The sequence below is a fragment of the Streptomyces sp. NBC_00075 genome, from assembly GCF_045041225.1.
In the GTDB taxonomy this organism is placed as follows: domain Bacteria; phylum Actinomycetota; class Actinomycetes; order Streptomycetales; family Streptomycetaceae; genus Streptomyces; species Streptomyces adonidis.
Window position 1 is genome coordinate 10276354 of the sequence record NZ_CP108243.1, and the last position, 57671, is coordinate 10334024.

General features: G+C 70.8%; 52 protein-coding genes (2 of these 52 only partly in view). 24 read left to right on the forward strand and 28 right to left on the reverse strand.

The window, feature by feature from the left end; all coding sequences use genetic code 11:
- Positions 1-317 carry the 5' end (the start) of a methyltransferase gene (locus OG787_RS44965; RefSeq protein WP_405539224.1) on the reverse strand. Its footprint begins 832 nt before the window's first position, so the window shows 317 of its 1149 coding nt (coding positions 1-317); its start codon is at positions 315-317; its stop codon lies beyond the left edge, outside the window.
- 55 nt (positions 318-372) lie between these two features.
- Here OG787_RS44965 and OG787_RS44970 point away from each other — a divergent pair, with 55 nt between their 5' ends.
- Positions 373-1014 carry an alpha-ketoglutarate-dependent dioxygenase AlkB family protein gene (locus tag OG787_RS44970; protein ID WP_405539225.1) on the forward strand — a complete coding sequence of 214 codons (642 nt, stop codon included), beginning with the start codon at positions 373-375 and terminating at the stop codon, positions 1012-1014.
- A 192-nt stretch (positions 1015-1206) separates the two neighbouring features.
- Positions 1207-2427: an ROK family protein gene (locus tag OG787_RS44975; RefSeq protein WP_369031911.1), complete on the forward strand. Its 1221-nt coding sequence runs from the start codon at positions 1207-1209 to the stop codon at positions 2425-2427.
- A 115-nt stretch (positions 2428-2542) separates the two neighbouring features.
- On the opposite strand, the gene ilvY is transcribed toward OG787_RS44975, so the two are convergent.
- A complete protein-coding gene (gene ilvY, locus OG787_RS44980; RefSeq protein ID WP_405539227.1) occupies positions 2543-3397 on the reverse strand; it encodes an HTH-type transcriptional activator IlvY in 855 nt (284 codons plus the stop codon).
- An 88-nt stretch (positions 3398-3485) separates the two neighbouring features.
- On the opposite strand from ilvY, the gene OG787_RS44985 reads away from it, so the two are divergent.
- From OG787_RS44985 to OG787_RS45000, 4 genes are all read left to right on the forward strand, one after another.
- The gene (locus tag OG787_RS44985) at positions 3486-4967 is read left to right on the forward strand and encodes a ketol-acid reductoisomerase (RefSeq protein ID WP_405539228.1); all 1482 of its coding nucleotides are present in this window, start codon (positions 3486-3488) and stop codon (positions 4965-4967) included.
- Between the two features lie 153 nt (positions 4968-5120).
- Positions 5121-5441 (forward strand): SHOCT domain-containing protein, encoded by a 321-nt coding sequence (locus OG787_RS44990; RefSeq protein ID WP_405539229.1) that lies wholly within the window; start codon positions 5121-5123, stop codon positions 5439-5441.
- Entirely contained in the window at positions 5438-6190 is a 753-nt protein-coding gene (locus OG787_RS44995) for an ABC transporter ATP-binding protein (RefSeq protein WP_405539230.1), read from the forward strand. Before OG787_RS44990 ends, OG787_RS44995 begins: the two co-directional genes overlap by 4 nt.
- On the forward strand, positions 6187-8769 hold the full coding sequence (locus OG787_RS45000) for an ABC transporter permease (RefSeq protein WP_405539231.1): 2583 nt from the start codon (positions 6187-6189) through the stop codon (positions 8767-8769). The genes OG787_RS44995 and OG787_RS45000 overlap by 4 nt, the downstream gene beginning before the upstream one ends.
- Before the next feature lie 40 nt (positions 8770-8809).
- Here the strand turns inward: OG787_RS45000 and OG787_RS45005 are convergent, their stop codons facing one another.
- Together OG787_RS45005 and OG787_RS45010 are read right to left on the reverse strand one after the other, a co-directional pair.
- Positions 8810-9358 (reverse strand): ATP-binding protein, encoded by a 549-nt coding sequence (locus OG787_RS45005; RefSeq protein ID WP_369031905.1) that lies wholly within the window; start codon positions 9356-9358, stop codon positions 8810-8812.
- A 239-nt stretch (positions 9359-9597) separates the two neighbouring features.
- On the reverse strand, positions 9598-9921 hold the full coding sequence (locus tag OG787_RS45010) for a hypothetical protein (RefSeq protein ID WP_405539233.1): 324 nt from the start codon (positions 9919-9921) through the stop codon (positions 9598-9600).
- 336 nt (positions 9922-10257) lie between these two features.
- On the opposite strand from OG787_RS45010, the gene OG787_RS45015 reads away from it, so the two are divergent.
- Positions 10258-11376, forward strand: coding sequence for a PLP-dependent cysteine synthase family protein (locus OG787_RS45015; protein ID WP_405539234.1), 1119 nt, complete (start codon positions 10258-10260; stop codon positions 11374-11376).
- Positions 11377-11455: 79 nt separating this feature from the next.
- Here OG787_RS45015 and OG787_RS45020 read toward each other — a convergent pair whose 3' ends face one another.
- On the reverse strand, positions 11456-12271 hold the full coding sequence (locus OG787_RS45020) for a DeoR/GlpR family DNA-binding transcription regulator (RefSeq protein ID WP_369031903.1): 816 nt from the start codon (positions 12269-12271) through the stop codon (positions 11456-11458).
- A 380-nt stretch (positions 12272-12651) separates the two neighbouring features.
- On the opposite strand from OG787_RS45020, the gene OG787_RS45025 reads away from it, so the two are divergent.
- Positions 12652-15018: a hypothetical protein gene (locus tag OG787_RS45025; protein WP_369031902.1), complete on the forward strand. Its 2367-nt coding sequence runs from the start codon at positions 12652-12654 to the stop codon at positions 15016-15018.
- Here the strand turns inward: OG787_RS45025 and OG787_RS45030 are convergent.
- From OG787_RS45030 to OG787_RS45045, 4 genes are all read right to left on the reverse strand, one after another.
- Positions 14988-17426, reverse strand: a complete 2439-nt coding sequence (locus OG787_RS45030) for a right-handed parallel beta-helix repeat-containing protein (protein WP_405539236.1) — start codon at positions 17424-17426, stop codon at positions 14988-14990. The two genes, OG787_RS45025 and OG787_RS45030, sit on opposite strands and share 31 nt — an antisense overlap.
- A gap of 117 nt (positions 17427-17543) precedes the next feature.
- On the reverse strand, positions 17544-18149 hold the full coding sequence (locus OG787_RS45035; protein WP_369031900.1) for a hypothetical protein: 606 nt from the start codon (positions 18147-18149) through the stop codon (positions 17544-17546).
- Positions 18150-18308: 159 nt separating this feature from the next.
- The gene (locus tag OG787_RS45040; RefSeq protein WP_369031899.1) at positions 18309-19133 is read right to left on the reverse strand and encodes an MOSC domain-containing protein; all 825 of its coding nucleotides are present in this window, start codon (positions 19131-19133) and stop codon (positions 18309-18311) included.
- Positions 19134-19173: 40 nt separating this feature from the next.
- Positions 19174-19620: a DUF6643 family protein gene (locus tag OG787_RS45045; protein WP_369031898.1), complete on the reverse strand. Its 447-nt coding sequence runs from the start codon at positions 19618-19620 to the stop codon at positions 19174-19176.
- 275 nt (positions 19621-19895) lie between these two features.
- Between OG787_RS45045 and OG787_RS45050 the strand changes: the two genes are divergently transcribed.
- Positions 19896-21167 (forward strand): TerD family protein, encoded by a 1272-nt coding sequence (locus OG787_RS45050; RefSeq protein ID WP_405540768.1) that lies wholly within the window; start codon positions 19896-19898, stop codon positions 21165-21167.
- A 10-nt stretch (positions 21168-21177) separates the two neighbouring features.
- Here OG787_RS45050 and OG787_RS45055 read toward each other — a convergent pair whose 3' ends face one another.
- Positions 21178-22344 (reverse strand): glycosyltransferase, encoded by a 1167-nt coding sequence (locus OG787_RS45055; RefSeq protein ID WP_405540769.1) that lies wholly within the window; start codon positions 22342-22344, stop codon positions 21178-21180.
- Positions 22345-22414: 70 nt separating this feature from the next.
- Between OG787_RS45055 and OG787_RS45060 the strand changes: the two genes are divergently transcribed.
- Together OG787_RS45060 and OG787_RS45065 are read left to right on the forward strand one after the other, a co-directional pair.
- Positions 22415-23200, forward strand: coding sequence for a glutamate racemase (locus OG787_RS45060; RefSeq protein WP_369031896.1), 786 nt, complete (start codon positions 22415-22417; stop codon positions 23198-23200).
- A 62-nt stretch (positions 23201-23262) separates the two neighbouring features.
- The gene (locus OG787_RS45065; protein WP_369031895.1) at positions 23263-23814 is read left to right on the forward strand and encodes a hypothetical protein; all 552 of its coding nucleotides are present in this window, start codon (positions 23263-23265) and stop codon (positions 23812-23814) included.
- A 24-nt stretch (positions 23815-23838) separates the two neighbouring features.
- Here OG787_RS45065 and OG787_RS45070 read toward each other — a convergent pair whose 3' ends face one another.
- Positions 23839-24909, reverse strand: a complete 1071-nt coding sequence (locus OG787_RS45070; RefSeq protein WP_405539238.1) for an O-antigen ligase family protein — start codon at positions 24907-24909, stop codon at positions 23839-23841.
- Positions 24910-25270: 361 nt separating this feature from the next.
- Here OG787_RS45070 and lnt point away from each other — a divergent pair, with 361 nt between their 5' ends.
- The gene (gene lnt, locus OG787_RS45075) at positions 25271-26881 is read left to right on the forward strand and encodes an apolipoprotein N-acyltransferase (protein WP_405539239.1); all 1611 of its coding nucleotides are present in this window, start codon (positions 25271-25273) and stop codon (positions 26879-26881) included.
- 66 nt (positions 26882-26947) lie between these two features.
- A complete protein-coding gene (locus tag OG787_RS45080) occupies positions 26948-27442 on the forward strand; it encodes an NUDIX domain-containing protein (RefSeq protein ID WP_369031892.1) in 495 nt (164 codons plus the stop codon).
- Between the two features lie 47 nt (positions 27443-27489).
- Here OG787_RS45080 and OG787_RS45085 read toward each other — a convergent pair whose 3' ends face one another.
- Both OG787_RS45085 and OG787_RS45090 read right to left on the reverse strand, forming a co-directional pair.
- Positions 27490-28674 carry a PucR family transcriptional regulator gene (locus OG787_RS45085; protein ID WP_405539240.1) on the reverse strand — a complete coding sequence of 395 codons (1185 nt, stop codon included), beginning with the start codon at positions 28672-28674 and terminating at the stop codon, positions 27490-27492.
- A gap of 105 nt (positions 28675-28779) precedes the next feature.
- The gene (locus OG787_RS45090; RefSeq protein WP_369031890.1) at positions 28780-30045 is read right to left on the reverse strand and encodes an alpha-L-fucosidase; all 1266 of its coding nucleotides are present in this window, start codon (positions 30043-30045) and stop codon (positions 28780-28782) included.
- Positions 30046-30252: 207 nt separating this feature from the next.
- Here OG787_RS45090 and OG787_RS45095 point away from each other — a divergent pair, with 207 nt between their 5' ends.
- Together OG787_RS45095 and OG787_RS45100 are read left to right on the forward strand one after the other, a co-directional pair.
- Positions 30253-33201 (forward strand): carbohydrate binding domain-containing protein, encoded by a 2949-nt coding sequence (locus OG787_RS45095; protein ID WP_405539241.1) that lies wholly within the window; start codon positions 30253-30255, stop codon positions 33199-33201.
- A 121-nt stretch (positions 33202-33322) separates the two neighbouring features.
- Positions 33323-33733, forward strand: coding sequence for an SseB family protein (locus OG787_RS45100; RefSeq protein WP_369031888.1), 411 nt, complete (start codon positions 33323-33325; stop codon positions 33731-33733).
- Positions 33734-33745: 12 nt separating this feature from the next.
- On the opposite strand, the gene OG787_RS45105 is transcribed toward OG787_RS45100, so the two are convergent.
- From OG787_RS45105 to OG787_RS45145, 9 genes are read right to left on the reverse strand one after another with little or no spacing between them, the layout of a single operon-like run.
- Entirely contained in the window at positions 33746-35122 is a 1377-nt protein-coding gene (locus tag OG787_RS45105; RefSeq protein WP_405539243.1) for an FAD-binding oxidoreductase, read from the reverse strand.
- Positions 35119-36279, reverse strand: a complete 1161-nt coding sequence (locus OG787_RS45110; RefSeq protein ID WP_405539244.1) for an acyl-CoA dehydrogenase family protein — start codon at positions 36277-36279, stop codon at positions 35119-35121. Before OG787_RS45110 ends, OG787_RS45105 begins: the two co-directional genes overlap by 4 nt.
- Positions 36276-37292 (reverse strand): ABC transporter substrate-binding protein, encoded by a 1017-nt coding sequence (locus tag OG787_RS45115; protein ID WP_405539245.1) that lies wholly within the window; start codon positions 37290-37292, stop codon positions 36276-36278. The genes OG787_RS45110 and OG787_RS45115 overlap by 4 nt, the downstream gene beginning before the upstream one ends.
- A gap of 57 nt (positions 37293-37349) precedes the next feature.
- Entirely contained in the window at positions 37350-38456 is a 1107-nt protein-coding gene (locus OG787_RS45120) for an LLM class flavin-dependent oxidoreductase (RefSeq protein WP_369031884.1), read from the reverse strand.
- A gap of 24 nt (positions 38457-38480) precedes the next feature.
- Entirely contained in the window at positions 38481-39452 is a 972-nt protein-coding gene (locus OG787_RS45125) for an ABC transporter substrate-binding protein (protein WP_369031883.1), read from the reverse strand.
- On the reverse strand, positions 39449-40168 hold the full coding sequence (locus OG787_RS45130; protein ID WP_405539248.1) for an ABC transporter ATP-binding protein: 720 nt from the start codon (positions 40166-40168) through the stop codon (positions 39449-39451). Before OG787_RS45130 ends, OG787_RS45125 begins: the two co-directional genes overlap by 4 nt.
- A gap of 5 nt (positions 40169-40173) precedes the next feature.
- Positions 40174-41052 (reverse strand): ABC transporter permease, encoded by an 879-nt coding sequence (locus tag OG787_RS45135; protein WP_389348182.1) that lies wholly within the window; start codon positions 41050-41052, stop codon positions 40174-40176.
- 31 nt (positions 41053-41083) lie between these two features.
- A complete protein-coding gene (locus OG787_RS45140) occupies positions 41084-41935 on the reverse strand; it encodes a sulfurtransferase (protein ID WP_369031880.1) in 852 nt (283 codons plus the stop codon).
- On the reverse strand, positions 41932-42648 hold the full coding sequence (locus OG787_RS45145; protein ID WP_405539250.1) for an alpha/beta hydrolase: 717 nt from the start codon (positions 42646-42648) through the stop codon (positions 41932-41934). Before OG787_RS45145 ends, OG787_RS45140 begins: the two co-directional genes overlap by 4 nt.
- 346 nt (positions 42649-42994) lie before the next feature.
- On the opposite strand from OG787_RS45145, the gene OG787_RS45150 reads away from it, so the two are divergent.
- A complete protein-coding gene (locus tag OG787_RS45150; RefSeq protein WP_405539251.1) occupies positions 42995-43843 on the forward strand; it encodes a LysR family transcriptional regulator in 849 nt (282 codons plus the stop codon).
- A 66-nt stretch (positions 43844-43909) separates the two neighbouring features.
- Here OG787_RS45150 and OG787_RS45155 read toward each other — a convergent pair whose 3' ends face one another.
- Genes OG787_RS45155 through OG787_RS45175 form a run of 5 tightly spaced genes read right to left on the reverse strand, consistent with a single transcriptional unit; the run spans position 43910 to position 48515 of the window.
- The gene (locus OG787_RS45155) at positions 43910-44308 is read right to left on the reverse strand and encodes a MarR family winged helix-turn-helix transcriptional regulator (protein WP_369031877.1); all 399 of its coding nucleotides are present in this window, start codon (positions 44306-44308) and stop codon (positions 43910-43912) included.
- Between the two features lie 40 nt (positions 44309-44348).
- A complete protein-coding gene (locus OG787_RS45160; RefSeq protein ID WP_405539252.1) occupies positions 44349-45380 on the reverse strand; it encodes a LacI family DNA-binding transcriptional regulator in 1032 nt (343 codons plus the stop codon).
- Entirely contained in the window at positions 45377-46282 is a 906-nt protein-coding gene (locus OG787_RS45165; RefSeq protein WP_369031875.1) for a carbohydrate ABC transporter permease, read from the reverse strand. Before OG787_RS45165 ends, OG787_RS45160 begins: the two co-directional genes overlap by 4 nt.
- Positions 46279-47202 carry a carbohydrate ABC transporter permease gene (locus OG787_RS45170; RefSeq protein ID WP_369031874.1) on the reverse strand — a complete coding sequence of 308 codons (924 nt, stop codon included), beginning with the start codon at positions 47200-47202 and terminating at the stop codon, positions 46279-46281. The genes OG787_RS45165 and OG787_RS45170 overlap by 4 nt, the downstream gene beginning before the upstream one ends.
- Positions 47199-48515 carry an ABC transporter substrate-binding protein gene (locus tag OG787_RS45175; protein ID WP_369031873.1) on the reverse strand — a complete coding sequence of 439 codons (1317 nt, stop codon included), beginning with the start codon at positions 48513-48515 and terminating at the stop codon, positions 47199-47201. The genes OG787_RS45170 and OG787_RS45175 overlap by 4 nt, the downstream gene beginning before the upstream one ends.
- A 200-nt stretch (positions 48516-48715) precedes the next feature.
- On the opposite strand from OG787_RS45175, the gene OG787_RS45180 reads away from it, so the two are divergent.
- The 6 genes from OG787_RS45180 (at position 48716) to OG787_RS45205 (ending at position 54834) form a co-directional block, all read left to right on the forward strand.
- Positions 48716-50737, forward strand: coding sequence for a beta-galactosidase (locus OG787_RS45180; RefSeq protein WP_405539254.1), 2022 nt, complete (start codon positions 48716-48718; stop codon positions 50735-50737).
- Between the two features lie 154 nt (positions 50738-50891).
- Entirely contained in the window at positions 50892-52475 is a 1584-nt protein-coding gene (locus OG787_RS45185; RefSeq protein WP_405539255.1) for a glycosyl hydrolase 53 family protein, read from the forward strand.
- Positions 52476-52673: 198 nt separating this feature from the next.
- Entirely contained in the window at positions 52674-52961 is a 288-nt protein-coding gene (locus tag OG787_RS45190) for an ArsR family transcriptional regulator (RefSeq protein ID WP_369031870.1), read from the forward strand.
- A gap of 173 nt (positions 52962-53134) precedes the next feature.
- A complete protein-coding gene (gene crcB / locus OG787_RS45195) occupies positions 53135-53563 on the forward strand; it encodes a fluoride efflux transporter CrcB (RefSeq protein ID WP_369031869.1) in 429 nt (142 codons plus the stop codon).
- A complete protein-coding gene (crcB, locus tag OG787_RS45200) occupies positions 53560-53916 on the forward strand; it encodes a fluoride efflux transporter CrcB (RefSeq protein WP_369031868.1) in 357 nt (118 codons plus the stop codon). Before crcB (OG787_RS45195) ends, crcB (OG787_RS45200) begins: the two co-directional genes overlap by 4 nt.
- A gap of 84 nt (positions 53917-54000) precedes the next feature.
- Positions 54001-54834 (forward strand): undecaprenyl-diphosphate phosphatase, encoded by an 834-nt coding sequence (locus OG787_RS45205; RefSeq protein ID WP_405539256.1) that lies wholly within the window; start codon positions 54001-54003, stop codon positions 54832-54834.
- On the opposite strand, the gene OG787_RS45210 is transcribed toward OG787_RS45205, so the two are convergent.
- The gene (locus OG787_RS45210) at positions 54774-55319 is read right to left on the reverse strand and encodes a GNAT family N-acetyltransferase (RefSeq protein WP_405539257.1); all 546 of its coding nucleotides are present in this window, start codon (positions 55317-55319) and stop codon (positions 54774-54776) included. The genes OG787_RS45205 and OG787_RS45210 overlap by 61 nt on opposite strands.
- A 201-nt stretch (positions 55320-55520) precedes the next feature.
- Between OG787_RS45210 and OG787_RS45215 the strand changes: the two genes are divergently transcribed.
- Positions 55521-56210 (forward strand): FadR/GntR family transcriptional regulator, encoded by a 690-nt coding sequence (locus tag OG787_RS45215; protein WP_369032004.1) that lies wholly within the window; start codon positions 55521-55523, stop codon positions 56208-56210.
- Positions 56207-57671, forward strand: the 5' portion of a protein-coding gene (locus tag OG787_RS45220) for an amino acid permease (protein ID WP_405539258.1). The gene runs 32 nt beyond the window's last position; only the first 1465 of its 1497 coding nucleotides appear in the window; the start codon lies at positions 56207-56209; its stop codon lies off the right edge, out of view. The genes OG787_RS45215 and OG787_RS45220 overlap by 4 nt, the downstream gene beginning before the upstream one ends.

Below are 57671 nucleotides of genomic sequence, written 5' to 3' on the forward strand. Positions count from 1 at the left end.
GGCGCCGGATCCTGGGTGGTGAGCAGCCGTACGGAGTCCTCGTCCACTTCGGCCCGCCGCAGGTTCGCCCGGGTCGCCTCCTGGGCGAGGAACGAGTCGGTGATCTGCGTCGGCCGGTGCGCGGCGAGCGCCGTGGTGAGCGCGCCCCAGCGGTCCCCGACGACCACGACCGTGCCGGAGAGATCGGTCCCGGCCTCCGCGAGATGCCCGAGAAGGTACTCGTCGGCGGCGTCCCACGCACGGAGCCGCTCACGCGGATCGGCGGGGAAACGGGTCAGCGTCAGTTCGGCCCAGGGAGTCGTCATACGGTCGGTCATCGTGGCCCCACCCTACAGAGCCGCAGCTCACACCCCGTCGGGCAGGATGGGATCCATGGACGCCGAGCTGTTCCCCAGAGCCCGTACGGAGATCGCGCCGGGCGCGGTGCACGTGCCGGACTGGCTGGACGCGGGACGTCAGCGCGAGCTGCTGGACGCCTGCCGCGACTGGGCACGCCCACCGGCGGGCCTGCGCACGGTCCGGACGCCCGGCGGCGGCACGATGACCGCCCGGCAGGTCTGTCTCGGCTGGCACTGGTACCCGTACGCCTACGCCCGCACCGTCGTCGACGGCGACGGCACGCCGGTGAAACCGTTCCCCGACTGGCTGGGCGAGCTGGGGAGAGAGGCGGCCAGGGCAGCGGCGTACGACGGCGACGCCGCCTACGACATCGCGCTGATCAACTTCTACGACGCCGACGCCCGCATGGGAATGCACCGCGACAGCGACGAGAAGTCGGACGCGCCCGTGGTGTCCCTGAGCCTCGGCGACACCTGCGTCTTCCGCTTCGGCAACACGGAGACACGGACCCGGCCGTACACGGACGTCGAGCTGCGCAGCGGCGACCTGTTCGTGTTCGGCGGCGCCTCTCGCCTCGCCTACCACGGGGTGCCACGGGTGTACGAGGGCACGGCGCCGCCGGAGTTGGGACTGACCGGCCGGCTGAACGTGACGCTGAGGGTCAGCGGTCTCTAGGCGGGTCCGGCGAAGTCCGCTACGGTACAGCGCCCCTGGAAGGCACCCCGCAGGGGCAGCCTTACAGGGGCGCGGGGCTGTGTTGAATTTGCGGCTACCGCCGCGTGGGCGCGACAAGCCCCCACCGGTCCGCAGCAAATGAACGGCATATCCAGCGGAGCGCGTCGTACGGATCATGGGAGACTCGCCCTCATGAGCGGCAAGGTCGAGGGGACCACTTCAAAGACGCGGTTGGACCGGGGGCGCGGCGCCCTCGGGCCCGCCTTGGAGCTGGTGCACACCGGCCGGGCGCCCACCCGGGCCGTGCTCACCGCCGAGCTGGGCGTCACCCGGGCGACGGCCGGTGCGGTGGCCGCCGAGCTGGAGGCGCTCGGGCTGATCAGCGTGGACGCCCGGCCCGGCGCGGCGGCCGGATCGCAGGGACGCCCCTCGCACCGGCTCGACGTCGCCGAGGACGGGCCGGTCGTACTGGCCGCCCAGGTGCACGCCGACGGCTTCCGGGCCGCGCTGGTCGGGCTCGGCGGGCGGATCGTCGCCACCGCGCCCGGCTGCGAGACCGTCGACGCCGACCCGGCGAAGGTGCTCGGCTCGGTCGTCGACGCGGGCGCCGAACTGCTGCACGACACCGGACGGCGCTGCGTAGGCGCCGGTCTCGCCGTGCCGTCGGCCGTCGCCGAACCCGAGGGCCTCGCCCTGAACCCGCTGCACCTCGCCTGGCCGGCCGGCGCGCCGGTACGGGAGATCTTCGCCGAACGCGTCCGGGCCGCCGGCATCGCCGGACCGGCCTTCGCGGGCAACGACGTCAACCTCGCCGCGCTCGCCGAACACCGGCACGGCGCCGGACGCGGCGCCCGCGACCTGCTGTGCGTCGCCACCGGGCACCGGGGGGTCGGCGGGGCGCTGGTCCTCGACGGCCGTCTGCACACGGGCAGTTCGGGCCTCGCGCTCGAAGTCGGCCACCTCACCGTCAACCCCGAGGGCCGCCCCTGCCACTGCGGCAGCCGGGGCTGCCTGGACGTCGAGGCCGACCCGCTCGCCTTCCTCACCGTGGCGGGCCGCGACCCGGGCCCCGAGGTGTCCCTCCTCCAGCAGGCCAACGACCTGATCCGCGACCAGTACACGGACCCGGAGGTCCGCACGGCCACCGAGACCCTGATCGACCGCCTGGGCCAGGGCCTGGCAGGCCTCGTCAACATCCTCAACCCGGACCGCATCATCCTCGGCGGCCTCCACCGCACCCTCCTGGACGCCGACCCCAACCGCCTACGCGCAGTGGTGGCCGACCGCAGCCTCTGGGGCCGCAGCGGCGGCGTCCCCATCCTCGCCTGCACCCTGGACCACAACAGCCTCGTAGGAGCAGCGGAGTTGGCGTGGCAACCGGTACTGGACGACCCACTGGCGGCACTGGCGTAAGGGTCCGTCCAGTTTCAAATGCGCTGTGCGGAGACGCGCCCCAAAGGGGCGCGGGGAACTGCGCGACCAGCCACGACGCACCCGCAGCCGTACTACTGCCCCACCCACGAAGCTCTCATCCCGTAAGACTCCACAACGCCGCAACCTGAGGCCGCCGCAGATCAGCCCGCCGCACACACAACCCGATCGGAAACGGCTCGAGCACCGGATCGACCGGCACAACCACCAACCGCTCCCGCACCGCACTGTGATCAAGAACAAGCCGAGGCACAACCCCCGTCCCACACCCCAGCGCAACCAACGTCAACAACCCTTCGTGACCGTCCGGTTCAGCAGCCACCTCGGGCGAGAACGAAACACCCCGCGCCCGGAACCACCGATCGGCCGCCTCCCGCACCAACCCCCGGTAAGGCAGCACGAACGGCCCCGCCAGCCCCGGATCCGGCCGATCCCGAGCCGTCACGAACACCAACTCCGTCACGGCAACCGTCCGACTCACCAACGGCTCCGGCAGCCGCGCCGGAATCCCCGCGACGGCCACATCGACCTCCCCCTCGTCCAGCCGCGCCAGCGCCGCCGCCGCGTCACCGGTACGCAGATCGAGCCGTACGTTCGGATGCGCGGCCCGAAAGGGCGCCAACAGCCCCGGCAGCAGCACCTGACAAGCAGTCACCGTCGCGAACACGGCCAACCGGCCGGTGAGTTGAGCGGGGTCAGGGTGCTCCTCACGGTACGCACGCCACAACTCCAGCGCCTGGACGGCGTATTCACGGAACCGATGCCCCTCCGCCGTCAGCGACACCCCGCGCGGCCCCCGGTCGAACAACCGATGCCCGAGATCGGTCTCCAGTCGCTGCACGGTCCGAGTGAGCGTCGCCGGACTGACATGACAGTCCAGACTGGTCCGCCCGAAGTTCAGCGTCTGCGCCAGATGAACGAAAAGTCGCAGCTCCCGATGATCGTCGCGCATACCGTGACCTGGCCCTTTCATTCCCCGCAACAGCCCGCTGCACAAGTTGCGCTTGCCGCAACACTCGCCGTGACCCTACAACTCGACCATGACCTCGACACCGCACAGCACTACCCACACCTCCCGCGTCTTCGCCCTGGAAACGATGGACGTGCCCGGCGGAACGGAGACCATCCTGCGCGGCGGACGCCACCTCTTCCCGCTGCTCCCGCAGGCCTTCGAAGGCATCCGCCGCATCGGCGTCATCGGCTGGGGCCCCCAGGGCCGCGCCCAGGCCCTCAACCTGCGGGACTCCCTCGCAGGTACGGACATCCGGGTGACGGTCGGGCTCCGCCCGAACTCCACCTCCGCCGCCGACGCCCGCGCCCACGGCTTCACCGAGGCGGACGGCACCCTCGGCGACTGGCTCGCCGTCACCGCCGACAGTGACCTGGTCATCCTGCTGATCGCGGACGCGGCACTCGCCGCCCACCACCAGGAGATCTTCGCGACCCTCGAGCCGGGCGCGGTCATCGGACTCTCGCACGGCTTCCTGCTCGGCCATCTCCGGTCGTACGGCGGCGAGTTCCCGCCCGGACACGGGGTGATCGCCGTCTGTCCCAAGGGCATGGGCGACTCGGTGCGGCGCCTCTACGAGCAGGGCGCGGAGATCAACGGCGCGGGCATCAACAGCAGCTTCGCCGTGCACGCGGACCCGGACGGCCGGGCCACGGACCTCGCCCTCGGCTGGTCGGTCGCGCTCGGCTCGCCGTACACCTTCCGTACGACCCTCGACAGCGAGTACCTCTCGGACATCGTCGGCGAGCGCGCCATCCTGCTCGGCGCCGTCCACGGCATCGTCGAGAGCCTGTACACCCGCTTCCGGCTGGCCGGGGACGACGAGACGACCGCGTACGAGAAGTCCTGCGAGAACGTCACCGGCCCGATCGCCCGCACGATCTCCCACGAGGGGATCCGTGCCGTCCGCGAGGGCCTGGCCCCGGCGGACCGGGACACGTTCGACCGCGCGTACACGGCCACCTACCGCCCCGCCCGTGACCTCGTCGCCGAGATCTACGACGAGGTCGCCGACGGCACCGAACTGCGCAGCGTCATCCTCGCCGAACAGCGCCTCGGGGCCCGCCCGATGAGCGGGATCAGCGGCTCCCCGATGTGGGCGGCGGGGGAGCGGGTGCGGGCCCGGCGGGCGGAGCGCGAACTGCCCGTCGAGCCGTTCACCGCAGGCGTGTTCGTGGCCACGATGACCGCCCAGATCGACGAGTTCGCCGAGCGCGGCCACCCCTGGTCGGAGATCGTCAACGAGTCCGTCATCGAGGCCGTCGACTCGCTGCTGCCGTACATGCGCGCCCGTGACGTGGCGTACATGGTGGACAACTGCTCGCGCACGGCCCGCCTCGGTGCCCGCCGCTGGGGCCCGCGCTTCCAGTCGGCGTACGAGCAGATCGCGTACCCGGCGGCCGAACTCCCCGCCTCCGACGCCCTGTTGGCGGCCTTCGACACCCACCCGGCGCACGAGGCCCTGGCAGCGGCGGCGAAGCTCCGGCCGTCGGTCGACATCTCCGTGGCCTGACACAGGCCCGACACCCCCGGGAAGCAGCCGCAAGAGGCCCACGTACTCCCGGGGAGGTACGCGCACTCCCGCCGGCCGTACGACGACCCGGACCCCCTCCCGGCGCGAACGTGGAGTCATCGCACAGAACCCCTGCCTGGGAGATGACTCGACATGAACACCCTCGCGAACTGGGACGGCGGGCCCGGCCCCTGGATCCTCTTCTTCCCGCTGATCTGGGCGGCCGTCGTGATCGGCGTCGTCACCGTCCTGCGCCGCACGGTCTGGCGCGGACGTCGCGGCGGCCCGTGGCGCGCCATGAACGGGCGTTACGACGCCCAGGACCGCCTCTCCGGCGACGCGCCGCTCGCCGTCCTCGGCCGGCGCTTCGCCTCCGGTGAGATCGACGAGGACGAGTACTGGCGGCGGCTCTCCGTCCTGGACGAGCAGTTCGGTGCCACGGGCGGCCGTGCGGGCAAGGGCGGTGCGGCATGACCACCGCCACCACCACGACCCGTACGGCGGCCCAGGTCGTCGACGCGGTGAAGGTGTACGGCGGTGGCGACACCGCCGTACGGGCCCTCGACGGGGTGAGCGTCGGCTTTCCGGCCGGCCGCTTCACCGCGATCATGGGGCCCTCGGGCTCCGGCAAGTCCACCCTGATGCACTGCGCGGCAGGCCTGGACACCCTCACCTCCGGTGCCGCGTTCATCGGCGACACCGAACTGGGCGCGCTCGACGACCGGCGCCTCACCCTCCTGCGCCGCGACCGGATCGGCTTCGTCTTCCAGGCGTTCAACCTGGTGCCGACGCTGACCGTCGCCGAGAACATCCGGCTGCCGATCGACCTGGCGGGCGGGGGCGGCGACCGGGAGTGGATCGACGCGCTCGTCGACGTGGTCGGTCTGCGCGACCGGCTCCACCACCGCCCCGCCGAACTCTCCGGCGGCCAGCAGCAACGCGTCGCCGTGGCACGGGCGTTCGCCGGCCGGCCCGACGTCGTCTTCGCCGACGAACCGACCGGCAACCTCGACAGGCGCTCCGGCGAGGAGGTCCTCGGCCTGCTCGGCCGCGCGGTACGCGACATGGACCGCACGGTCGTCATGGTCACCCACGACCCGGTCGCCGCCGCCCACGCGGACCAGGTGCTCTTCCTGGCCGACGGCCGTCTGGTGGACCGGATGGAATCCCCGACCGCCGACAAGGTCCTGGACCGGTTGAAAGCCTTCGAGGTGCCGTCATGAGCGACTCCGCACACCCTCTCCGTCCCACCGTCCGCATCAGCATGTCCTCTCTCCGCGCGCACAAGCGCCGCTTCGCCGGCACGTTCCTGGCGGTCTTCCTCGGTGTCGCCTTCCTGGCCGGGACCCTGGTCATGGGCGACACCCTGCGCGCCAGCTTCGACACCATGTTCGGCGAGGCGACCAGCGGCACCGACGCCGTCGTCCGCAGCGCCGACGCCATCACCACTCCCGGCGAGAGCGAGGGCGTACGCCAGCCGGTCCCCACCGACCTGGTCACAACCGTCGAGCAGGTCCCGGGCGTCGCGGCAGCCGCCCCCAACATCCAGGGCGCCGGCCAGCTCATCGCCGCCGACGGCGACCCCATCGGCGGCAAGGGCCCGCCCACGCTCGCCGGCAACTGGATCACCGACCCGAAGCTGAACCCGTACCAACTCGCCGAAGGACGCGCCCCGTCGAAGTCCGGCGAGGTCGTCGTCAACCGGGGCACGGCGAAGAAGGGCGGCCTGAGCATCGGGGACACGACGACCCTGCGCACGCCCGACCCGGTCAAGGTGACGATCGTCGGCCTCGCGACGTTCGCGGGCGAGGACGGCATGGCACAGGTGACGTTCACCGGGATGACGCAGGCCGACGCCGAGAAGTACCTCACGGCCAGGCCCGGCGAGGCGGCGAGCATCCAGGTGCGGGCCGGTCCCGGCGTGGGGCAGCAGGAGCTGGTGGACCGGCTGGCGTCCGTACTGCCCAAGGGAGTTGAGGCCATCACCGGTCAGGAGTCGGCCGAGGAGAACACGGAGATGATCTCCAGCCAGTTCCTGACCATCTTCACCTTGTTCCTGCTCGTCTTCTCGGGCGTGGCGATCCTGGTCGCGACCTTCTCCATCCACAACACCTTCGCGATCGTCGTCGCGCAACGCACCCGCGAGAACGCCCTGTTGAGGGCGTTGGGGGCATCTCGCCGCCAGGTCACCGCGGCCACGCTCGTCGAGGCGACCGCCGTCGCCGTGACGGCGTCGATCGGGGGTCTGGCCGGTGGCATCGCCATCGCCGCGGGCCTCCAGGCACTGTTCCCGGCCATCGGATTCCCCTTCCCCGAGGGCGACTTGGTGATCGGCTGGCTGTCCATGCTGCTGCCGCTCGCGGTCGGCGTCGTGGTCTGCCTGGGCTCCGCGCTGCTGCCCGCCGTACGCGCCGGCCGCACCGCACCCCTGGCCGCGCTCCGCGAGACGGCCGTCGACCAGTCGGGCGCCTCGTCCGTCCGGGCGGTCACCGGCGCGGGCCTCGGCGCCCTCGCGATCGCCATGACGCTGACCGGCGTCCTGGTCTCACCGTCCTTGTGGCTGGCGGGACTTGGCGCCGTACTGGCTCTCGTAGCATTTGTGGTCCTGGGTCCCGTCGCGTCGACCACCGCCGTACGAATCCTCGGCGGCCCTCTCGACAGGCTGCGCGGAGTCACCGGCGCCCTGGCCCGGCGCAACGCCCTGCGCAGCCCCAAGCGGACCGCCGCGACCGCGAGCGCCCTGATGATCGGCGTGGCCGTCGTCTCGCTGTTCACGGTGTTCGGCGCCTCGCTGAAGGCCACTATGGACCAGACCGTGTCGCGGTCCTTCGCGGGCGATGTGGCCGTGAGTACCCCGTCCTTCGGGGCAGGCGGCAGCGGACTCAGCCCGGCCCTCGCTCCCGCGATCGCCGTGCAGCCCGTGGTGGCGGACGCCGTCGGACTCGGCCGAGGAGTCGCCGAAGTCGACGGCAAGGGACGGGCGTTGACCGTCGCCGACCCCGTCACCCTCGGCAAGGTCTTCGACCTCGGCCAGGTCCACGGCTCGCTCGACAACCTCGGCACCGACGGCATCGCCATCACCGAGTCGGAGGCCGACCGGCAGCACCTCACGACCGGCGACACGACCCGACTCACCTTCACCGACGGCCAGAAGGAGACCTTCACGGTCCGCGCGGTCTACGGCCGGTCCGAACTCGCCGGCGAGTACGTCATCACCCGCGCCGCCTGGGCCCCGCACCGCACCCAGGACTCCGACACGCTCATCGCGGTCTCCTTCAAGGGCGGCGTGAGCACGGACGCGGGCAAGGCCGCGGTGGAACAGATCGCCGCACGATACGGCGACCCCGAGGTGCAGACCCGCGACGAGTACGCCCAGTCGTCGGCCGGAGGCATCGACATGATGCTCACCCTCGTCTACGCCCTGCTCGCCCTGGCCGTCCTCATCGCACTCCTCGGCATCGCCAACACCCTGACCCTCGCCATCCACGAACGCACCCGCGAACTCGGCCTGTTGAGGGCAGTCGGCCAGACCCGCGTCCAACTGCGCGCCATGGTCCGCTGGGAGTCGGTCCTCGTCGCGGCCTTCGGCACGGTGGGCGGGCTCGCCCTCGGCGGCTTCCTCGGCTGGGTGCTGGTGAAGGCCTCGGACGGCGCCAGCGACAGTGCCTTCGCCTTCGCACTGCCGCCCACCCAGCTCGTGGTCGTGGCCCTGGTGGGCGTCGCGGCCGGAGCACTCGCGGGCCTGCGCCCGGCCCGGCGGGCGGCCCGCCTGGACGTACTGCGGGCCATCGCCACCGAGTGACGTACAGACCAAGAGAGGGACGCCAGAGGTCACCGCCCGGTCAGCCTGCGACGGCCGACCGGGCGGGAGCGTGTTCCGGCCTGCGCCGGTGAGCCCCCGGCTTGTACCCCTTGTCGTCGCACAACGGCTCCTCGAACACCTGACGCACGGGCGTCGCGCTCGCGGGCCGGGTCTCCGGGGCGGCCACCACCGGCGCGACCGTCGGCAGCGTGAACCACACGACCTTCCCGGACTCGCCGTCCGGCCGCACACCCCAGCTCTCGCTCACGGCGGCGACCATCGCGAGGCCGCGTCCGCAGGTGGCGGTGGGATCCGCGTCCCGCAGCTCGGGAATGCGTGGGTCGTGGTCGTGCACCGAGACCGTGAGGCGGTCGAGCAGGACCTCGATCTCCACGGTGCACAGCTTGTCGGGCTGGGCGTGCCGGTGGACGTTGGTGAGCAGCTCGGTCACACCGAGCGAGGCCCGGTCTATCAAGGGATCCAGATGCCAGTAGCGCAATTGTGCAGAGACGATTCTGCGGACCTGGCCGATCCGCGACGGAAGAGCTTGCAGCTCCACCGTGCAGTGCCTGCTTGGGTGGCTGATCACGGCTTGCGACTCCCCGAATTGAGGTCCGGAAGAAGACACGAGATCGGATCCAGCAGAATGCCTGCGTGCAATGGCCGCCTGCTGTCGTGGCCGGCGGGCTGGTTCGCAGCGTTATCGCCGGTAAACCCAGAGTGACGTGTGACAAGCGTGGCTCAGGGGACGGAAACCCGCAACTCGCGGCATGGCGCACAGCACGCCAGATGTCCGTACGAGATACGGCCCCGCGGTCCCCGGCCTGCTCAGCGCCCGCGCCCGGCCGCCTTGCGCACGGCCTCTATGAACCGGCGTGCCGTGGGCGGCCCGGTCTCGCCCGGTGCCGGGTCGTGATCCCCCAGGGTCAGCAGGTAGCGCTGGCCGTTGAGGTCCGCGAGCGCCCGGTCGTCGGCCGCGAACCAGGGCTTCGAGGCGCGCACCGCCTGTACGGGAGCGCTGTCGATCTCGCTGCCGTAGCTGGTGAGCAGCTCCAGCCTGCCGTCGCTGATCCGGACCTGCCCGGCCCGGGTGAGGGAGCGCAGCCTCTTCCCGATTCGCACGCCCGTGGCCGTGAACTCCGGCTCCGCCATGATGCTCCGCCCCCTTGTCGGCTTCCGCCGAGATGCGTGGTGATCCCGCCTGGAACGTGATCCATTGTGCGCCCCCGTGCGTTGCAGTCTGCCTGCCCCCGGCGTCGAGCACCAGTGCGTACGGCACTCTCCGGCAACGGGCGGAAGCACTCACCGGGATGCGCCCCACCCCCCGCCGGCTCCCGCCCGACCCGCGGCGGCCCCCTGTCCACAGGGTTGCCTTTGATCCGCTCAAAGGGATGTTTATGCAGGTGAGAGGCGTGAGGAAGGTGTCTATGATCGGGATGTACGGCTGCGCCAGGACGCCGTCGGCAAGCGCATCACAAGGAGCCCGACGTGAGCATCCCCGACCCCACCGGGACCGCCGAAACCCTCGACGTCGACCGCAGTGACGCCGACTACCGCGCCTGGCTCAAAGAGGCCGTCCGCAAGGTCCAGGCGGACGCCAACCGCTCGGCCGACACGCATCTGCTGCGCTTCCCGCTGCCCGAGAAGTGGGGTATCGACCTGTATCTGAAGGACGAGTCGACCCACCCCACAGGCAGCCTCAAGCACCGCCTCGCCCGCTCGCTCTTCCTGTACGGACTGTGCAATGGCTGGATCCGTCCCGGCCGCCCGGTGATCGAGGCGTCCAGCGGTTCCACGGCCGTCTCCGAGGCGTACTTCGCGAAACTGATCGGCGTGCCCTTCATCGCGGTGATGCCCCGCACGACCAGCGCCGAGAAGTGCCGCCTGATCGAGTTCCACGGCGGCCGGTGCCACTTCGTGGACGACTCGCGCAAGATGTACGAGGCCTCCGCGGCCCTCGCGGCCGAGACCGGCGGCCACTACATGGACCAGTTCACCTACGCGGAACGGGCCACGGACTGGCGCGGAAACAACAACATCGCCGAATCCATCTTCCGCCAACTGGAGTTGGAACGTTTTCCGGAGCCCGCGTGGATCGTCGCCACGGCCGGCACCGGCGGCACCTCGGCGACCCTCGCCCGCTACGTCCACTACACGCAGCGCGACACCCGTATCTGCGTAGCCGACCCGGAGAACTCCTGCTTCTTCGAGGGCTGGACCACCGGCGATCCGGACGTCACCTGCGACTGCGGCTCCCGCATCGAGGGCATCGGCCGCCCCCGCATGGAACCCAGCTTCGTCCCCGGCGCGGTGGACCGCATGATGAAGGTCCCCGACGCGGCCAGCATCGCCGCGGTAAGAGCCCTGGAACAGGCGATCGGCCGTAAGGCGGGCGGCTCCACGGGCACGGGCCTGTGGAGCGCCCTCAAAATCATCGCCGAGATGGTGGCAACGGCACAACAGGGAAGCGTGGTAACCCTCCTGTGCGACCACGGCGACCGCTACCTGGACAAGTACTACTCGGACACCTGGCTGAAGGACCAGAACCTGAACATCGCGCCTTACAGAACGAGGATCGAAGGGTTCCTGAAAACAGGCGCGTGGTGAGACCCACCTAGGGGCGCGGGGAACTGCGCGACAAGCCACGACGGCGCAGCACACGCAAACGCACTACCAAGCCACCCCTCTAGGCGCCCTCACCCGCAACAACCAGCCTCCGCAAATGCTCAGAAACCTCATCCCGAGCCTCAGAAACCAACCCCGAGTCCGTGACCAACGTATCCACCTGCTCCAACGCCGCGAACGAACTCAACCCCACCGTCCCCCACTTGGTGTGGTCGGCAACCACAACAACCCGCCGCGCGGACTGCACAAGCCGCCGATTCGTCTCCGCCTCCGCGAGATTCGGCGTGGACAACCCGGCCTCGACAGATATCCCGTGCACCCCAAGGAACAGCACGTCGAAGTGCAGCGACGCAATCGCCTGATCGGCCACAGGCCCGACCAGCGAGTCGGACGGAGTCCGCACCCCACCGGTCAGAACGACCGTCGCCGCCCCCTGCCGCTGCCCCGACACCCGCTGCGCCGCATGGAACACGTCAGCGACCCGCACGGAGTTCGTCACGACAGTCAGATCCGCCACGTCCAGCAGCTGATGCGCCAGCGCGTACGTCGTCGTCCCACCCGACAGCGCGATCGCCGACCCCGGCGCGACCAGCTCCGCCGCCGCCCGCGCGATGTCCTCCTTGGCCGTCAGCTCAAGGCCCGACTTGGCCTCGAACCCCGGCTCATGGGTGCTCGCCTCGACCACCGGCACCGCGCCGCCGTGGACCTTCTCCAGGACGCCCTGGCGGGCCAGCGCGTCGAGGTCGCGGCGGACCGTCATGTCCGACACGCCGAGCTTGCGGGTCAGTTCGTTGACGCGAACGCCCCCGCGCCGCCGTACCTCGTCGAGGATCAGGGCGCGCCGCTGCTCCGCGAGGAGGTTCTGGTTGTCATTCACGACCGCTCCACGTCTTTCCGGGGTTCCTCCGGGCCTGTCGGTCCACTTGCCCCCACCATCTCCGACACGTCCCGCACACCCGCTGCGAACCTGCTGCGAACCCGCTCCGACAAGGACATTCCTCCTGCTACCGGCCCGGCGGACGTCCCATACTCGCATGGGCCGGTACTCGTCGCGCCACTGCCCGTCACGACGCGAACATGTCACTCTGGCAACACGGGCTCCTCGCACGTCACACGGATCGGGGAGATTCCGTGACGAGAGGTGTACGGAGCCCACTCGGCGGAGATCCTCCAGTCCCGCACGGCATCGTTCCCGGACCGGACGACAGCCGTCGGTGTGACACGGGGGAAGTACGAGCAACGGGGGAAGTGCGAACAGTGGAACAGGCACAGGAACGAGCCTCGAAGTCCGGGGCGAACGGCGCGGCGAGGCCGCCCGAGGAGACGGGGGCGACCAGCGGTATCGCCCTGGAACTGCTGGTCCACGGCGTGGGCGGCGCCACGCCGGAGAAGATGCTCAACGATCCACGGACCGTCCGCGTCACCGGCGACGACACAGCCGCCGTCTTCCGGCGCGTGGACGACGCGGACGCGGAGGACCGTCCCGTCGACCCGGACGGCGCACCGGTGCGCGAGGCGTACGTCTGGTGCAACCTCACCTCCGGCAACGGCACGCGCGCCCTGTGGCTGTTGCTGCTGCCGTTCATGGTGGTCAACCTCGCCCACTGGATGCGCCCCACGGCCCGCAACCGACCGGGCACGGTCCGGCTGTACGGCCTCCTGGTGCGCCTCGCCGGTCTGACCCTCACGGTCCTGCTGGTCGCCGCCGCCTGTGAGGTCGCCCTCGACCTGACGGCCTGGCAGTGCGCGGGCACGCGCGCGTGCGCCGAGGCGCACTCCTGGCTCGGCTTCCTCTCACCGACCGAGTCGGACGGCGGCTGGTGGAGCGAGCCCGGCCGTCGCCTCGCCCTGGCCGCAGTGGTGCCCGCCGCGCTCACCGGCCTGCTGTGGTTCCTGTCCCGCCGCACCTGGAGCGCGTACGAGTCCCAGAAACCGCTGACCCACGCCCCGGAAGCCGCCGACGACAACATCCGTACGGCCCTGGGGCGGCCCGGGTTCTGGTACGGGCGGCGACTGGTCGCCCGGCTGCGCGCCGCGCACACCGCGGCCGGCCTGCTGACGGTCGCCGCGGCCCTCGGCTCCGCCGCCTCCCGCCACGACCGCGAACCCGGCGGTCCGGCGGCCCTGGAAGCACTGTCCCGGCTCCTGGACGTGGCGCTGATCGCCGGGGCCGTCGCCGTGGTGTGGGTGGTGTGCCGTCGGGGGCGCACCGAGAGACGCCTCGACCAGGAACTCGACGCCCGGCTCGTCCGCCTCCTCCCGGGCGCCGCGCTCGCCCTGCTGCTCCTGACGGCCGTGTACGCCGGCTGGTCGCGCCCCGGGTGGCGGTCTACGGGACGGCTGCCGGGCGACACGACCTTCGGCACCATCGCGCTGCTCCAGGGCCTTCTCGTCCTCGGCCTGGCCGTCGTCGCCCACCTGCTGTACCGCGCCCATCCCGACCCGCGTGCCGCGATGCGCGGCTTCGCCGGACCCGCCGTCGCGACGCTCGCCTGCGCGCTCGGCGGCGTGATGTCCGGTGGCGTGTCCCAGCGCGTCGCCGACTGGCTGGACGGCACCGGCGGCACCATCGCGGGCCCGCCCGTCCTGCTGACCTGGCAGGCGTCCGTGATCCCGGCCGCCCTCCTCGTGGTCCTGGGCCTGATCGGCTGGCTGGCCCGGCGCACCCTGCAACTGCGCCGCGGCGAGTTGGAGGCCGTGGAACGGGACTACGACGACGGTTCCGGGGAGCGTATGGACGACGCGCGTACCCGCCGGATCGCGAGCACGCGCGCGATGGCCGCCCTCACGGACCGGGCACCCCGCATCCTCGGCATCACCTCCGCGGTGACGCTGCTCCTGGGCGCCGCCGCACTGGCCGGGGCCCAGCTCACGGACGACACGCCCGGAGACGCCTCGCACGGCTCGTACGCCGTCGTCCAGGGCGCCGCCGAGACCGCCCAGGCTCTCGGGTCCTGGCTGATCGGGGTCGGCTTCCTGCTGTTCGTCACCTGGGGGCGGCGCGCCTACAAGGACGCCTCCGCGCGGCGCACCATCGGCATCCTCTGGGACGTCGGCACCTTCTGGCCGCGCGCCGCCCACCCCTTCGCGCCGCCCTGCTACGCCGAGCGGGCCGTGCCCGACCTGACCTGGCGCATGGCCACCTGGACCGAGGAGACCGGCGGCCGGCTGGTCATCTCCGGGCACTCCCAGGGCAGCGTCCTCGCGGCGGCCGCCGCCTGGCAGCTGAAGCCGTCCGTGCGCAAGCGCGTCGCCCTGCTGACGTACGGCTCACCGCTGGAGCGCCTGTACGGGCGCTGGTTCCCGGCCCACTTCGGCCCCGCCGCGCTCACCTCGCTGCACCACGACGTGGCCTGCTGGCGCAACCTGTACCGGCTCACCGACCCCATCGGCGGCCCCGTACACCTGCCCGGCGACTGCGGCCCCGAGGTGGACCGCGCACCGCTCAAGGACCCGCTCTCCTACGGCCGTACCAAGAAGCATCCGCTGCCCGCGCCGATCCTCGGCCACTCCGACTACCAGGCCGACCCGGCCTTCGCCGAGGAGCGCGAGGAACTGCTGAAGCGGCTGCGGCCCCGCGAAGGGGTGCCCGCTCAGGGCAGCTCGGGCAGATCCTCCGGGTAGAGCAGGGTCAGGTCGTCCGTGCTCGGCTCGGGGTGTTGGGCGACCCGGCCCGCGTGCCGCTCGACCATCGCCTCGAACGTCTGCCGGGCCGTACGGCCGTTGCCGAACGTCGCTCCCTTGGGGATCTCCGTGAAGTACTTCAGGAGGGCCTCGGGGGAGCCGGGGCCGAGCCGGTACTCGTGCTCCTCCGACTGCTGCTCAACGATCCGCAGCAGTTCCTCGGGGCCGTAATCGCCGAAGGTGATGGTCCGCGAGAAACGGGACGCCACACCGGGGTTGACGGAAAGGAAGCGGTCCATCTCGGCCGTGTAGCCCGCGACGATCACGACGACCGCCTCCCGGTGGTCCTCCATCAGCTTCACCAGCGTGTCGATGGCCTCCTTGCCGAAGTCACGGGCGGAGTCCTCCGGGGACAGCGCGTACGCCTCGTCGATGAACAGAACACCGCCGCGCGCCCGGTCGAAGGCCTCCTGGGTGCGGATCGCCGTCGAACCGATGTGCTCGCCGACCAGGTCCACCCGGGACACCTCGACGAGATGGCCCTTCTCCAGGACGCCGAGCGCGGCCAGGATCTCACCGTAGAGCCGCGCGACCGTCGTCTTGCCCGTACCGGGGGAGCCCGTGAAGACCAGATGGCGGCGGGCGGAGGCGGCCTTGAGGCCTGCCAGCTGACGGCGCCGGCCGACCTCGATCATGTCGGTGAGGGCCCGCACCTCGCGCTTGACGCTCTCCAGGCCCACCAGCGCGTCGAGTTCACCGAGCACGTCCTTCGAGGACCGCGCGGCCTTCTCCGGCTCCGGGGCGGTGGCCGCCGACTCCTGCTCGGTGGCGCGCTGGCCCGGGATCGAGCCCAGCAGCCCCGGCGACTGCGTGACCGTCTGGACGGCCGTCTCCGGCACCGGGGACGGCCGCAGAGCCGCGCTCTCGTCGCTGGTGCAGTCCTCGACGACCGGACCGCCACCGGGGGCCGTGCCGGGCCCGCCCTCCGCGAACTCGTAACCACCGCGCGCGCACCGCTCCGTACGGCACTTCGTCAGCGTCGTCCGGCAGCCGTCTATGACATGGAAGCCATAGCCCTCACTGCCCGTCACCCGGCAGTTCAGGAAGCTGCCCCGGCCGCCCGCCGACACATAGAAGCCCGCCTCGGCGGGGGAGTCGACGGTGCAGCGCTCGACGGTCGGGTCGGCGCCCTTGGTGACGATCACACCCGTCTGCGTGCCGACCACCGTGCAGCCGTTCAGCGTGCCGCCGCTGCCGTGGTCGCGGAACCAGGCGCCCGTCGCCGCGTCCTTGATCCGGCAGTCGTCGAGCTGGGCGGTCGCGCCGTCGCTGACCGACACGGCCGTGTTGCGGACCTGGGTGAGGTCGCTGTCGACGACGTCCGCGCGGGAGCCCCGGTCGAGCACGAACAGGGCGTCCGGCACGTCGTGCACCCGGCAGGACTCGAGGACCGCCGTGGCGCCGTCGCTGATCCACACCGCCGGGTAGTCGCCGGTGCTGTCGAAGATCTCGCACTGGTTGGCGTCCACGCGCGTGCCCGGGTCCCACACCGACAGCCCGTTGCGCCCGAACTGACGCACCGTCGTGCGCGTCAGCGTGAGGACCGAGCGGGACCGCAGATCGACCGCGTTCTCCGGGATGTCGTGGATACGGCAGTCGGCCAGGGTCAGTACGGCGTCGGTGTCGAGCGTGACGCCGTCCGCGGACGTCCGGTGCACATCGCAGTCGGTGAGGTGGGCGGTCGCGCGGCCGGTGACCTGGACGCCGCTGCCCTTGACCTCGTACACCTCACAACCGACGCCCTCCAGCGCCGAGTTCTCGCCCGAGACGGACAGCCCGACGCCCGAGGCGTGGTGCACTCGGCAGCGCTCCAGCCGCGGATGCCCGCCGTCGCGCACGGTCACGCCCGCCTGTCCGGCCGCGACGACCTCGCACTCCTCGAACACCCCGCCCGCGCCGTCCAGTACGGCGATTCCGGCGCCCGCCGGGTTGTCGACCGTGCAGCGCCGGACCGTCGGTCTCGCGCCGCCGCGCACCTCGATGCCGGCGGCGGACCGCGTCACGATCCGCAGGTCCAGCAGCTCCGGTGTGCCCTCCTCGACGAGCAGGGCAGGCGCGGTCGAGTCCTGGCCCTCCACATGCAGGTCCTGGACGACCGCGGAGGCCCGCACGGTGAGCGGCACCCCGTCCACGGGCGCGATCCGTACGGAGCCGGGGGAACCCTCGGGGCCGCGCAGCGTCACCGCCCGCTGGACGACGAGGTTCTCCCGATAGGTGCCGGGGGCGACCGTGAGGACGTCACCGTCCGCCGCGGCCTCCAGGGCGGCGGCGAGCGACGCGTACTCACCCGTGCGGCGCCGCCACCTCGATGTGCCGGTGTGCGTCACCTGGACCGTGCCCTGTGCCATGGCGCTGCTGTGCCCCCACCTCGTGGAACGCGGGATGTCGCGGAAGGTGCCGAACGATGTCGGCCGGTCCACCGTAGCGTGCGCGGGCACGGTGGGTTGACCAGAGCCGGAACGAGGTCAACTGCCGGTCCCGGTCCGGCCCCAGTCGGGTCCGGCCCGGTCCCATGCCTGGTCCCAACGGGCGTACCGGCGACGGACCATGCGCCAGACGATCAGGCGCCGGCCGCCCTCGACGAACCCGGCCGACAGGACGGTCGCGCCGAAGCCGGCGAGAACCGCGTGGGTCGTCGCGGTGGCGGTGTCCAGTGGGCGGGCGGTTATTCGCCCCTGTTCGTCCGTCCACAGCGTGAAGTGGTCGCCGGGATGCGGGGACTTGAGGTTCGCGAGGACCTTGCCGTGCTGCTCGGTGCCGTCGGGCCCCGTCCAGTCGGCCTCCACGCGGCTTCTCGCGGACTGCGCGGAGGACGTCTCGGGATCGGGTTCCAGCGCGGAGCGGGCGAGCTTCTTGACCACGGTGGCCGTCACGAGATGCCGGGCCGCGCGCTGGTCCCGTACGGCCTGTTGCAGCGCGTCCTGGGCGACACCGCCGATCAGGAGGCCGATCAGGGGAGCCGCCAGCAGGATCAGCAGCAGGGCCGTCAGCGCCACCCAGGCCTCGGCCAGGTCGGTCGCGCGGCGCAGTGGATTGTGCCGCCAGCGCCAGAGTCCGCCGATCGCCCGCAAAGCCGCACCCCCTTCCCGCTCCGTGATAACCCCGGTCGGAGCAGTTCACGCACAAAGCCGGGCGAAGAGAGAGCGAAATCACCTCTCACCGGCTCTTACCGGCCGTCTCGTGAACTTCTCACCAAAGCCAACGGTCAGGCCCCGTGCCGGTGTTCCCGCCTACGCGAGGATCCTGAACGGATCGCCGACCCGGATCGTCCCGGGGTTCTCGGGGACCAGGTTCTGGCCGAACACCAGCTGGTTGCCGAAGCGGCGATGGCGGCCGAGCGTGCGCAGCGGTTCCCGTCCCCGTTCGGCGGTCTCCTGGTCGGTGGTGGTCACCACGCACCGCCCGCACATCTTGGCCACCCGGAAGGCGACCTCGCCGATGGCGATCCGGGACCAGCCGTCCTCGGCCCAGGCGGCGGTCCCCGCGACCACCACGTTGGGCCGGAAGCGGTTCATGGGCAGCGGGCCCTCCTGCGGGTGATCCCCCCGCGCGATCAGGGAGTTGAGGGCGTCCAGCGACGCGAGCGTGGTGAGCAGCAGCGGGTAGCCGTCGGCGAAGCTCACGGTCTCGCCGGGCCGCGCGAACCCGGGGTCGACCGCGCGGCGCGTGGCCGGGTCGTCCATGTGCAGGAGACGTACGTCCTCGCCCAGATATCCGCTGCACCACGCATGGGCCCCGTCACCGGCGGGCACGGCCTCCACCTTGGTGCCGAAGATGTCCACCGTCGTCGTGTCCGTCACCTCCGGGACGGGCACGGTCAGGGGCGCGCGACCGGGCGAGGACAGACGAATTCCGCCGCCGGGCAGAAGCTCGGCGGCGGCCTGTGCCAGACGCGGTTGCTGGCGCTGTGTGACGACCTTTCCCCCGGCGTCAATCAGGACCCAGCGTCGGTCTCCGGCCAGCCCCCAGGGCTCCACCTCGGCTTGCCGGGGCGACTCGCCCCGGAACGCCTTGACCGGATGGATGTGAATCGAGTGCAGCTCCGCGTTCCCCATACCGCCATCGTGCCAAGGCACGGACACTCCGGGGGGCAGATCAGTACCCGCGGTACTGCTGGTTGTTGTACGGCTCCTGGTACGGCGCGGGGGCCGGGCGGGGAGCCGCCGGGCGCATCGCCTCGTAGCCGGTGGCCGCCGCCGGACGCTGCTGCTGCATCGGCTGGCCCGCACCGGCGGGGTAGCCGCGCGGCGGTGCCTGCTGCGGGATGTACGCGGCCGGCGCCTGCTGAAGCGGCGAGGGCTGCTGCGCCTGCGGGTAGCCGCCGCCGTAGGAGGGAGTCTGCTGGGACGGGCCGGCCGGCAGCGCGGGGAGCGCCGACGGCAGCGCGGGCAGATTGAAGCTGCTGCCCGTGTCGTACGCGGCGGGCACCCGGATCGGGGCGATCTGCGGGGTCCCCCGCTCGGCGACGAGCGAGTCGTAGATCGGGGTGTCCGGGAAGGCGGAGTAGTAGCCGCCGCCGTAGGTGGAGCGGGGGGAGGTCATGGCACATAAGTTAAGCCCACGATGAGCTGGTTGGGGAGACCGATAAGAGGGTTGTTTTCCGTGTCGGCAGTGACGTGGGACCCCCAATGCGAGCGAACTTGCCAAAAAGGGGCACCAGCTCATGCTGAGATCAGGTAAAGGCCAGGTTCCGGGCGGGTTACCGACGGGTCGCCCCGCGTTCCCCAGGCGTTCGTCAGGGGAGTTCAACAGGAGTTCACAGGCCCGGGAGAATAGGTTGGGCCGCGAGGCGATCAGAGATGGGGGCAGCCATGTCAATGTCCAAGGGATCGAACGTCCCGGTGCCCACGGCGGCGCTCCGGGTCGAGCTGGGCTGGCGCTCCGGACCGGGTGTCCCCGACGCGGACGCCTCCGCGCTGCTCCTGGTGGCCGGAAAGGTCCGTTCCGACGGCGACTTCGTCTTCTACAACCAGCCCGTGCACTCCTCCGGGGCGGTCCGGCACGAGGGCAAGCGGGACAGTGGGGGCCGGGTGACGGACACCCTGCTCGTCGACCTCGCGCGCGTGGAGCCCGCGGTCGAGACCGTGATCCTCGCCGCCTCCGCCGACGGAGGAACGTTCGGGCAGGTCCCCGATCTGTACATCGAGGTCCGGGACGCGGCGCAGGGCACGGTGGTCGCCCGCTTCGACAACGCGGGCGCCAGTGTCGAAACGGCGTTCGTGCTCGGCGAGTTCTACCGCAGGCAGGGCGCCTGGAAGTTCCGCGCGGTCGGACAGGGCTACAGCAGCGGCCTGGCGGGCCTGGCCACGGACTTCGGCATCACCGTGGACGAGCCTCAGCACACGACGCCCGCCCCGCAGGCCGCCCCCACGCCTCCGCCCGTCGCACCTCCGGTGACCATGCGCCCGCCGGTCGCACCGCCCGCGCCGCCCGCCCCTGCCGCGACGCCGGTACGCCTGACCAAGGTGACGCTCACCAAGGAGGCCCCGTCCGTCTCGCTCACCAAGCAGGGCGGCACCTCGGGCGCGCTGCGCGTCAACCTCAACTGGCAGGTGCACAAGCAGTTCTCGGGGTGGGGCAGCAAACTCGGCCGCGCGATCGCCCAGCACTCCGATCTCGACCTCGACCTGTGCGCCCTCTTCGAACTCTCCGACGGCAGCAAGGGCGTCGTACAGTCCCTCGGCAACGCCTTCGGGGCGCTGCACCAGCCGCCGTACATCCACCTCGACGGCGACGACCGCACCGGTGCCATGTCGAGCGGCGAGAACCTCACCGTCAACCTGGACCACAAGCAGGCCTTCCGGCGCATCCTCATCTTCGTCACCATCTACGCGGGCGCGCGTTCCTTCGCCGACCTGCACGCCACGGTCACCCTGACCCCGGCGAACGGCGCGGCCGTCGACTTCTCGCTCGACGAGTGCACGGTGCCCTCCACGGTGTGCGCGCTCGCTCTGATCACCAACACGGGCGGCGATCTGATGGTCCAGCGCGAGGCCCGCTATCTCGTGCCCGAGCGCGGAGTGAGCCCGCAGCGGACCGTCGACCACGCCTACGGCTGGGGCATGAACTGGACCCCGGGCCGCAAGTGAGGCAGGCCGGTCAGCTCTCGTCCGTGGCGGCCTCCGGACGTGCGTACGTCCGGCCCTTCCAGGCGGCGCCGCGCCCCCGGTAGTGCTGTACCGCCGAGTCGACCGTCATGAGGAGGTACAGGAAGGCCGTGAACGGCAGCAGGGGAGCGAGCCACAGCGGCTGCCCGTAGTAGCGCAGCATCGGGACGTAGGTCCCCGCCATCACGAGCCACGCGAGCCCGCCGCACACCGTCGCGGCCGTCGTCCCGGTGACGAGCCCGGCCAGCAGGGCGAACGGCGGCACCAGGTACACCAGGGCGAGGCCGAGCACCGTACCGAGCAGGAGCGGCGGGCTGTGCCGCAACTGCGCGTACGCGCTGCGCGAGACCATCCGCCACAGGTCGTGCAGCCGCGGATAGGGCCGCACGCTGTCCACCCGCTCGGCGAGCCCCAGCCAGATGTGGCCCCCGCCGCCCTTGACGGCCCGCGCGAGCGCCACGTCGTCGATGACGGCCTGCCGGATGGCGTCCGGGATCCGGGCCCGCTCGGCCGTCTCCGTACGCAGCAGCACGCACCCACCGGCGGCAGCCGCCGTCCGCGACCCCCTCCGGCCGATCCGGCGGAAGGGATAGAGCTGCGCGAAGAAGTACACGAACGCCGGTACGACGAACCGCTCCCAGACGCTCTCCACCCGCAGTCTGGCCATCAGCGACACGGCGTCGTAGCCGCCGCCCCGCGCCGCCGCCACCAACTCCCGCAGACTGTCCGGCGCATGGGCGATGTCCGCGTCCGTGAGCAGCAGGAACTCGGGTCCACGCGCGCGTGCCAGCCCGATGCCATGGCGTACGGCCCACAGCTTGCCCGTCCAGCCCGGAGGCGGTTCACCCGGCGAGTCCACGGTCAGCGGCAGCCCACCGTGACGCCGAGACAGCTCCCGGGCCAGCTCCCCGGTGCCGTCCGAACTGCCGTCGTCGACCAGGAAGATCTCCGCCCGCCCCGGATAGTCCTGCGCGAGCAGCGACGGCAGGCTCGCGGGCAGCACGGCGGCCTCGTCGCGCGCCGGAACGACGACACATACGGAGGGCCAGGTCTCCGGCTCTCGCTCGTACGACGGCAGCCTGACGTCCGTACGCCAGAAGAAGCCCTGGCACAGCAGCAGCCACAGCCAGGCGGCGAGTGATCCGACGGCGATCCACACAACGGCGCTCACCCGCCGCAGTCTGCCCCACCCCAAAGGGCCGCGAAGGCACGCCGTTTATAGTGACCGGGTGAAGATCGCGCTCATGGACTCCGGAATCGGACTTCTGCCGGCGGCCGCGGCGGTACGGCGGCTGCGGCCCGACGCGGATCTCGTGCTCTCCCTGGACCCCGCGGGCATGCCCTGGGGTCCGCGCACCCCGGAGGATCTCACCGAGCGCGCCCTGGCCGTCGCCGAGGCCGCCGCCGCGCAGCGGCCCGACGCCCTGATCGTCGGCTGCAACACCGCGACCGTGCACGCCCTGACCGCCCTGCGCGCCCGCCTCGAACCGGAGCTGCCGGTCATCGGCACGGTCCCGGCGATCAAGCCCGCCGCCGCGGGAGGCGGGCCCTTCGCGATCTGGGCGACCCCCGCCACCACCGGCAGCCCCTACCAGCGCGGCCTCATCAAGAACTTCGCCGAAGGCGTCGCGGTCACCGAGGTGCCCTGCTGGGGACTGGCCGAAGCCGTCGAACACGCGGACGAGACGGCGATCGACGCCGCCATCGCCGCCGCGGCCGCCCTCACCCCCGACGAGGTAACGACCGTCGTCCTGGGCTGCACCCATTACGAACTCGTCGCCGAGCGCATCCGCGCGGCCGTGCAGCAGGCCGGCAGCCCGCCGCTCGTCCTGCACGGCTCGGCGGGCGCGGTGGCCGCCCAGACGCTCCGCAGGCTCGGCGCCCACCCCGCCCCCGAGGCGCCGGCCGACGGCACCCTCACCGCGCTGCTGAACGGCGTCGCGGGCCCGCTGCCCGCCCCCGCGCTGGCCTACGAGGAGGGCAGGCTGCTCCAGGCGGCCACCCCCGTCCGCTGACCGGAGCAGTCACCCTCCGCAAGCCACTGCCCGCGCAGCGGAACCTGAGTAGTCTCATAGGCATGAGGGACCACCCCCACGACGAACACGTCGACCCCACCCCGACCGAGGTCTGGACCGGCCGGGCGACCAACCGTGCCCAGTGGATCCTGGCCCTCGGCGGCTGCGCCTTCATGGCACTCGGTATCGAACTGGCCGTCGACTCGGCATGGACGTCCGGCGTCGCGCCGCTCGCCATGTCCGTCGTGGGCTGCATCGCGGCCGGCCTGCTCGTCCTCTTCGGCACCATCGCGTTCGTGCACGTCGCCGTGAAGGTCGACAAGGACTCCCTCGAAGTGCGCTGCGGCCACATCGGCCTGCCGCGCCGGCGTATCCCGCTGTCCCAGATCGTCGGCGCCGACTTCGTGGCCAGGGTCACCCCGCGGCAGTGGGGCGGCTGGGGCTACCGCTGGCGCCCCCACCAGGGCACCGCGGTCGTCGTACGCCGGGGCGAGGGTCTGGTGCTGCGTCTCGGGGACGGGCATACGTTCACGATCACGGTGGACAACGCGGAGGCGGCCGTTCGCGTCATCCGGGACCGGCTGCGGTCCGGCGCGGCCGGGGCCACGCACTGACGTTCCCGTCGCCCTCGCGGCATTCTAACGGCGTTCCCGCGCGCGTGTCGTTGTCGTGTCCGGTGTCTCGTAGGCCAGGGGGCGGGCCGTCGCCAGGCCCGCCAGGAGGCCCGCGCCCGCCGTCACCGTGGTGAAACTCAGCACGTTGCCGACCGTCGCCAGGACGGCCAGACCCGTCAGGGCCGCGCCCGCGGTGAGCGCGACGGGCGTGGGGCGCGGGGTGCGCCACAGGGCGTACAGCACCCAGCAGAAGACCGCCGCCAGCAGGACCACGCCGACCACACCCTGCTCGGCCGCCTGCTGGAGCGGCGCGGAGTGCGGTCTGGACTCGGCGGGCAGCGCCTGCGAGGCCGTCTGGCTGAGTTCCGCGAACCTGCCGGGGCCCACACCCAGCGCCGGATCCCGGTGGGCCAGCAGCAGGGCGTCGCGCCACAGACCGACCCGGTGACCGCTCAGCTGCCCCTCCAGCGAGTCGGCGAGCCCGTCCGGCAGGACGTCCTCGGCGACCGCCCAGGCCGTCCCGGTCACCACGGCCGTCGCCAGCGCCAGCCCCGCCAGGCCCACGCCCCGGCTCCGCATGTGGTCGGCGGCGAGCGAGCACAGCAGGACGGTCGCACAGAGGGCGAAACCGGCGATCGGGCCGAGGACCAGCGACGCCACGGTGATTCCGGCGGCCAGGGCGCGGAGTGCCAGTCGCAACAGGGGAGAGCGGGCCGCCCAGGCCGCACAGCAGGCGGAGCCCGTGGCCAGTACCAGCAGCGCGGCCACGGCCCCGAGATGCCCGGGCGGGGTGGCGATCTGCGGCCCCGGCAGGGTGTGCGGGGCGGCCACCGCCAGACCGAGCCCGGCCAGCGCCGCAGTACAGGGGGCGGCGACCGGCAGCAGCGCCCCGCAGATCCGGCCCGACGCGTATCCGGCGGCCACCGCGAGCACCGCCAGGAGCACGCCCTCGGGGCGGCCGTCGTGCGTGGCCGCCGTGATCAGCGACCAGGTGGCGCACACGCCCAGCACGACGACGCCCGCCGCGTCGGAAACGTTTCGTCTCTCGCCGTCCGCCGCCGCGTCGGCCGCAGACGTCCTCCCCGTGGAACCCAACCCGCCGCCCCCCGACCTGTGACGGGCCCCGACCGCGCGGGCCGTCACCGGCGCGCACGTCAGAGGCTCCGGCACACGGTAACGGCTGGTGCGCCATTTGTGGACGAGTTACGCAGGAACGATGCGGCGGACGGGCCGGGGCGGGCCCGGCTGCCGTAACGGGGCCCCGCAGATCCGGCCTGACCCGTGACCGGCGGCCACCGCGAGGAGCATGCTCTCGGGGCGGCCGTCGTGTGTGGCCGCCGTGATCAGCGACCAGGTGGCGCAGCCGCCCAGCTGCGGCAGCCTGGCCCGGGCGGGCCCCCTCCCACGGGCCGGACCGTGCTGTCGGCGTCTTACGCAGGCGCCGTACACTCCCGGAGTGACCGCCACCGCTCCTTCCACCACCGAGCCGGACCAGCTCGAACCGCAGCTCGCGCCCGCTTCGCGCCGCGCGCGGCTGCTGCGCCTCTGGCCGGCCGCCACCGCCGCGCTCGCCGGAGTGCTGCTGTACGTCAGCTTCCCGCCGCGCACCCTGTGGTGGCTCGCCCTGCCCGCCTTCGGCGTCTTCGGCTGGGTGCTGCGCGGCCGGTCCTGGAAGGCCGGACTCGGTCTCGGCTACCTCTTCGGTCTCGGCTTCCTGCTGCCGCTGCTGGTGTGGACCGGCGTGGAGGTCGGCTCGGGGCCCTGGCTGGCGCTGGTCGCCGTCGAGGCGGTCTTCGTCGCGCTGGTCGGCGCGGGTGTCGCCGCCGTGTCGAGGCTGCCCGGATGGCCACTGTGGGCGGCGGCCGTGTGGATCGCGGGCGAGGCGGCACGCGCGCGCGTGCCCTTCCGCGGCTTCCCCTGGGGCAAGATCGCCTTCGGCCAGGCGGACGGCGTCTTCCTGCCGCTGGCCGCGCTGGGCGGCACCCCGGTGCTCGGCTTCGCGGTCGTCCTGTGCGGATTCGGGCTGTACGAGATCGTGCGCCAGGTGATCGAGTGGCGCCGCACCGGTGCAGTGCCGCGCGCTGCGGCCGTCGTCGCCGCACTGAGCGTGGCCGTCCCCGTGGTGGGCGCCCTGGCCGCGCGGACGCTGGTCAGCGACAAGGCCGAGGACGGCACCGCGACCGTCGCCGTCATCCAGGGCAACGTCCCGCGCGCGGGACTCGACTTCAACTCCCAGCGGCGTGCCGTCCTCGACTACCACGCGCGCGAGACCGAGCGGCTGGCCGCCCAGGTCAAGGCGGGCAAGGTCGCCCAGCCAGACTTCGTCCTGTGGCCGGAGAACTCCTCCGACATCGACCCCTTCGCCAACCCCGACGCCGCCGCGGTCATCGAGAACGCGGCCAAGGCGATCGGCGCGCCCATCTCGGTCGGCGGCGTCGTCGAACGCGGCGGCAAGCTCTACAACGAGCAGATCCTCTGGGACCCGGAGAAGGGCGCGACCGACACGTACGACAAGCGGCAGGTCCAGCCCTTCGGCGAGTACCTCCCGCTGCGCTCGTTGCTCGAACACATCAACAAGAACTGGACCACCATGGTCCACCAGGACTTCAGCCGGGGCAGCAAGCCCGGTGTGTTCACCATGGACGGCGCCAAGGTCGGCCTCGCCACCTGCTACGAGGCCGCCTTCGACTGGGCGGTGCGCGACACCGTCACCCACGGCGCCCAGATGATCTCCGTACCGAGCAACAACGCCACCTTCGACCGCAGCGAGATGACCTACCAGCAGCTCGCGATGTCCCGGATCCGCGCCGTCGAACACAGCCGGACCGTCACCGTCCCGGTGACCAGCGGCGTGAGCGCGATCATCATGCCGGACGGGAAGATCACCCAGAAGACCGGCATGTTCGTGGCCGACTCGCTCGTCCAGAAGGTGCCGCTGCGCTCCTCCGAGACCCCCGCCACCAAGCTCGGCATCCTGCCCGAGATGCTCCTCGTCCTGGTCGCCGCCGGCGGTCTCGGCTGGGCGATCGGCGCCGGTGTGCGCGGGCGGCGCGCCGGTGGCGTGTAGCCGTACGCCGGTGGCACGCCCCCTTGATCAACAAGGGTGACCGGGCGGCCCGGTTAGGGTCGTGGCATGGCTACTCCTGACTTCATCAGCGCTCTCCGTGCCTCCGCCGGCCGCCAGTTGCTCTGGCTCCCCGGTGTCACCGCCCTCGTCTTCGACGACGAGGACAGAGTGCTCCTGGGCCGGCGCACCGACACCCGCAAGTGGTCGGTGGTCGGCGGCATCCCGGACCCGGGCGAGCAGCCGGCGGCGTGCGCGGTGCGGGAGGTCTACGAGGAGACGGCCGTCCGGTGCGTGCCCGAACGGGTCGTGCTCGTCCAGGCCCTGGACCCGGTGACGTACGAGAACGGGGACGTCTGCCAGTACATGGACATCACCTTCCGCTGCCGGGCCGTCGGCGGGGAGGCGCGGGTCAACGACGACGAGTCGCTGGAGGTCGGCTGGTTCACGGTGGACGCGCTGCCGGAACTGAACGAGTTCGCGCTGTTCCGGATCAAGCAGGCGATGGCCGACGCCGATGCGCCCACCTGGTTCGACACGACGGGTTTCGCCAGCTTCGAGTGACCCGGGGTTGTCCCGCCGGACACTCCGGCGGGACCCCCGTGGTTCGTTCAGCCGCGGGCCAGCGAGCGCGTCACGACGACGCTGAGGACCCGCACGCCGTGGGTGGAGCCCGGTTGGATGCCGGTGAGTTCGTGGGCGCGCTGGAGGCGGTAGTCGAGCGTGCGGGGGTGGACGTTGAGGGCCGCCGCGGTGCGGGTCCGGTCCATGTCGTGCCGGTAGTAGCTGTCGAGCGTGGTGATCAGGTCGGGCCCGCGGGTGAGGTGGCCGGCGAGGTCGCCGAGCCAGTTGTCGACCTCCGGCAGCCGGCTGACGCCCAGTTCGACGAAGACGTCGTTCATGGTGTGCGGGTGCTGCCGCCCGGACTGCATCGGCGCGACCCGGCTGACCCGCCGGGCCCGGTCGAAGGCGGCGGCCAGGGCACCTGCCGCTCCGACGCTCGTGCCGATGGCGCAACTGCCGCCCACCGCCTCGGTGATGTCGTGTACGACGGACAGCGCGCGGTCCTGCCGGGTCGGTACCGTCGGCGCGTCGGCCGGATCGTCGGCGGACTCGGGTGTGAGGGCCACCAGTTCCTCGGGGTCGTGCCACATGATCGGCACCTGACGGCGGCGCAGGAGGGACTCGGTGATCTCCTCGCGGCGGGCGTTCGTGGGACGCGGCCTGCCGGGTACGCGGACGACGGTCACCCGATAGCGCGGATGGACGCGCATACCGACGCCGGACGCCAGACCCGGCGCGGCCGGGTCGTCGGAGAGCAAGGCCTCGGCCAGCAGTCGGACCCGGCCGACGAGGGACATCCGGCGCCGCTGCCCCGCCATGAACCCCGAGAGGTAGGCCTCGCCGCCGCGTGTGCCCTGGGGGCCGAACCAGCGCATCAGACGCATGAGGTCGTCGCCGTCGTCGGGGCCGGTCGAGTCGTTGATCTCGCGCAGCATCAACCGGGTGTGCGCGACGACCAGTTGCTGGTGGCCCGGTAGGGACAGCCCTTTCCCGGCCCGCTGTTCGCCCACCGAGGCCATCAGCCTGAGATCGTCCGCGCCGAGCGGCTCTTCCTTCGCCGCCAGTTCGACGGTCCGGCGCCGTAACCACACCGAGTACTCAAGGGCTTCCCGGCGCGAGCGGGCGTCCCGTTCCAGTACCTGGTACTCGGGGACCTCGCGCCGGTAGACGTCGGTCGCGTGCCGTGCGTTGCTGTCGAGCTGTCTGAGCAGTTTCGTGAAGAGATTCCCCATGTCACCCTCCTCATGGCACCGTCGGCGGGGCGTCCGCCCAGGAGCTGTTCGTTCGAACTCCTGTTTTGGATGTCATGTACTGGGTGACATGGGCGACATCGGGTGTCAGTCGCGTCCCGTGCCCCGGTAGAGGTCCAGCTCGCCGTCGAGTTCCACGGCCAGGACGGTCGCGTACTCGTCGAGGTCGGCCGTCCCGGGTGCGTCGATCCAGGTCACGCCGGGCACCTGGTCCAGGCCGCCGGTGACGTGATGGCCCAGCTCGGTGCCCGTACCGACGACCGAGACACGCCGTACGGCGTTGCGCAGGCCCCGGATCGACACGGCCTCGCGTGGCGCGTCGAAGCAGATCAGGTACAGCGTGCGTCGGTCGGCGGAGAGGGTGCTCGGCCCGTAGTGGTGCCCGGCGGGCAGGCCGGCGACCGTGCCGTACACGGCGTCGGCGTGCTTGGTGACCCAGGTGCCGAGCCCCTCCAGGCGCTCCACCTGCTCCTCGGGGATCGTGCCGTCCTCCATCGGGCCGGCGCCGAGCAGCAGATTGCCGCCCATGCCGATCGTCTCCGTGAAGTAGCGCACAAGCTGGCGCACCGACTTGAAGTCGCGGTCCTTGGCCCGGTAGCTCCACGAGTCGTTGATCGTCAGGCACAGCTCCCACGGGCCGTCCGGGGCGATCAGCGGAACGCCCTGCTCGGGGGTGGCGTAGTCGCCGTAGCTGAGCATGCGGGCGTTGAGGATGGTGTCCGGGTTGCCCGCGAGGATCAGCTCGGACAGCTCCCGCATCCGCCACTGCTCCTCGGTGCGCTCCCACTCGCCGTCGAACCAGAGGATGTCGGGGCGGAACCGCTCGACCAGCTCGCCCACCTGGCCGTCGCGGTACGCGAGATAGCGCGCCCAGGCCTCCGGGTCCTCCTCGCCGGGGCGGGCGTGGGAGTAGTCGTTGGCCTCGACGATGTGCGGGCCGGGGTGGCGCTCGCTCGCGTAGTCGGGGTGGTTCCAGTCGGAGTGCGAGTAGTAGAGGCCGACCTTCAGGTTCCGCTCGCGCAGGGCGTCGACGAAGCCGGTGACCAGGTCGCGGCCGGCCGGGGTGTCCCGGACGACGTCCAGGTTGCGGTGGTCGGTGTCCCACAGGGCCACGCCGTCGTGGTGCTTGGTGGTGAGGACGGCGTACTGGGCGCCGACGCGGGCGAACAGCTCCGCCCAGGCCTTCGGGTCGTAACGCGAAGCCGTGAAACGGTCGAGCTGTTTCATGTACTCCTCGTGCGAGACCTCGCCCGTGTAGAAGGACCAGGACTCGGCCCAGCCGTCCACGGCGTAGATGCCGTAGTGGATGAAGATGCCCAGCTTGGCATCGGGGAACCAGGGTTGCATCGGCATACGAACACGCTAGGCACGGGCCCCCGGAGCGCGCGTGGGCGCCGGTCACCACTACTGGTCCGTTTTCACCATCGGGGCCGGTCGCTGTGACATCCCTTTACGTGACTGTCATGTACCTGTAGCTTCCGCGCTGCAAGTGTTTTCAGGAACTTTCCGGTTCCCCTTGCAGTCCAGAACCGAGCATTCCGGGCCGTATTGGAGTCACTCATGAGGCAACCCCTGGTGGCGCTGGTGGCGGCTGCCGTGCTGGTGGGAGCGGTCCCGCCGGACACGGGCTCCGCGCCCATGGCGAAGGCGGCCGCCGCCGCGTCCAACACGGCGACCGTCTTCTACTACACGAAGACCAAGAGCTGGCCCACCACCTATCTCCACTACGCCCCCGACGGCGGTTCCTGGACCACCGTCCCCGGCACCCAGATGGAGTCGGCCTGCACGGACTGGGTCAAGAAGACCGTCGACCTGGGCTCGGCCGCCGGACTCCAGGCGACCTTCAACAACGGCAGCGGCACCTGGGACAACAACGGCGGCGGCAACTACGCGCTCGGCACCGGCACCATCACCGTCAAGGACGGTGTGATCGCCCACAGCGACCCGTGCGCCGACACCGGGACGGGCACCGGAAACCAGGCCATCGTCTACTACTCGACCGCCACCTCCGGCTGGACCACCGCCAACATCCACTACGCGCCCACCGGCGGCTCCTGGACGACCGTCCCCGGCGTCGGCATGGAGACCGCCTGCACGGGCTGGTGGAAAAAGACCCTCGACATCGGCACCGCGACCTCGCTCAAGGCGGCCTTCAACAACGGCAACGGTGTCTGGGACAACAACAACAGCGCCGACTACACGATCGCCACCGGCACCACGACCGTGAAGGACCGCACGGTCACCGCGAACGCCACCGACCCGTGCGCCGCCGAAGCCCCGGACACCGAGGCCCCGACAGCGCCCACCGATGTCACTGCGAGTGCCACCAACACGTCGGTCGTGGTGAGTTGGGACGCGGCGACCGACAACAAGGGCGTGACCAAGTACCAGGTCACCCGCACCGGCGGCACCCAGGGCGCCGTCGTCACGGACATCGGCTCAACGGTGTTCTCCGACACGGGACTCGATGAGCGGACCACCTACAGCTACACGGTCAAGGCCGTCGACGCGGCCGGCAACACCTCGCCCGCCTCCGCCGCCGCGACCGCCACGACCGGCGACCAGGCCCCCGCACCGGCCTCCGGCACCCCGCTCGGCACCGACCCGCGCAAGGACCCCATCTACTTCGTCCTCACCGCCCGCTTCTACGACGGCGACACGGGCAACGACCGCGGCGGCAGCCAGCACACCAAGTCCGGCAACGCGGCGAACAACGACCCCATGTTCCGCGGCGACTTCAAGGGACTGGTCGAAAAACTCGACTACGTCAAGGCGCTCGGCTTCTCCGCGCTCTGGATCACCCCGGTCGTCCTGAACCGCTCGGACTACGACTACCACGGCTATCACGGCTACGACTTCTACAAGGTAGACCCACGCCTGGAGTCGGCCGGCGCGAGCTACCAGGACCTGATCAACGCGGCCCACGCCAAGGGCATGAAGATCTACCAGGACGTCGTCTACAACCACAGCTCCCGCTGGGGCGCCAAGGGCCTGTTCACCCCCACGGTGTACGGCGTCCGGGACACCCAGTGGAGCTGGTACTACGACGAGAAGGCCGAGGGCTTCGAGTACGACGGACTGACCGTCGAGCCCAAGTCCGGGAAGTCCTACTACAACGGCGACCTCTGGTCGACGGCCGAACCGACCGGCAACACCTGCCTCAACTGGGGCACACCGACCGGCGGAAAGAGCGCCGAGGGCTACACGCTCTACAACTGCCAGTGGCCGAGCCCCACTTCGGGCATGTTCCCCAAGGCCTACTACCACCAGTGCTGGATCGGCAACTGGGAGGGCGAGGACGCCCGTTCGTGCTGGCTGCACGAGGACCTCGCCGACTTCAACACCGAGAACACCACCGTCCAGAACTACTTGATCGGCGCGTACGACAAGTACATCGACATGGGCGTCGACGGCTTCCGCGTCGACACGGCCGTCCACATCCCGCGCGTGACCTGGAACCGCCGCTTCCTGCCCGCGATCTACGACCGGGTGACGCAGAAGTTCGGCACGGAGGCGGCGAAGAACTTCTTCGTCTTCGGCGAGGTCGCGGCCTTCGTCAACGACAAGTGGAACCGGGGTTCGGTCAACCACTCGGCGCAGTTCTTCACCTGGAAGGAGCGCAAGGAGTACAGCGCCGACGACGAGACGGCGGCCATCGAGCAGTTCAACTACGAGAACAACCTGGGCACCGCCAACCAGCCGACGTCCACCAACGCCTTCCTGAGCGGCAACAGTTACCACACGCCCGACCGCAGCCAGTTCTCCGGAATGAACATCATCGACATGCGCATGCACATGAACTTCGGTGACGCGCCCAACGCCTACAACAACGGCAAGGACTCCGACGACTCCGTCAACGACGCCACGTACAACGTCGTCTACGTCGACAGCCACGACTACGGCCCCAACAAGTCGAGCAACCGCTACAGCGGCGGCACCGACGCCTGGGCCGAGAACATGGCGCTGATGTGGACCTTCCGGGGCATCCCAACGCTGTACTACGGCTCCGAGATCGAGTTCCAGAAGGGCAAGCAGATCGACTGCGGCCCGACCTGCCCACTCGCGAACACGGGACGGGCGTACTACGGCGACCACCTCGCCGGAACCGTCACCGCGACCGACTTCGGCACGGTCGGCTCGGCGAGCGGTGAGGTCGCCAACACGCTCGCCCAGCCCCTGGTCAAGCACCTCCAGCGACTCAACCAGATCCGCCGGGCAGTCCCGGCCCTTCAGATGGGCCAGTACTCCACCGAGGGCATCAGCGGCCAGATGGCCTTCAAACGCCGGTACACCAGTGGCTCGACGGACAGCTTCGCGCTGGTCACCGTCACCGGCGACGCCACTTACACCGGCATCCCGAACGGCACGTACACCGACGCCGTCACCGGTGACGTACGAACCGTCTCGAACGGCACGCTGACCGTGGCGGCACCGGGCAAGGGCAACCTGCGGGTGTACGTCCTGAACGGGCCCGGGAGGATCGGGGCCGCCGGGCCGTATCTGAAGTAGCGACGGGCCGGGTCCCGGGCCACGCATGGCCGGGACCCGCTCGGGTAGGCGACCTGTACTGTGCCCGGGACCGGCGTGTCCCGGGCGGCCCGTACGACCCGCCGCTACCAGGGGACCCGCCATGGAGACACCCACGCGCCACCACACCGCCACACCGGCCCGACGTGCGCTGGACGCGCTGGCCGGCAACAGCGAGGACTCGGCCGCGCTGGACGTCCTCGCCAGGAGTGAGGTGCTCGTGCCCGTACCGGACGACGTCAGCGACGCGGACGCCGGCGATCCCTCGATGGTGGCGCTGCCCGTCCTGGAGGAGCCGGACGGACGGGAGGCGGTGCCCGTGTTCACCTCGGAGTCCGAGCTGGCCGGGCTGCTGCCGGCCGTCTCCCGCTACCGTCTCGTCCCGCTCGGCGCGCTCGCCGACCAGTGGCCCACCGGCGACCTCGCGCTCACCATCGACGCGGCCTCCCCGCACGGCCTGACGATCACCTCCGAGGGCGTACGGACCCTGCTGGCCCGGCCGTACGAATACTGAACCCCTTCCCTGCTAAAGGGACTTGCCCGGGTTGAGGATGCCCCGGGGATCGAACGCGTCCTTGATCCGCCGTTGCAGCGCATGTGCCGCAGGGCCCAGTTCGTCGGCGACCCACTGCCGCTTCAGGACCCCCACCCCGTGCTCGCCGGTCAGCGTCCCGCCGAGCCGAAGTGCGAGGGCGAAGATCTCGCCGGCCGCCTCCCAGGCCGCGTCGGGCAGTCCGTCCAGGGACGGGTCGACCACGATGATCGGGTGCAGATTGCCGTCCGCCGCGTGGGCGACGGTGAACACCGGGACGTCATGGCGCCGCGAGATCTCCCGGATCTCCCGAGCCGCCTCCGCCAGCCGGGAACGGGGTACGGCGATGTCCTCGATCAGCGGGCGGCCCAGCCGTTCCAGGGCGGGCAGGGCGCCACGGCGGGCGGCGAGCAGCGACTCCGCTTCGGCCGGGTCGTCGGTCCGCTCGACCGACGTCGCCCCGGTCCTGGCGAGGACCTCGGCGACCGCTGCCGCCTCCGCTCCGGCACCCGCCCCGTCGCACTGCACCAGCAGCAGTGCCGCGCCCCGCTCCCGCAGCGCCGGGTCGACAGCGTGCAGGACAGGCCCGTCGACCAGCTCCGCCAGCGCCGGTACGACCCCGGCCCTGCCGATCGCGTACGAGGCCTCGGCGGCCTCTTCGAAGGACGGGAAGTACGCGGCGACGGTGGCCGTGGCCACCGGCAGCGGGCGCAGCCGCAGGGTCGCCGAGGTGATCACCGCGAGGGTGCCCTCCGAGCCGGTGAGCAGTGCGGTCAGGTCGTAGCCGGTGACTCCCTTGACGGTACGGCGGCCCGTGCGCACCACCGTGCCGTCCGCGAGCACCGCCTCAAGGCCGAGCACACTGTCCCGCGTCACGCCGTACTTGGCGCAGCGCAGCCCGCCCGCGTTGGTGGCGATGTTCCCGCCGATCGTCGACAGGGCGGCGCTCGCCGGGTCGGGCGCGTACCGCAGGCCGTGCGCGCCCGCCGCCCGGTCCAACTCGGCTGTGATCACGCCGGGTTCGACGACGGCGAGCTGGTCGTCCTCCGACAGTTCGAGGATGCGGTTCATACCGGAGAGGTCGAGGACGAGGGTGCCCTCGCCGGCCGTCGCCCCGCCCGACAGCCCGGTACCGGTGCCGCGCGGCACCACCGGCACACGCAGGGCGTGCGCGTGCCGGAGGGTGACGGTGACGTCCTCGGTGCGTCTTGCGTGGACGACGGCGAGCGGTCCGCCGTACGGCCGGGTGCCGGAGCGGTCGGTGGTGTGTGCGGCCAGTGTCAGCGGGTCGGTGGCCAGCCGGTCGGGCGGCAGATCGCGGGCGAGGAGGCCGAGGAGCTGGGCGGAGGCGGTCGTGGTCGGGGCGGTCACCGGTCCTCCCGGGCCTCTGTGTCGGCGGCCTTCTCCAGCGCCTTCGTACCGATCGCGAGTACGGAGATGTCCTCCTGGGGTGCGTGCACGGGCGCGCACTGGATGTCGCGGAAGTGCCGCTCCAGGGGGTTGCCCCGGGCCAGCCCCGGATTGCCGAGCAGCCGCACGGCCAGCCCGACGGCCCGTACGCCGTGGCGGTCCGCCAACACCCGTGCCCCCAGGGCCTGTTCGGGGGTGTACGAGGGGTCTGCGGCGTCGACCCTGGCCGCGCCGCCGAACACCAGCTGCTCGGCCCCGGCCAGCAGCACCTCGATCTCCCCGGCCGCCCGGCGGAAGCGTTCCGTACGGGCCACCGGATGACCGAGGTTGGCGGGCACCCGGGTGTGCGCGAACGTGTGGAAGAACGCCTGCGCGGCCCGGGCGACCCCCAAGTACAGGGCGGCGAGCGGCAGATGGAGGGAAGCGCCCGCCCGGTTGTCCTGCTCGGCCGCCGGACCGTACGGTGCGAGGCCGATGACCTGCTCGTACGGCACCTCGACATCCCGGAAGGTGACATCGTGGCTGCCGCTCGCGCGCAGCCCCAACTGGTCCCAGTTGCCGCTGATTTCGATGCCGGGGGAGTCGCCGGGCGCCAGGAACGTGCCCACGCGTGGCTCCGGCTCGTCGGTGGTCGCCCACACCAGGAACCAGTCCAGCCCGTCGGCGCCCGTGACGAAACGCTTCGTACCGCTGATCGCCCAGCCGTCCCCGGTGCGCCGGGCCCGGGTGGCGGGCAGCCCGCCGCGCGCGGGGGAGCCCAACTCGGGTTCCACGCGGGCGTGGTTGACGAGCACGGGACGTACGAGCGACTCCTTGACCACCCGTGCGTACAACTCCTCGGGCCAGTGCGGTTGTACGGCCTGGCGGTTGTGGGTGGTGAGGGTCATCGCGGCGATCAGGGCGACGGACGGGTCGCCCCGGCCGAGGGTGTGCAGGATGCGCGCGGTCTCCTCGACGCCCGCGCCCCGGCCGCCGTACCGCTCACCGATGGTGGCGGTGAGCAGGCCGGCCTCGTGGGCGGCCTTCAGGGACTCGGCGGGGAACGCGCCCGAACGGTCGTACTCGGGGGCCAGTTCGGCGATGCGGGCGGTCACGGCAGCGTCTTGCGGCGTGGTCACAGCTTCTTCTTCAGGTCGGCGGCCAGTTCGGTGTTGAGCTTGGTCGTCCAGAAGGACTTCACGTCCAAGTGCTCCTTGAGGGCGCCGAGTTCGGTGAAGACGTCCGCCACCTTCTGCTGTGAGGCGATGGTGTCGTCGCCGACCGTGCGGGCCTGGGTCGGGCGCTGGTTCTGTGCGTCGACCAGGTCCTTCTCCGCCTGGGCGAGCGGCTGGTGCGTGTTGTCCGACACGACCTTCGCGAACTCGGCCTCGTGGCCGTCCCGGACGTACGCGTACGCCTGGGTGATCCGGGCGATCAGGTCGGCCGTCGCCGCCTGCTGGGCGGGGTTCTTCAGGACGCTGTCGCGGGCCGTCCAGAGGAAGTTGCCGGAGAGGATGTCCTTGCCGGAGCCGACCGTGGTGGCGCCCTGCTGGTGGGCGGTGATGATCGACGTGCCGTAGGAGGCGAAGGCGTCGATGCCGCCGCCGTTCAGGGCGGCGAGGCCGTCGTTGGGCAGGAGCGGCTTGGCGTCGACGTCGGACCACTTCAGGCCCGCCTGCTTCAGCAGTTGGAAGAGGAAGTAGTGGGCGGTGGTGTTCTGGACGTAGCCGACCTTCTTGCCCTTCAGCCCGGCGATGTCGGTCACCTTCGAGCCCTTGGGGACGACGACCTCCTGGTTGAGCGTGGCGGCGCGCTGCACGGCGACGACCTTGAAGTTCGGCCTGCCGTCGGCGGCGGCGAAGATCGGCGGGATCTCGCTGGAGGAGGCGACGTCGAGGGCGCCGGCGCGGATCGCCTGGAGTTGCAGGTCACCGCCCTGGAAGACGCTCCACTTCACCTTGTAGGGGGTGTCGTCGAGGTGGGCGAACTTCAGGATGGCCTCCTCGACCTTCCAGCCGGTCGCGCCGACCCGCAGGGTGACGGCGGACTGGTCGGACGACGACTCGGCCTGGGCCTGGCTCCCGCAGGCCGCCGTGAGGGCGAGCAGCAGGACGGCGGCGGACGTGCGCAATGAGCGTGAGCGGCGGAACACGGAGTCTCCATAAGGGGATTCGCAGACAGGGGTGGGTGGATGGGGAGTTGGGCAGGGTCAGGCGGCCTGGGTGGCCGTCGTCGCGCGGTGCGCGAGCTCCTGGCGGACCAGCGGAAGGACATAACGCGCGTAGTCGATCGCGTCGTTGAGCGGGTCGTAGCCGCGGATCGACAGCAGGTCGCAGCCGATGTCGACGTAGTCGAGCAGCGCCGCGGCGACCGTCTCCGGAGTGCCGACCAGCGCGGTCGAGGCGCCGGCGGCGTTGGTCGCGACCGCGGGTGCGGTCCACAGGCAGCGGTCGTGCACCTCGCCGCGGTCCGCGATGTCGAGGAGGCGCTGGGAGCCGACGTTGGCGGGGCGGCCGGTGGTGCGGTAGTGGCGCAGCAGCTCGGTGTTGGCGGCCTGGTCCTTGAGCGCGCCCAGCGTGCGGTGCGCCTTCTCCCAGGCCAGTTCCTCGGTGGGCGCGATGATCGGGCGGAAGGAGACCCAGATACGGGGGTGGGGGCGCCCGGCGGCATCGGCGACCGCGTTGACGGCGGCGATCTGCTCGGCCGTCTCCTTCAGCGGCTCGCCCCACAGACCGAAGATGTCGCCCTGCTGGCCGCCGACCCGGTACGCGTCCTGCGAGGAGCCGCCGACCGAGACCGGGACCAGCCCGTTGTAGGGCTTCACGTCCGAGTAGTAGCCCTCGAACTTGAAGAATTTGCCCTCGTGCGAGACGGGCCCGTCGGCCTGCCAGACCTTCCGCAGGATCTGGATGTATTCGTCGGAACGCTCGTACCGCTCCGTCTTGTTGAGGTAGTCGCCTTCCCGGTGCTGCTCCTCGTCGCTGCCCCCGGAGATGATGTGCAGCGACAGGCGTCCCTTGCTGATCTGGTCCAGGGTGGCGAGCGCGCGGGCCGCGTGGGTCGGAAAGATCACACCCGGCCGGTGGGCCAGGATCGGGCGGATCCGCTCGGTGTTGGTGGCGACGAACTGGGCGAGCTGGAGCGCGTCCGGGGACGCCGAGTGGTAGGCGACCAGGGTGTGGTCGAAGCCGCCGTCGTCCAGGGTGCGGGCGTACTTGCGGACGAAGTCGGGGTCGAAGCCGCCGGTGCGGTTGCTGGAGGCGGGGCCGTTGGACCCGGAGTCGGTGTGGACGGCGCTGATGAACTCGACAGGCATGAGAGAACTCCCTTCGGAGAGCGGCTACTTGAGGAGGGACGCGTCCGCCGACTTGGCCACGTCGACGTTCGGGTCCAGGACACCGATGCTGTTCATGAGGTCGGCCACGTCCTGGACCGTCTTGTTCACGTCGTCGGTGATCGGCAGGACCTCGCCGTACGCCGCCGAGGCCAGCGTCTTCGCCACCGAGGCGTCGGCGCCGTTGCGCTCCACGATGGCCTTCGCGTAGGCGTCCTTGTTCGCGCTGGTCCACTTCAGGGCAGTACCGAGGCGCTTGAGGAAGTCGGACAGCGCGGCCTTCTTCGCCGAGTCGGCGAGGGCCTTCTCGGAGGCGTTGACGAAGCCGTAGCCGCTGACCCGGCCGTCCGCGCCGTCGACCAGCAGCTTCCCGCCCTGCTCCAGGGCGACGGCCTGGTAGACACCGAAGATCGCCCAGACCTTGATCTTGCCGGAGGAGAAGGCGGCCTGGGCGTCGGTGGGCAGCAGGTACTGCACCTTGACGTCCTTGTAGTCCAGGCCGTTCTGCTTGAGGACGTTGGCCAGCAGGTACTCCGAGATGCTGCCCTTGGCGGAGGACACCACGACCTTCTGGCCCTTGAGATCCTTGACGCTGTCGATGCCGGAGCCCTTGCGGACCACGATCCCGACATGCGTGCCGTCGTTCTTGAGGGCGGCGATGTTCTTGATCTTCACACCGCCGCTGAGGGCCTGGAGAGCCGGCAGATCGGCGGAGAAGCCGGTGTCGGCGGCGCCCGCCTGTACGGCCTGGTAGAGCGGGGCCGCGCCCTCGAACTCGGCCCACTTCACGTTGTACTTGGCGCCCTTGAGAGCGCCGGAGGCGGCGACGATGGTCTGGAGGGTCTTGGCCTGGTCGCCGATGGTGAGGGTCACTTTGGAGCCGCTCCCGGCGGCGTCCGCCGAGGAGTCCGCGCCGCAGGCGGTCAGCGCCAGCAGTGCGGTGACGCTCAGCGCGGCGGTGGCGAGTCTGCGTATCACGAGGGGGTCCCTTCGAGGGTGTGTGCGGTGACACCGAGCCAGCCGAGGAGGCGGGCGCGGAGGGTGACGAACTCGGGCGAGGTGAGATCGCGGGGGCGGGGCAGATCGACGGTGAGGTCGTGGGCGATCCGGCCCTCGTCCATCACCAGGACGCGGTCGGCGAGCAGCAGCGCCTCCTCCACGTCATGGGTGACCAGGAGGATCGCGCAGCCGTGCCGCTGCCACAGCTCGGCGACCAGCTGCTGCACCTTGCCCCGGGTCAGCGCGTCGAGCGCGCCGAACGGCTCGTCGAACAGCAGGAGTTCGGGCTCGCGGACCAGGGCGCGGGCCAGCGAGACCCGCTGTGCCTGGCCGCCGGACAGGGTCTTGGGCCAGACGGTCGCGCGCTCCTCGATGCCGACCTCGGCGAGGGCCTTGTCGGCCAGGGCGCGGTCGGGCCGTCCGGGCAGGCCGAGGACGACATTGCGCCACACCTTCAGCCAGGGCAGCAGTCGGGGCGACTGGAAGGCCGCGCTGCGCCGCGCGGGCACGGTCACCTCGCCGCCGATCTCGTCGTCGAGCCCGGCGAGGATCCGCAGCAGGGTCGACTTGCCGCAGCCGCTGTGCCCGAGCAGGGCCACGAACTCGCCCTCGCGGATGTCGAGATCCAGCTCGTGCAGCACGGTGTTGCCGTCGAAGGCCCGCGAAAGCCCCCTGATTTCCACGCTGTTGGCCATGGGGATCACGCCTCGCCCTCGAAGTTGGCCCGCCAGGTCAGCAGCCGGCGCGACAGGACCCGTACGGCGAAGTCGCAGGCGAGGCCGAGCAGTGCGTACACCGCGAGGCAGAGCACGATGATGTCCGTACGGAAGTACTGCTGGGCGTTGCTCATCAGATAGCCGAGCCCCGCGTCCGCGTTGATCTGCTCGGCGAAGACGAGCGCTAGCCAGGCGGTGGAGAGCGCGTACCGGAGCCCCACGAGGGCGCCGGGCAGCGCGCTCGGCAGGATGACGTACTTGATCAGACCGAACCGGCCGAGGCCCATCATCCGTGCGGCCTCGACGAGTTGGGCGTCGGTGGACCGGATGCCGCCGTAGATGTTGAAGTACAGCGGGTAGGTGACACCGAGCGCGACCAGCGCGATCTTCGGGGTCTCCTCGATGCCGAACCAGACGATGAACAGTGGGATCAGACCCACCCAGGGGATTGCCCGGAACATGCCCATCGAGGAGTCGATGACGTCCTCGCCGAGCCGGAACAGCCCGGCGAGCAGGGAGAGAACGAGAGCGACTGTCGCTCCGATGAGGAAGCCGATGGCTGCCCGGCGGCCCGACGCGGCGATGGCGCCGGGCAGTTCACCGTTCTTCGTGAGGTCGACGGCCTGCTTGAGGACGTCCACGGGGGAGGCGAGCACCGACTCGGGCAGTACTCCGGTGGCCGAGGTCAGGAACCAGAGGAGTACGAGGCCCACAGGGCCTGCGGCCCGGCGTACCGAGCGGGGCAGCTGGAGTCGGCGGGTGGTGCGGGTGGCGCCTCGGATGGTGATCCGGGGTGCCGGTTCCGGGGGAGTGTCGGTGCGCGGCGGGGCCAGGGGCGCCGCGTCGAGCGGTTTGGTGGTCATGGCGGGGTTCCTCTCGCGGGGCCCTGGAGCCTCAGGACGGGTGCGGGCCGGTCGCGGCCGGGCGGGTGGGATCGGTGGACCAGGCGGACCAGGAGCCGGCGAAGAGGGTCGCCTCGTAACCGGCGAGAGCGAGCGCGGCGATCTGGTGGGCGGCGGTGACACCGGAACCGCAGTACACGCCGATGCGCGAGGCGTCACCGGCGCCCCGGTCCTCGAACCGCTTGCGCAGCAGGTCGGGTGCAAGGAAGGTCCCGTCGGCCGCGAGGTTCTCCCCGGTGGGCGCGGACACCGCACCGGGGATGTGGCCGGCGCGCGGGTCCACCGGCTCCACCTCGCCCCGATATCGTTCACCCGCGCGGGCGTCCAACAGCAGTCCGTCGCGGGCGAGTTCGGCGGCACCGTCGGCATCCGTGAGCGGCAGCCCGCCCGTACGCAGGACGACATCGCCGGGTTCCGGATCGGCCGGGACACCGGACTCCAGCGGCAGTTCCGCCGCCCGCCAGGCACCCAACGCGCCGTCCAGCAACGTCACTTCGGCTACCCCGGCGTACCGGAGCAGCCACCAGGCCCGAGCGGCGGCGGTGTTGCCCAAGTCGTCGTAAATGACGACAGGTTGGCTCTCCTGGAGCCCCCAGCCACGGGCTGCCGCCTGCAACTCGCCGATCTCCGGCAGCGGATGGCGCCCGCCCTCCGGACTCGGCGGCGCGGCCAGTTCGGTGTCCAGGTCGACGTACACCGCGCCCGGGATGTGCGCGTCCGCGTAGTGGTCGCGGCCGTACGGGTCGCCGAGCGCCCAGCGGACGTCGAGGACCAGGGGCGGCTGCCCGGAGGAGAGGGCGTCGCGCAGCTCGGCGACAGTGGTCGTCACACGCTCGGTGCTCATGCGAGGCCCTCCGCGATCGCGGGCAGCTCGGGGGAGAGGCGCAGCCGTTCCAGGAAGAGGACGACCGTGGCGGCGGCCGTGCGGTGCAGCGCGTCGTTGAGCACGTCGTGCCGGCCACCGTCGAAGGTCACGGTCCGGACGTTCGCGTGGCCCTCGTAGGCGCCGAGTGCCTGGTCGAGCGGGCTGATCCGGTCGTCCTTGCCGTGCAGGGCGAGTACGGGCACCTCGACCTGGTCGAGCCGCAGCTCCGGCAGGTCGACGGCCGCGTCGATCGCCCCGCGCCGGAAGGCGGAGTCGCCGGCGAGGCGCCCCTGGTGGGTCGGGCAGGCGGTCCGCGCCGCCAGCTCGCCCTCCCAACTCCCCGACTCCCAGGGCCCGGTGGGCAGGCCGACGAGGATCAGCGCGTCGACGCCCGCCGGGTGCTCGGCGGCGAGCTGGACGGCGTACCGGGCACCCGTGTCCGAACCGACCAGGACCTTCGGGCTCGGCAGTGACTCGTCGGCGAGGAGCTTGGCGGCCTCGTCGAGCACGGACGGATCGGCGGACGGGTCGCCCAACGCCCTTACCCGGTAGGCGTCGAAGGCGAGTCGGCGGCCGAACCGCTCGTACAGACCGCCGTGTTCGCCCCGGCCGGGCAGCACGATCAGTGTGCCGCGCGCGGCGAGACCTTCGGGTTCGTCCCAGGAGGCGGGGGAGGGCAGGGCAGAGGGCATGAGGAAGCAACTCCCGTTGCGGGGTGAGGGAAGAAAAAAAGGGGGGTGGAGAGCGTGAGCGGGTGCGGCCTACCGGCACGCGGGCAGCGCGAAGCCGATCAGTGGAGGCCGTACGGAAACGCCGGGAGGCGGCGTGGGATCAACGACAGCGCGCGGTGCACGCGACGCCGAAGTCGATGACTCGGCGCTGCGTGAGCAGGGCAGCAGATGCGGTCGGATACGCCATGCCCTCATCATGACCGGCACCCGTGTGCGACGTCCAACGACGATTCCGCATCGAAATCGATCGCAATCCGTGATCGATCAAGAATGGCGATCGATGACCCGCGCGGGCTACGGTCACCGTATGCCCCAACCAGTCCTCGACATCGTGGCCCTGCGCAGCCTGACCGCGATCGCCGACCACGGCGGCTTCCATCGCGCGGCCCAGGCACTCGCCCTCAGCCAGTCCGCGGTCAGCCAGCACGTCCGCAGGCTGGAGAAGATGCTGGGCAGGCCCGTCGTCGAACGTGAGGGCCGGGGCACGCGGTTCACCCCGGAGGGCCGGCTGCTGCTGGAACAGGCGCGTCGTGTCCTCGCCGTCCACGACGAGGCCGTACGCACCCTGCTCGACGTCGACGGCGACACGATCACCCTCGGCTCCACCGAGCACGCCGCCGACCAGTTCCTGCCCCGGCTGACCGCGGCCGTCGAGGCGGTGCGCCCCGGCTGCCGGGTGCGGTTCCGGATCGACCGGTCGGCACGCCTGGTGGAGGCGGTGGAGCGCGGCAGCGTGGATGTCGCGGTGTACGTCACGGAGGCCGCGGCGACGGAGGGCACACCGGTGGGCGGCCTGCCCCTGACTTGGCACGCCCCGCCCGGCTGGGCACCCCCGGCAGCCCCCGCACCCGTTCCCCTGGTGGCGATCGAGGACCCCTGCGCGATCCGCCGCCGAGCCATCGCGACCCTCGCCGAGCAGGGCGTCCCGGCGTCGGTGGTGGGCGACGCGGGCTACCTGGCAGGCGTCCTGGACCTGGCCCGCACAGGCAGGGGAGTGGCACTCCTGGCGGCGGTGGGCCCGGCCCCGGACGGCCTCACCCCGTACAAGGACCTCCCCCCGGTCCCCCCGATCGCGATGAGCGCGTTGGCCCGCCCAGGAGCAGACCCGGCAACGGTAGAGGCCGCGTTCAAGGCGGTGAGACAACTACTGAGTTAGGCGAGAGCGCCCCTTCAGGGGCGCGGGGAACTGCGCGAGAAGCCCCACCGGCGCGCAGCGAACGAACTACCTGTCTCCCAAGGACCGTTCCAACGCGGCCCGTTGAAGCGGCAGTACCTCGTTGTGCAGCTCACGACCACGCGCCGTCAAAGCCACGCGCACCCCCCGCCGATCCTCCACACACATACTCCGCTCGACCAGCCCGTCCTTCTCCAACCGCCCGATGAGCCGGGACAACGCACTCTGGCTGAGATGAACCCGCCCGGCAATGTCCTGCACCCGGCACTCCTCGCCCGGATCGGAGGCGGCCGCCTCGGAAACCAGGACGTCGAGCACCTCGAAGTCACTCGCCCCCAGGCCGTGCGGATGCAGCGCACGATCGATCTCGCACATCGTGCGCGCATGCGCCGCCAGGATGTCCCGCCACTGGTCCGCCAGCCCCGCACCGGCCTTGTTCACTGCCATGCACCCCATGTTAATGCGTATGCATAAAAACAGGCACGCCTCAGGCGGACCCCCGCTTGATCAGCTCGGTCGGCAGGATCACCGCCGCCGGATCCTCCCCGCCGATCTGTGCGAGCAGCACCCGCACCATCTCGGCGCTGATCCGGTCGTACGGCTGTCGGATGGTCGTCAGCTGGGGCCGGGCAGCCAGCGCGGCCGAGGAGTCGTCGAAGCCGCCCACGGACACATCCCCGGGAACGGACCGCCCCGCACGCTCCAGCGCCGTCAGCACTCCCTGTGCCATGAGGTCGGACGCGACGAACACGGCGTCCAGGTCGGGGCACTGCGCCAGCAGCCGCTCCGCCCCCGCTTCCCCACTGGCCCGGCTGTAGTCGCCGGAGACGACGAGGCGCTCGTCGTACGCGATGCCCTCCTCGGTGAGGACCTCCCGGTATCCGGCGAGGCGCTCCACACCGCCCGGGGTGTCGAGCGGACCGGTCACCACGGCGATACGGCGACGGCCCAGCGACAACAGATGCCGGACCATGTCCCGGGCACCGTCTCGGTCGGCCGCCGCCACGTAGCTCACCTTGGAGCCGAGCCCGATCGGCTTGCCGCACGCGACCAGCGGTACGCCCGCCTCGCACAGCTCCTGCGCGACCGGGTCGCCGGAGTGGCTGGAGACCAGGAGCACCCCATCCACGTGACCGGCGGTGATGTACCGCGTGATGCGGCGCCGTTCGTCCTCCGTGCCGGCCAGCATCAGCAGCAGCGGGATGTCGTGCGCGGCGAGCGCCTGGGTACAACCCCGCAGCAGGACATTGAAGTTGGGGTCCTCGAAGAACCGCTCCTGAGGCTCCGTCAGCAGAAAGCCGATCGAGTCGGAACGGCCGGTGATGAGCGAGCGGGCGTGGCGGTTGACCACGTACCCCGTCTTGCGGATCGCCGCGTTCACCGCCTCCTGGGCGGTGGGGCTGACATAGTGCCCGCCGTTGAGCACGCGCGAGACGGTGCCTCGTGAGACCCCCGCCTCGCGCGCCACGTCGTGGATCGTCGGCGGTTTGCGCCGGCCCCCGGTATTGCTCATGGTCATGACTTTACGGCTCCGGACAGCAGGTCGAGGCTCCAGAACCGCTGGATGACCAGGAAGAGCGCGATGAGCGGGATGACCGCCAGGAACGCGCCGGTGATCACCAGTGTGTAGAGCGCCGGCGTGTTCGCTCCCTGTTCGAGAAGCGTGAACAGACCCAGCGTGATCGGGAACTTCTCGTCGTCGCTGAGCATGATGTAGGGGAGCAGGAAGTTGTTCCACACGGCCACGAACTGGAACAGGAAGACCGTCACGAGGCCCGGGATCATCATCGGCAGCGCGACCCTGGTGAAGATCCGCCACTCGCCCGCGCCGTCCATCCGCCCGGCCTCGACCACGTCGGCCGGCACTGCCGCGGCGGCGTAGATCCGCGCGAGGTAGACGCCGTACGGGGAGAGGACCAGCGGCAGCAGCACGGACGCGTAGGAGTCCGTGATGTCGGCCTTCGCCAGGAGCAGGTACTGGGGGATCGCGAGGATCACCGGCGGCATCAGCACACCCGCCATCAGGACGCTGAACACCGCTTCCCGGCCACGGAAACGGTAGATCGCGAGGGCGTATCCGCTGATGGCGCTCACCGCCGTCGACAGAAGGGCGCCGAGGCCGGCGTACAGGGCGGAGTTGCCCATCCACTTCCAGTAGACGCCGTCGCGGTAGGCGCTCAGCTCCTTCACGTTGTCCGTGAAGCCGCTGCCGGGCAGGAACGTGAACGTGGAGAACAGTTCGCTGCCCGACTTCGTCGCCGCGATCACCACCCACGCGACCGGCAGCAGGCAGTACAGGGCACCCAGCAGAAGCGTGATCGTCGGGACCAGGGCGATCCGGCTGCGCAGTGGCGGGCGTTGCGCGGTGCCGGGCCTGGTGCCCGTCGCCGCTTCCGCCTTGCCCACGGCAAGGGAACTCATCGTGCTGCCTCCTGCTTGTTACGGGAGTTCGCGGCCCGCAGGAAGCCGAACGACAGGACCAGCGTGACGATCGCGATGATCGTCGCCTCGGCGGCGGCCGAGTAGATGTCACCCTTGCCGAAGGCGTCCTGGTACACCTTCATCAGCGGACTCCACGTCGTGGGCACGGAGTTGGTGAGCGGTTTGAGGGTGGTCGGCTCGCTGAACACCTGGAGTGTCGCGATGATCGAGAAGAAGAAGGTCAGCACCAGCGAGGGCGCCACCATCGGGATCTTGATCCTGAGCGCGACCTGTAGCGGGGTGGCGCCGTCCAGCTTCGCCGCCTCGTACACCTCGGCCGGGATCGACCGCAGCGAGGTGTAGATGACGATCATGTTGAAGCCCGTACCGCCCCACACCGCGATGTTGGACAGGGCGAGATACAGCGGACCGCCGTCCAGCAGGTCCGGCTGTGGCATCCCCAGTTTGTCGAGGACGAAGTAGAACGGGCTGACGTCCGGCAGGTAGAGGAAGCCCCAGAGCAGCGCGGCGACGACGCCAGGGATGGCGTACGGCAGGAAGATCGCGAGCCGGGTGAAGGGCGCGAGGCGCACCTTGTCCGCGTCGAGCATCAGCGCGAAGACCAGGGCGAGACCCAGCATCACCGGGACCACGATCGCGCCGTAGCCGACCACGCGCAGCGCGCCGTCCAGCAGCTCGCTGTCGGTCAGGGCGTCGGTGTAGTTGCCGATCCCCGCCCAGACCTCCTTGCGCGCCCCTGAACCGAGGCCCAGGCCGGACACCTTCACCTTGTGGAGGCTCAGCCAGAGCGCGTAGCCGATGGGCAGCGCGAAGAACAGGGCGAAGAGGATCACCGCGGGGAGGAGGAAGGCGTACGGGGCCCCCTTGACCCCGTACGACCTCCGGCGTGCGCTGGTCACTCCGCGACTCCGAAGCCCTGCTTCTTCAGGTCGGCGACCGTGTCGTCCTGCATCGTCTTCAGGGCGGCACCGAAGTCCGACTTGTTCTTCGCGGCCGCGGCGAACGCGTCCTTGAACGAGGTGTACGCCACGTTCACGTTCGGGCCCCACGCGGAGGGCGCCGTGGTCTTCGCGATCTCGGCGGCCTTGGTGTAGAAGTCCGCCTGGTTCGAGAAGAAGTCGGGCGACTTGAGGAACGCGCCGCTGAGCTGGGCGCCCGAGGCGGCCGGGTAGATCCCGCCCTCCTTGGCGAGCGCGGCCAGCGCGTCACGGTCGGTGTTCAGCCATGCGGCGAACTTCGCGGCGGCCGACTTGTGGCTCGAGTCGGTGGTGACGGCGGTTGAGGAGCCGCCCCAGCTGCCCGTCACGTCCTCGGAGACCGACCACTGGGGGAGCGGGGCCATGGCCCACTTGCCCTTGGTGTCCGGCGCGGCCGTCGTCAGCGTGCCCGGCGCCCACACCGCGCTGACCCACGCGATCTGCTTGCCGGTGTTCAGCGCCTTGTTCCAGGCCGGGGTGTACATCGGCTGGTTGTCTATGGCGTCCTCCTTGACGAGGTCGCCCCAGAACTTCGCGACCTTCTGGGTCGCCGCGTCGTCGATACCGACCTTCCACTTCTCGCCGGAGGTCGTCCACCACTTGGCGCCGGCCTGCTGGGCGAGGCCCGCGAAGAGACCGGAGTCGTTGGCGGAGAAGGTGGTGAGGTCCTTGTCCGGGGCCTTCTTCTTCAGGTCACGGGCGGTCTGGGCGAACTCCTCCCAGGTCGTCGGGACCTTCAGGCCGTACTGCTTGAAGAGGTCCTCGCGGTAGTAGAACATCATCGGCCCGATGTCCTGCGGCACCGCGTACACCGCGTCCGTGCCCAGCGTCGTCTGCTGCCAGACTCCGTCGGCGAAGTCCTTCTTCGCGTCGCCGACCTCGCCCGAGATGTCGGCGAGCGCGTCATTGCTGACCAGCGTCGGCAGCGCCTGGTACTCGGCCTGGACCAGGTCCGGCGCCTTCTTGGCCTTGTGCGCGGTGAGGATCTTGGTGACCAGGGTGTCGCCGGACGCCTGCTTCTTCACCGTGACGGTGATCTGCTGCTCCTTGCCCGGCCCCTTGTTCCACAGGTCGACGACCTTGTCCATGCCGGGCGTCCAGGTCCAGTACGTCAGCGACACCGGGCCCGACTGGGCGTCGCTGTCGTCGTCGGACCCGCATGCGGCGAGTGTGGTGGCGCCGAGCGTGACGGCGACCGCGGTTGCCACGAGGCGCCACTGCTTCGTGTTCGGCATGGAACGTTCTCCCCTGACCATGGGGCTCCCGCCTGCTGCGAAAGCCCGCCATGCTTCTGTGAGCGTTCACAGTAGAGAAACATCCTGGACACTTGTCAATGGTTGTTGCCATGAGGTTATCTAGGCCCCGCGCTGCTAAAGCTGTGTGTGCACGTTCCCAAGATACGTTCCAGAGCGACAGACCGATCGGGAGACAATCCATGCCGGAGACCACCCCCACGGGCCTCACCAGGCTGGCCTTCGGCGGGGACTACAACCCCGAGCAGTGGCCGGAAAGCGTCTGGCAGGAAGACGTCCGGCTGATGCGCGAGGCCGGCGTCACGATGGTCAGCGTCGGAATTTTCTCGTGGGCCCTGCTGGAGACCGCGCCCGGGGTGTACGACTTCGGCTGGCTCGACCGGCTCCTGGACCTCCTGCACGAGAACGGCATCCGCGCCGACCTCGGTACGCCCACAGTGGCCCCGCCGGCCTGGTTCTACCGCGAGCACCCGGAGGCCCTGCCGGTCACCCCGGAAGGCGTGCGCTACGAGTTCGGCTCCCGCGCCGCGATCTGCCACAGCAACGCCGACTACCGGGCCGCCGCAGCCAACATCACCACGAAGCTCGCCGAGCGCTACGGTGCCCACCCGGCCCTCGCCATGTGGCACGTCCACAACGAGTACGGCGTCCCGGTCTCGGCCTGCTACTGCGACTCCTGCGCCGCCCACTTCCGCCGCTGGCTGGAGACGACGTACGAGACCGTCGACGGCGTCAACGAGGCCTGGGGAACGGCCTTCTGGGGCCAGCGTTATGCCACCTTCGAGCAGATCAACCCGCCGCGTGCCACCCCCACGGTCGGCAACCCGGGCCAGGCGCTGGACTACAAGCGGTTCGCCGACGCCACCATGCGCGAGAACTTCGTGAGGGAGCGGGACATCCTGCACCGCCTCGCGCCCGGCATCCCGGTCACCACCAACTTCATGACCGCGCTCAGCCAGTGCGACTCCGTCGACTACTGGGCCTGGGGCCGCGAGGTCGACATCGTCACCAACGACCACTACCTGATCACCGACGGCCGCCGCACCCACGTCAACCTGGCGATGGCCGCCGACCTCACCCGTTCCGTCGGCGGCGGCGCCCCCTGGATCCTCCTGGAGCACTCCACCTCGGGCATCAACTGGCAGCCCCGCAACCCCGCGAAGGCACCGGGCCAGATGGCCCGCAACTCCCTCGCCCACGTGGCCCGCGGCTCCGAGGGCGCGATGTTCTTCCAGTGGCGCCAGTCCCGGCGCGGCGCCGAGAAGTTCCACTCGGCGATGCTCCCGCACGGCGGCACGGAGACCCGCGTCTGGCACGAGGTCGTCGAACTCGGCGCCTCCCTCGACTCGTTGGCCCCGATCCGCGGCACCCGCACGGTCGCCGATGTGGCCGTCCTGTGGGACTGGCACTCCTGGTGGGCGCAGAACCTCCAGTGGCGCCCCAGCGAGGACCACGACCCGCGCGAGCGCGCCGACGCCTTCTACGAGGCCCTGTACGACCGCCACCTCACGGTCGACTTCGCCCACCCGGAAGCCGACTTGTCGGCCTATCCCCTTGTCGTCGTACCCGCCCTGTACCTGATGACGGAGGCCGCCGGGAACAACCTCAAGGAGTACGTCGAGAACGGCGGCACCCTCGTCGTCTCGTACTTCTCCGGCATCGTCGACGAGCACGACGCCGTGCACGACGGCCCCTACCCGGGCGCCCTGCGCGACGTACTCGGCCTGACCGTCGAGGAGTTCTCGCCGCTGCTCCAGGGCGACACCGTACGCATCACAGGACCCGACGGCTCCGAGCTGACCGGCGACGTCTGGACCGAGTTCGTCGTCCCGCGCGGCGCCGAGACCGTGTGGACCTACGCCGACGGACTCACCGCCGACCAGCCGGCCGTCACCCGCCACCGCCTCGGCGAGGGCACCGCCTGGTACGTCTCCACCCGCCTCGACGCCCACGGCCTGGACGCCCTGCTCGGCTGGGCCACCGAGGACGCCGACCTCGCACCCCGCGCAGACCTCCCGCACGACGTCGAACTCGTCCGCCGCACGGGCGAGTCCGGCACCTACCTGTTCGCCGTCAACCACACCACGTCGGACGCCAAGGTGCCCCTGGAGTCACCCGGCACCGAACTGCTGACCGGCGAACGAGCCTCGGGCCGCCTCGCGCTGCCCGCCGGAGCCGTCCGGGTCGTACGACTCGACAGCTGAGTTCGGAAGCCGATTCCGGCGACCGAGTTCGCGACGGCTGAGCCGCAAGTTCCCCTCCGCCCGTGCGTGCCACGAGAGCCGCGGGCGGAGGGGCCCTCCTTCCCCTCGGGAGGGACACCCCCAACCCATCACGTCGAAGGGACGACGGACGACGATGTTCCATCCCAGACGCACACCCGGCCGCACCACCAGGGGCGCACTCAAGGCCCTGCTGCTTCCGCTCGCCGCGGGCCTCGCCCTCACCGCCCTCCCCGCCACCTCAGCGCAGGCGGCCAGCACCCTCACCAACGGCGGCTTCGAGGCCGACGGTGCGGGCGCGGCAGTCCCCAACGGCTGGTCGGAGTACGGCAGTACGGGTGCCTCGTACGTGGAGTCCGGTGGCCACGGCGGCAGTTACCGCCTGTCCCACTACTCCGCCTCCGCCTACAAGGTGGAGACCTACCAGTACCTGTCCGGGCTGACCAACGGCAACTACAAGCTCACCGCGTGGGTGCGCTCGGGCGGCGGCCAGAACTCCGCCTACATAGCCCTGAAGAACTGCGGCAGTTCGGAACAGCGCACCGACCTGCCCGTCTCCGCGAGCGGGTGGATCCGGATCGTCGTGCCGATCGCGGTGACGAACAACCAGTGCACGATCAGCATCAACTCCGATGCCAACGCGGGCAACTGGATCAACGTCGACGACCTGACCTTCGCCTCCGGCACCGGCGGGCTGTCGATCAAGGGCGCAGACATCTCCTCCCTCCCCAAGAGCGAGGCGCTGGGCGGTACTTACAAGACCAGCGGCGGGACGACGAGCGACGCGCTCACCGTCCTCAAGAACTCCGGCATGAACTACGCGCGCGTCAAGGTGTGGGTCAACCCGGCCGACGGCTACAACAACAAGACACGCGTCCTCGCCATCGCCAAGCGCATCAAGGCGCAGGGCATGAAGCTCCTGGTCGACTTCCACTACTCGGACATCTGGGCCGACCCGGGCGCCCAGTCCAAGCCGGCCGCCTGGGCCGGACACTCGTACAGCCAGTTGAAGACGGACGTCTACAACCACACGTACGACGTGCTCAACGCCCTCAAGTCCCAGGGCACCACCGCCGACATGGTCCAGGTCGGCAACGAGATCAACGGCGGCATGCTGTGGTCCGAGGGCTCGACCGACAACTGGTCGCAGCTCGCCGGGCTGCTCAACTCCGGCTACGACGCGGTCAAGGCGGTCAACTCCGGTACGACCGTCGCGCTGCACCTGGCCAAGGGCGGCGACCTGTCGGGCACCCGCTGGTGGTTCGACAGCGCGGTCTCCAACGGCGTGAAGTTCGACGTCATCGGCCTGTCGTACTACGGCTACTGGCACGGTTCGCTCTACGACTTCCAGACCACCCTGGACGACGCGGCCTCCCGCTACGGCAAGCCGGTGTACGTCGCCGAGACGGCCTACCCCTTCCGTCTCGACAGCGAGGACTCGCACGAGAACATCATCGACCTGAGCAGTGAACTGGTCTCCGGTTACCCGGCGTCCACGGCCGGGCAGTCGGCCTGGTTCCGGGACATCCTGAACATCGTGGAGGCCGTGCCGAACGGCCGCGGTCTCGGCGTCTTCTACTGGGAGGCGACCTGGACCGCGGTCACCGGCAACGGCTGGGACCCCACGGACTCCTCCTCCGGCAACGGCTGGGAGAACCAGGCCCTGTTCGGCTACGACGACAAGGCGCTCCCCGCGATGACGTGGTTCAGCCACCGCTGAGCCCGAAGTGACAGGGGCCCGGACACCTGAGGGGGGTGTCCGGGCCCCTGCGCGTTGATGTGCAAGGGCTTGCTCGAACTCACGTACGTGACGAGGAGGGTTCGACCTCGGCCAAGAGGTGCGAAGCCCCGGACGTGGCGGCCCTGTCTGCGGGACATTGGGAAGTGCGGCACGCGGTGACCGGGACGAGGAGGCGCGATGCTGAAGAGACCGGGGGGCGGGCAACGCCTGGAGATCCTGGAGTGGCTCAAGGATCCGGCCGCGCACTTTCCGGCCCAGCGGCACGGGGATCCGGTCGAGGACGGGGTCACGGCTGCGGCCGTGGCCGCGAAACTCGGGGTTCCGCGCTCTGTCGCCCATAGCCATCTGGGGCTGCTGGCGGGGATCGGGGCGGTTCGTACCAAGCGGATTCGGTGGCGGACGTTTTATCGGCCTGACGAGGTGCGGATTGCTGAGGTGGCTCGGATGTTCGAGAAGGGGTGGTGAATGGGTTGGTTGAGTTGGCTGCGGGCCGGTGGGGGCTGGTCGCGCAGTTCCCCGCGCCCCTTTCGGGGCGCTCACCGTAGCCCGGATACCGAGTGCAGCCCTCGCATCCCCGGCGTTACCCTGCTGACCTGCCGTGACTCTCGTTCGCGGCGGTGAGTAGGAGTTGTACGAGCATGACCGCCCCCGCCACCCCCGTTCTGCGCGGTCAGGCGCCCGTCGTCGCCGTGGTCGCGGTCGGTGGTGCGATCGGTGCCTGTGCCCGGTACGGGGCCGCCCTCGTTTGGCCTGCGCACAGGGGCGGATTCCCCTGGACCACCTTCTGGGTCAACGTCGTGGGCTGTGCCGTGATCGGCGTGTTCATGGTCGTCGTCACGGAGATCCGGGCCGTTCACCCCCTCGTACGGCCCTTCTTCGGTACCGGTGTGCTCGGGGGGTTCACCACCTTCTCGACGTACGCCGTCGACATCCAGAAGCTGGTCGAGCACGGTCGTCCCGGCACCGGGTTCGCCTACCTCGCCGCCACCCTCCTCGCTGCCCTCGCCGCCGTGACGCTCGCCGCGACCGCCACCCGGCGGGTCCTGAAGGGTAAGAAGTCGTTGTGAACTGGCTGCTCGTGATCGCGGGCGGAGTGGTCGGCGCGCCCCTCCGGTATCTCACCGACCGGGTGGTCCGGTCCCGGCACGACACCGCCTTCCCCTGGGGCACCTTCGCCGTCAACATCACCGGCTGTCTGATCCTCGGTCTGCTCACCGGCGCCGCCCCGGGCCAGCACCTCCAGCTGCTCCTGGGCACGGGGTTCTGCGGTGCGCTGACCACGTACTCGACCTTCTCGTACGAGACCCTGCGGCTGGCCGAGGACGGGGCCGGTCTCCTCGCCGCCGCCTATGTGACGGTGAGCGTGGTGGCCGGACTCGGGGCCGCCTTCGCGGGCGTCTGGCTGGGTGGGGCCTTGTAGGGGGTCGGGAGGGGGTCCGGGTCTTGCCGGCGTGTAGTAGGACTGGCCGCCGCAGCCCGCCCGCCCCCAGCAGAACTGGATTCCATGAGCGCCATCTCCGTCGGTCAGGCCGTCGTCCTCGGAGCCGTCGAGGGGGTGACCGAGTTCCTGCCGGTCTCCTCGACCGGCCATTTGAAGATCACCGAGGGGCTGATGAACATCCCCGTCGACGACGACGCCGTGGTCGGGTTCTCGGCCGTGATCCAGGTCGGCGCGATCGCCGCCGTGTTCGTGTACTTCTTCAAGGACATCGTCCGGATCGTGTCCGCGTGGGGGAGGGGCCTCGTCAACCGTGACGAGCGGCACCACCACGACTACAAGTTCGCCTGGTGGGTCATCTGCGCCACGGTCCCGATCGTCGTCGTGGGCCTCGCCGCCAAGCCGCTGATCGAGGGGCCGCTGGCCTCGCTGTGGGTGGTCGCCGCCTCGCTGATCGTCGGGAGCGGGGTGATGTGGGTCGCGGACCAGATGGGCCGGCACAAGCGCGGCGAGGACGACACGTCGTTCAAGGACGCGATGCTGGTGGGCAGTTCACAGATCCTCGCCCTGCTCTTCCCCGGCTTCTCCCGCTCCGGCGCCACGATGTCGACGGCGCTCATCCTCGACCTCGACCGGGTCGCCGCCACCCGGCTCTCCTTCTTCCTCGGCATCCCCGCCCTGACCGGCGCCGGGCTGTACGAGCTGAAGGACGCCCTGGGTGCGGGGGTGGGCGTCGCGCCGCTGGCCGTCGGCACGGCGGTCTCCTTCGTCGTCGCCTACGCCTCCATCGCCTGGCTGCTGAAGTTCGTCGCCAAGCACTCCTTCAACGCGTTCGTGATCTACCGGATCGTTGTCGGGGTGCTGCTGCTGGGGCTGCTCGGGGCGGGCGTACTGAACTGAGCGTTCAGGGTCAGCCGGAACCGCTCGTGCGTCCGGCCGGGGTCACGGGGGCGCGGCGAACGCTCTCCCGTGGGCTGGAACCCCATGCGCAGGTAGAGGTCTCGCGCGGCCGTGTTGCCGTCCACCACCGTCAACGAGACCGAAGCGGCACCGCGCCGAGCCGCGTGCTCGACAGCCGCGTCGATCAAAGCTTCCCCCACGCCCCGACCGCGCCAGGACGGAGCCACCCACATCGCGTCGAGCCGGCGTTCGTCCCCGGACGGCGCCGGTGGCGCCACCAACGCGACGACGCCCACCGCCTCCTCCGCGGCCCGGGCCAGGAACCAGTCGCCGACCAGGATCCGCCGACGCCAGAACACCTCGTCCCGCGCGCTCTCCTCGGCCAGGGTGGCACCGAACGCGTCGGCGTCCACCTCCAGTGCCCGCAGACGCACCGCCTTGAGCGCGGCCCAGTTCTCGTCGCCCACCCGTTCGACCCTCAACATGCCCATATGGTCGTGGTATCCGGGCAAGGACCTCCACGGATTTTCCCGCCGAGAGCTGCCTCAAGCTGCCTCCGTACCCGGAGTGTGAGGCGGTCCCGGGCCGCACACCCTTGACAGCCCCCTCCCGTCACCCGCAGGATCACCCCCGTGAACCTGTCAGACAGCCAGACAGGTGGCTCGGTGCCGCGGCGCGTCAGCGCGATGGAAGCGGTCCTCGGTCATCTGCGCAGCGCCATCGAGCGCGGAGACTACGCCGTGGGGGACAAGCTCCCCTCCGAGGCCGAGCTGTGCCGGCGCCTGGAGGTGAGCCGGCCCGTGCTGCGGGAGGCCCTGCGGGCCCTTCAGACCATGGGCCTGACCGTCTCCCGTACCGGCAAGGGCACCTTCGTGGTGTCCAGCACCGTCGAGGACCCCACCTTCGGCGACTACGCGGCCAGCGACCTCCTCGAAGTCCGCCGGCACGTCGAGATCCCGGTCGCCGGCTACGCGGCCGTACGACGTACGCCCGAGGACCTCGACCACCTTGCCCATCTGCTCGACCGCATGGAGCACGAGACCGACACGACCGCGTGGGTCGCCATGGACACCCTCTTCCATCTGGCCGTGGCGCAGGCCGCCCAGAACCCGGTGTTCCGCCGGGTGATCGAGGAGATCCGGGACGCGCTGGCCCGGCAGTCGGCCTTCCTGAACGAGCTGGGCGGCCGGCGCGAGCAGTCCAACCGCGAGCACCGGGCGATCGTCGAGGCCCTGATCGACCGCAGTGAGGACGACGCGGTGGACGCCATGTCCCACCACCTCGACCGGGTCTCCCGGACCCTCACCGACATCGTGCGCCCCGCGCACACGGACACTCCCCACGAGACATCCCCGGAAGGCGGAACCGACGCGTGAGCGAGCAATCCCTCCAAGACGGTACGGAGCACAAAAAGGCCGTTCACGTCGACGCCGGTGACGCGGGCTACAGCAAGTCGCTGAAGGCCCGGCACGTCAACATGATCGCCATCGGCGGTGCCATCGGCACCGGCCTGTTCCTCGGCGCGGGCGGCCGACTGGCCGACGCCGGCCCGTCCCTCTTCATCGCCTACGCGGTCTGTGGCGTCTTCGCCTTCCTCGTCGTCCGGGCACTGGGCGAACTCGTCCTGTACCGGCCCTCCTCCGGCGCGTTCGTGTCGTACGCCCGTGAGTTCCTGGGCGAGAAGGGCGCGTACATCGCGGGCTGGATGTACTTCCTGAACTGGGCCACCACCGGCATCGCCGACATCACCGCGGTGGCCCTCTACACCCACTACTGGGGCCTGTTCTCCGACATCCCGCAGTGGGTGCTCGCGCTGATCGCCCTGGCGGTCGTCCTCACCGTGAACCTGATCTCGGTGAGGATGTTCGGCGAAATGGAGTTCTGGTTCGCCATCATCAAGGTCAGCGCCCTCGTCGTCTTCATGCTGATCGGCATCTTCCTGCTGGTCACCCAGCACGAGGTCGACGGCACCACCCCCGGCCCGTCCCTGATCACCGACAACGGCGGCGTCTTCCCCAACGGCCTGCTGCCCATGCTGCTGATCATCCAGGGCGTCGTCTTCGCCTACGCCTCCGTCGAACTCGTCGGTGTCGCGGCGGGCGAGACCGAGAACCCCGAGAAGATCATGCCGAAGGCGATCAACTCGATCATGTGGCGTGTCGGCCTCTTCTACGTCGGCTCGGTCCTCCTCCTCTCGATGCTGCTGCCGTGGAACAAGTACACGTCCGGCGAGAGCCCCTTCGTGACCGTCCTGTCCAACATCGGTATCCCGGCGGCCGGCGGCGTGATGAACCTGGTCGTCCTCACGGCGGCCATGTCGTCCCTCAACTCGGGCCTGTACTCAACCGGCCGCATCCTGCGCTCCATGGCGATGTCCGGCTCCGCGCCGAAGTTCACCGGCAACATGAGCCGCAGCCAGGTCCCGTACGGGGGCATCCTGCTCACCAGCGGTTTCTGCGTACTCGGTGTCGGCCTGAACTTCGTCGTCCCCGCCGACGCGTTCGAGATCGTGCTGAACTTCGCCGCGATCGGCATCCTCGCCACCTGGGGCATGATCATGATCTGCCACCTGGTGTTCTGGCGGAAGACCGAGAACGGCGAGCTGACCCGCCCGAGCTACCGCCTCCCCGGCTCCCCGTGGACCGAACTCGTGACGCTGGCCTTCCTCGCCTCCGTCCTGGTCCTGATGTACGCCGACGGCGGCGCCGGCCGCACCACCGTGCTGTGTCTCCCGCTGATCGCCGGGGCACTGGTCGCGGGCTGGTACGGCGTCCGAGCCCAGGTGGCCCGCAAGGCCGCCGAAGGCAACCCTTCCACCCCCTCCACCCCGTCCACCG

Coding starts and splice junctions, on each gene's coding strand:
- OG787_RS44970 (WP_405539225.1), top strand. CDS start 373: ATGGACGCCGAGCTGTTCCCCAGAGCCCGTACGGAGATCGCGCCGGGC.
- OG787_RS44975 (WP_369031911.1), top strand. CDS start 1,207: ATGAGCGGCAAGGTCGAGGGGACCACTTCAAAGACGCGGTTGGACCGG.
- ilvY (WP_405539227.1), bottom strand. CDS start 3,397: ATGCGCGACGATCATCGGGAGCTGCGACTTTTCGTTCATCTGGCGCAG.
- OG787_RS44985 (WP_405539228.1), top strand. CDS start 3,486: ATGACCTCGACACCGCACAGCACTACCCACACCTCCCGCGTCTTCGCC.
- OG787_RS44990 (WP_405539229.1), top strand. CDS start 5,121: ATGAACACCCTCGCGAACTGGGACGGCGGGCCCGGCCCCTGGATCCTC.
- OG787_RS44995 (WP_405539230.1), top strand. CDS start 5,438: ATGACCACCGCCACCACCACGACCCGTACGGCGGCCCAGGTCGTCGAC.
- OG787_RS45000 (WP_405539231.1), top strand. CDS start 6,187: ATGAGCGACTCCGCACACCCTCTCCGTCCCACCGTCCGCATCAGCATG.
- OG787_RS45010 (WP_405539233.1), bottom strand. CDS start 9,921: ATGGCGGAGCCGGAGTTCACGGCCACGGGCGTGCGAATCGGGAAGAGG.
- OG787_RS45030 (WP_405539236.1), bottom strand. CDS start 17,426: ATGGCACAGGGCACGGTCCAGGTGACGCACACCGGCACATCGAGGTGG.
- OG787_RS45040 (WP_369031899.1), bottom strand. CDS start 19,133: ATGGGGAACGCGGAGCTGCACTCGATTCACATCCATCCGGTCAAGGCG.
- OG787_RS45045 (WP_369031898.1), bottom strand. CDS start 19,620: ATGACCTCCCCCCGCTCCACCTACGGCGGCGGCTACTACTCCGCCTTC.
- OG787_RS45050 (WP_405540768.1), top strand. CDS start 19,896: ATGTCCAAGGGATCGAACGTCCCGGTGCCCACGGCGGCGCTCCGGGTC.
- OG787_RS45065 (WP_369031895.1), top strand. CDS start 23,263: ATGAGGGACCACCCCCACGACGAACACGTCGACCCCACCCCGACCGAG.
- OG787_RS45080 (WP_369031892.1), top strand. CDS start 26,948: ATGGCTACTCCTGACTTCATCAGCGCTCTCCGTGCCTCCGCCGGCCGC.
- OG787_RS45085 (WP_405539240.1), bottom strand. CDS start 28,674: ATGGGGAATCTCTTCACGAAACTGCTCAGACAGCTCGACAGCAACGCA.
- OG787_RS45090 (WP_369031890.1), bottom strand. CDS start 30,045: ATGCCGATGCAACCCTGGTTCCCCGATGCCAAGCTGGGCATCTTCATC.
- OG787_RS45095 (WP_405539241.1), top strand. CDS start 30,253: ATGAGGCAACCCCTGGTGGCGCTGGTGGCGGCTGCCGTGCTGGTGGGA.
- OG787_RS45100 (WP_369031888.1), top strand. CDS start 33,323: ATGGAGACACCCACGCGCCACCACACCGCCACACCGGCCCGACGTGCG.
- OG787_RS45120 (WP_369031884.1), bottom strand. CDS start 38,456: ATGCCTGTCGAGTTCATCAGCGCCGTCCACACCGACTCCGGGTCCAAC.
- OG787_RS45130 (WP_405539248.1), bottom strand. CDS start 40,168: ATGGCCAACAGCGTGGAAATCAGGGGGCTTTCGCGGGCCTTCGACGGC.
- OG787_RS45135 (WP_389348182.1), bottom strand. CDS start 41,052: ATGACCACCAAACCGCTCGACGCGGCGCCCCTGGCCCCGCCGCGCACC.
- OG787_RS45140 (WP_369031880.1), bottom strand. CDS start 41,935: ATGAGCACCGAGCGTGTGACGACCACTGTCGCCGAGCTGCGCGACGCC.
- OG787_RS45145 (WP_405539250.1), bottom strand. CDS start 42,648: ATGCCCTCTGCCCTGCCCTCCCCCGCCTCCTGGGACGAACCCGAAGGT.
- OG787_RS45150 (WP_405539251.1), top strand. CDS start 42,995: ATGCCCCAACCAGTCCTCGACATCGTGGCCCTGCGCAGCCTGACCGCG.
- OG787_RS45155 (WP_369031877.1), bottom strand. CDS start 44,308: ATGGCAGTGAACAAGGCCGGTGCGGGGCTGGCGGACCAGTGGCGGGAC.
- OG787_RS45160 (WP_405539252.1), bottom strand. CDS start 45,380: ATGACCATGAGCAATACCGGGGGCCGGCGCAAACCGCCGACGATCCAC.
- OG787_RS45165 (WP_369031875.1), bottom strand. CDS start 46,282: ATGAGTTCCCTTGCCGTGGGCAAGGCGGAAGCGGCGACGGGCACCAGG.
- OG787_RS45175 (WP_369031873.1), bottom strand. CDS start 48,515: ATGCCGAACACGAAGCAGTGGCGCCTCGTGGCAACCGCGGTCGCCGTC.
- OG787_RS45180 (WP_405539254.1), top strand. CDS start 48,716: ATGCCGGAGACCACCCCCACGGGCCTCACCAGGCTGGCCTTCGGCGGG.
- OG787_RS45185 (WP_405539255.1), top strand. CDS start 50,892: ATGTTCCATCCCAGACGCACACCCGGCCGCACCACCAGGGGCGCACTC.
- OG787_RS45190 (WP_369031870.1), top strand. CDS start 52,674: ATGCTGAAGAGACCGGGGGGCGGGCAACGCCTGGAGATCCTGGAGTGG.
- crcB (WP_369031869.1), top strand. CDS start 53,135: ATGACCGCCCCCGCCACCCCCGTTCTGCGCGGTCAGGCGCCCGTCGTC.
- OG787_RS45205 (WP_405539256.1), top strand. CDS start 54,001: ATGAGCGCCATCTCCGTCGGTCAGGCCGTCGTCCTCGGAGCCGTCGAG.
- OG787_RS45210 (WP_405539257.1), bottom strand. CDS start 55,319: ATGTTGAGGGTCGAACGGGTGGGCGACGAGAACTGGGCCGCGCTCAAG.
- OG787_RS45215 (WP_369032004.1), top strand. CDS start 55,521: ATGGAAGCGGTCCTCGGTCATCTGCGCAGCGCCATCGAGCGCGGAGAC.